Origin of the sequence: Pararhizobium sp. A13 (assembly GCF_040126305.1) — a bacterium.
GTDB lineage: Bacteria > Pseudomonadota > Alphaproteobacteria > Rhizobiales > Rhizobiaceae > Pararhizobium.
On sequence record NZ_CP149510.1, the window covers coordinates 3,967,722 to 4,023,427 of the forward strand.

The 55,706-nt window shown below is 61.4% G+C and carries 56 protein-coding genes and 1 pseudogene (1 of these 57 only partly in view); 29 read left to right on the plus strand and 28 right to left on the minus strand.

Annotated features, from left to right (window positions below):
- On the plus strand, nt 1-985 hold the 3' portion of the coding sequence (locus WI754_RS19400) for an aldo/keto reductase (RefSeq protein WP_349435068.1). Its footprint begins 11 nt before the window's first position; 985 of the gene's 996 nt are visible here — the last part of the coding sequence; its start codon lies off the left edge, out of view; its stop codon occupies nt 983-985.
- 131 nt (nt 986-1,116) lie between these two features.
- On the opposite strand, the gene WI754_RS19405 is transcribed toward WI754_RS19400, so the two are convergent.
- The 3 genes from WI754_RS19405 to WI754_RS19415 form a co-directional block, all read right to left on the minus strand.
- Nucleotides 1,117-1,431: a hypothetical protein gene (locus WI754_RS19405; RefSeq protein ID WP_349435069.1), complete on the minus strand. Its 315-nt coding sequence runs from the start codon at nt 1,429-1,431 to the stop codon at nt 1,117-1,119.
- 141 nt (nt 1,432-1,572) lie between these two features.
- Entirely contained in the window at nt 1,573-1,908 is a 336-nt protein-coding gene (locus tag WI754_RS19410) for a hypothetical protein (RefSeq protein WP_349435070.1), read from the minus strand.
- A gap of 165 nt (nt 1,909-2,073) precedes the next feature.
- Entirely contained in the window at nt 2,074-3,006 is a 933-nt protein-coding gene (locus tag WI754_RS19415) for a neutral zinc metallopeptidase (RefSeq protein WP_349435071.1), read from the minus strand.
- A 183-nt stretch (nt 3,007-3,189) separates the two neighbouring features.
- Here WI754_RS19415 and WI754_RS19420 point away from each other — a divergent pair.
- Nucleotides 3,190-4,213, plus strand: a pseudogene (locus WI754_RS19420) (zinc-dependent alcohol dehydrogenase family protein).
- A gap of 160 nt (nt 4,214-4,373) precedes the next feature.
- Here the strand turns inward: WI754_RS19420 and WI754_RS19425 are convergent.
- Nucleotides 4,374-5,078 carry a glutathione S-transferase family protein gene (locus WI754_RS19425; protein WP_349435072.1) on the minus strand — a complete coding sequence of 235 codons (705 nt, stop codon included), beginning with the start codon at nt 5,076-5,078 and terminating at the stop codon, nt 4,374-4,376.
- A gap of 108 nt (nt 5,079-5,186) precedes the next feature.
- Between WI754_RS19425 and WI754_RS19430 the strand changes: the two genes are divergently transcribed.
- Nucleotides 5,187-5,549: a helix-turn-helix domain-containing protein gene (locus tag WI754_RS19430; RefSeq protein ID WP_349435073.1), complete on the plus strand. Its 363-nt coding sequence runs from the start codon at nt 5,187-5,189 to the stop codon at nt 5,547-5,549.
- A 59-nt stretch (nt 5,550-5,608) separates the two neighbouring features.
- Here the strand turns inward: WI754_RS19430 and WI754_RS19435 are convergent, their stop codons facing one another.
- Entirely contained in the window at nt 5,609-6,655 is a 1,047-nt protein-coding gene (locus WI754_RS19435) for a DUF2955 domain-containing protein (protein WP_349435074.1), read from the minus strand.
- Nucleotides 6,645-7,748, minus strand: a complete 1,104-nt coding sequence (locus tag WI754_RS19440; RefSeq protein ID WP_349435075.1) for an HlyD family secretion protein — start codon at nt 7,746-7,748, stop codon at nt 6,645-6,647. The genes WI754_RS19435 and WI754_RS19440 overlap by 11 nt, the downstream gene beginning before the upstream one ends.
- A gap of 539 nt (nt 7,749-8,287) precedes the next feature.
- On the opposite strand from WI754_RS19440, the gene WI754_RS19445 reads away from it, so the two are divergent.
- The gene (locus WI754_RS19445; RefSeq protein ID WP_349435076.1) at nt 8,288-9,697 is read left to right on the plus strand and encodes an adenylate/guanylate cyclase domain-containing protein; all 1,410 of its coding nucleotides are present in this window, start codon (nt 8,288-8,290) and stop codon (nt 9,695-9,697) included.
- 79 nt (nt 9,698-9,776) lie between these two features.
- Here WI754_RS19445 and WI754_RS19450 read toward each other — a convergent pair whose 3' ends face one another.
- Complete coding sequence (locus WI754_RS19450; protein ID WP_349437878.1) at nt 9,777-10,766, minus strand: threo-3-hydroxy-L-aspartate ammonia-lyase; 990 nt, start codon at nt 10,764-10,766, stop codon at nt 9,777-9,779.
- Between the two features lie 327 nt (nt 10,767-11,093).
- On the opposite strand from WI754_RS19450, the gene carB reads away from it, so the two are divergent.
- The gene (gene carB, locus WI754_RS19455; protein ID WP_349435077.1) at nt 11,094-14,588 is read left to right on the plus strand and encodes a carbamoyl-phosphate synthase large subunit; all 3,495 of its coding nucleotides are present in this window, start codon (nt 11,094-11,096) and stop codon (nt 14,586-14,588) included.
- A 44-nt stretch (nt 14,589-14,632) separates the two neighbouring features.
- Here carB and WI754_RS19460 read toward each other — a convergent pair whose 3' ends face one another.
- Complete coding sequence (locus tag WI754_RS19460) at nt 14,633-16,051, minus strand: MFS transporter (RefSeq protein ID WP_349437879.1); 1,419 nt, start codon at nt 16,049-16,051, stop codon at nt 14,633-14,635.
- Nucleotides 16,052-16,235: 184 nt separating this feature from the next.
- A complete protein-coding gene (locus WI754_RS19465) occupies nt 16,236-16,532 on the minus strand; it encodes a hypothetical protein (protein ID WP_349435078.1) in 297 nt (98 codons plus the stop codon).
- Nucleotides 16,533-16,782: 250 nt separating this feature from the next.
- On the opposite strand from WI754_RS19465, the gene greA reads away from it, so the two are divergent.
- Nucleotides 16,783-17,259, plus strand: a complete 477-nt coding sequence (greA, locus tag WI754_RS19470; RefSeq protein ID WP_113004174.1) for a transcription elongation factor GreA — start codon at nt 16,783-16,785, stop codon at nt 17,257-17,259.
- Between the two features lie 188 nt (nt 17,260-17,447).
- Complete coding sequence (locus WI754_RS19475; RefSeq protein WP_349435079.1) at nt 17,448-18,518, plus strand: glycosyltransferase family 4 protein; 1,071 nt, start codon at nt 17,448-17,450, stop codon at nt 18,516-18,518.
- 197 nt (nt 18,519-18,715) lie between these two features.
- Here WI754_RS19475 and WI754_RS19480 read toward each other — a convergent pair whose 3' ends face one another.
- Genes WI754_RS19480 through WI754_RS19505 form a run of 6 tightly spaced genes read right to left on the minus strand, consistent with a single transcriptional unit; the run spans nt 18,716 to nt 23,488 of the window.
- Nucleotides 18,716-19,738 (minus strand): glycosyltransferase, encoded by a 1,023-nt coding sequence (locus WI754_RS19480; RefSeq protein ID WP_349435080.1) that lies wholly within the window; start codon nt 19,736-19,738, stop codon nt 18,716-18,718.
- Nucleotides 19,739-19,745: 7 nt separating this feature from the next.
- Nucleotides 19,746-20,570: a glycosyltransferase family 2 protein gene (locus tag WI754_RS19485; protein ID WP_349435081.1), complete on the minus strand. Its 825-nt coding sequence runs from the start codon at nt 20,568-20,570 to the stop codon at nt 19,746-19,748.
- A 13-nt stretch (nt 20,571-20,583) separates the two neighbouring features.
- On the minus strand, nt 20,584-21,285 hold the full coding sequence (locus tag WI754_RS19490) for an FkbM family methyltransferase (RefSeq protein ID WP_349435082.1): 702 nt from the start codon (nt 21,283-21,285) through the stop codon (nt 20,584-20,586).
- Nucleotides 21,286-21,333: 48 nt separating this feature from the next.
- Nucleotides 21,334-21,804 (minus strand): Lrp/AsnC family transcriptional regulator, encoded by a 471-nt coding sequence (locus WI754_RS19495; protein WP_081921208.1) that lies wholly within the window; start codon nt 21,802-21,804, stop codon nt 21,334-21,336.
- A gap of 50 nt (nt 21,805-21,854) precedes the next feature.
- The gene (locus tag WI754_RS19500; protein WP_349435083.1) at nt 21,855-22,388 is read right to left on the minus strand and encodes an acyltransferase; all 534 of its coding nucleotides are present in this window, start codon (nt 22,386-22,388) and stop codon (nt 21,855-21,857) included.
- Nucleotides 22,389-22,393: 5 nt separating this feature from the next.
- Nucleotides 22,394-23,488: a glycosyltransferase family 2 protein gene (locus tag WI754_RS19505; RefSeq protein WP_349435084.1), complete on the minus strand. Its 1,095-nt coding sequence runs from the start codon at nt 23,486-23,488 to the stop codon at nt 22,394-22,396.
- A gap of 225 nt (nt 23,489-23,713) precedes the next feature.
- On the opposite strand from WI754_RS19505, the gene trxB reads away from it, so the two are divergent.
- The 6 genes from trxB to WI754_RS19535 all read left to right on the plus strand — a co-directional run bounded on the left by trxB (nt 23,714) and on the right by WI754_RS19535 (nt 29,657).
- Entirely contained in the window at nt 23,714-24,688 is a 975-nt protein-coding gene (gene trxB / locus WI754_RS19510; RefSeq protein ID WP_349435085.1) for a thioredoxin-disulfide reductase, read from the plus strand.
- A gap of 113 nt (nt 24,689-24,801) precedes the next feature.
- Nucleotides 24,802-25,698, plus strand: a complete 897-nt coding sequence (locus tag WI754_RS19515) for a LysR family transcriptional regulator VtlR (protein WP_349435086.1) — start codon at nt 24,802-24,804, stop codon at nt 25,696-25,698.
- Between the two features lie 630 nt (nt 25,699-26,328).
- The gene (locus WI754_RS19520) at nt 26,329-26,622 is read left to right on the plus strand and encodes a metalloregulator ArsR/SmtB family transcription factor (protein ID WP_349435087.1); all 294 of its coding nucleotides are present in this window, start codon (nt 26,329-26,331) and stop codon (nt 26,620-26,622) included.
- Nucleotides 26,623-26,691: 69 nt separating this feature from the next.
- Complete coding sequence (locus WI754_RS19525; RefSeq protein WP_349435088.1) at nt 26,692-27,816, plus strand: alkene reductase; 1,125 nt, start codon at nt 26,692-26,694, stop codon at nt 27,814-27,816.
- Between the two features lie 322 nt (nt 27,817-28,138).
- Nucleotides 28,139-28,642, plus strand: a complete 504-nt coding sequence (locus WI754_RS19530; protein ID WP_349435089.1) for an N-acetyltransferase family protein — start codon at nt 28,139-28,141, stop codon at nt 28,640-28,642.
- Nucleotides 28,643-28,715: 73 nt separating this feature from the next.
- Complete coding sequence (locus tag WI754_RS19535) at nt 28,716-29,657, plus strand: lytic transglycosylase domain-containing protein (protein ID WP_349435090.1); 942 nt, start codon at nt 28,716-28,718, stop codon at nt 29,655-29,657.
- Nucleotides 29,658-29,661: 4 nt separating this feature from the next.
- On the opposite strand, the gene WI754_RS19540 is transcribed toward WI754_RS19535, so the two are convergent.
- Nucleotides 29,662-30,696 carry an NAD(P)H-binding protein gene (locus WI754_RS19540; RefSeq protein ID WP_349435091.1) on the minus strand — a complete coding sequence of 345 codons (1,035 nt, stop codon included), beginning with the start codon at nt 30,694-30,696 and terminating at the stop codon, nt 29,662-29,664.
- Nucleotides 30,697-30,785: 89 nt separating this feature from the next.
- Here WI754_RS19540 and WI754_RS19545 point away from each other — a divergent pair, with 89 nt between their 5' ends.
- Nucleotides 30,786-31,679 (plus strand): LysR family transcriptional regulator, encoded by an 894-nt coding sequence (locus WI754_RS19545; protein ID WP_349435092.1) that lies wholly within the window; start codon nt 30,786-30,788, stop codon nt 31,677-31,679.
- Between the two features lie 10 nt (nt 31,680-31,689).
- Here the strand turns inward: WI754_RS19545 and WI754_RS19550 are convergent, their stop codons facing one another.
- Nucleotides 31,690-32,097 (minus strand): GFA family protein, encoded by a 408-nt coding sequence (locus tag WI754_RS19550; protein WP_349435093.1) that lies wholly within the window; start codon nt 32,095-32,097, stop codon nt 31,690-31,692.
- Nucleotides 32,098-32,793: 696 nt separating this feature from the next.
- Nucleotides 32,794-33,996: a pyridoxal phosphate-dependent aminotransferase gene (locus WI754_RS19555; RefSeq protein WP_349435094.1), complete on the minus strand. Its 1,203-nt coding sequence runs from the start codon at nt 33,994-33,996 to the stop codon at nt 32,794-32,796.
- A 466-nt stretch (nt 33,997-34,462) separates the two neighbouring features.
- On the opposite strand from WI754_RS19555, the gene WI754_RS19560 reads away from it, so the two are divergent.
- From WI754_RS19560 to WI754_RS19585, 6 genes are all read left to right on the plus strand, one after another.
- Entirely contained in the window at nt 34,463-36,814 is a 2,352-nt protein-coding gene (locus WI754_RS19560; protein WP_349435095.1) for a marine proteobacterial sortase target protein, read from the plus strand.
- A 4-nt stretch (nt 36,815-36,818) separates the two neighbouring features.
- Nucleotides 36,819-37,490 carry a class GN sortase gene (locus WI754_RS19565; RefSeq protein WP_349437880.1) on the plus strand — a complete coding sequence of 224 codons (672 nt, stop codon included), beginning with the start codon at nt 36,819-36,821 and terminating at the stop codon, nt 37,488-37,490.
- A gap of 59 nt (nt 37,491-37,549) precedes the next feature.
- Entirely contained in the window at nt 37,550-38,704 is a 1,155-nt protein-coding gene (locus WI754_RS19570) for a PQQ-dependent sugar dehydrogenase (RefSeq protein ID WP_349435096.1), read from the plus strand.
- A gap of 151 nt (nt 38,705-38,855) precedes the next feature.
- Entirely contained in the window at nt 38,856-39,752 is an 897-nt protein-coding gene (locus tag WI754_RS19575; RefSeq protein ID WP_349435097.1) for a DMT family transporter, read from the plus strand.
- A gap of 513 nt (nt 39,753-40,265) precedes the next feature.
- Nucleotides 40,266-40,481, plus strand: coding sequence for a cold-shock protein (locus WI754_RS19580; RefSeq protein ID WP_037098666.1), 216 nt, complete (start codon nt 40,266-40,268; stop codon nt 40,479-40,481).
- A gap of 146 nt (nt 40,482-40,627) precedes the next feature.
- Nucleotides 40,628-41,038: a BA14K family protein gene (locus WI754_RS19585; protein ID WP_349435098.1), complete on the plus strand. Its 411-nt coding sequence runs from the start codon at nt 40,628-40,630 to the stop codon at nt 41,036-41,038.
- A 93-nt stretch (nt 41,039-41,131) separates the two neighbouring features.
- Here the strand turns inward: WI754_RS19585 and WI754_RS19590 are convergent, their stop codons facing one another.
- Nucleotides 41,132-41,773: an MBL fold metallo-hydrolase gene (locus WI754_RS19590; RefSeq protein WP_349435099.1), complete on the minus strand. Its 642-nt coding sequence runs from the start codon at nt 41,771-41,773 to the stop codon at nt 41,132-41,134.
- A 104-nt stretch (nt 41,774-41,877) separates the two neighbouring features.
- Nucleotides 41,878-42,042 carry a hypothetical protein gene (locus WI754_RS19595; protein ID WP_349435100.1) on the minus strand — a complete coding sequence of 55 codons (165 nt, stop codon included), beginning with the start codon at nt 42,040-42,042 and terminating at the stop codon, nt 41,878-41,880.
- 455 nt (nt 42,043-42,497) lie between these two features.
- On the opposite strand from WI754_RS19595, the gene WI754_RS19600 reads away from it, so the two are divergent.
- The gene (locus tag WI754_RS19600; protein WP_349435101.1) at nt 42,498-42,761 is read left to right on the plus strand and encodes a hypothetical protein; all 264 of its coding nucleotides are present in this window, start codon (nt 42,498-42,500) and stop codon (nt 42,759-42,761) included.
- A 114-nt stretch (nt 42,762-42,875) separates the two neighbouring features.
- On the opposite strand, the gene WI754_RS19605 is transcribed toward WI754_RS19600, so the two are convergent.
- The gene (locus tag WI754_RS19605) at nt 42,876-43,766 is read right to left on the minus strand and encodes a branched-chain amino acid aminotransferase (protein WP_349435102.1); all 891 of its coding nucleotides are present in this window, start codon (nt 43,764-43,766) and stop codon (nt 42,876-42,878) included.
- A gap of 301 nt (nt 43,767-44,067) precedes the next feature.
- On the opposite strand from WI754_RS19605, the gene WI754_RS19610 reads away from it, so the two are divergent.
- Genes WI754_RS19610 through WI754_RS19620 form a run of 3 tightly spaced genes read left to right on the plus strand, consistent with a single transcriptional unit; the run spans nt 44,068 to nt 46,675 of the window.
- On the plus strand, nt 44,068-44,523 hold the full coding sequence (locus tag WI754_RS19610; RefSeq protein ID WP_349437881.1) for a MarR family transcriptional regulator: 456 nt from the start codon (nt 44,068-44,070) through the stop codon (nt 44,521-44,523).
- Nucleotides 44,524-44,570: 47 nt separating this feature from the next.
- Nucleotides 44,571-45,272, plus strand: coding sequence for a response regulator transcription factor (locus tag WI754_RS19615; RefSeq protein WP_037127193.1), 702 nt, complete (start codon nt 44,571-44,573; stop codon nt 45,270-45,272).
- 23 nt (nt 45,273-45,295) lie between these two features.
- Nucleotides 45,296-46,675 carry an ATP-binding protein gene (locus WI754_RS19620; protein WP_349435103.1) on the plus strand — a complete coding sequence of 460 codons (1,380 nt, stop codon included), beginning with the start codon at nt 45,296-45,298 and terminating at the stop codon, nt 46,673-46,675.
- A 17-nt stretch (nt 46,676-46,692) separates the two neighbouring features.
- On the opposite strand, the gene WI754_RS19625 is transcribed toward WI754_RS19620, so the two are convergent.
- The 7 genes from WI754_RS19625 to WI754_RS19655 form a co-directional block, all read right to left on the minus strand.
- The gene (locus tag WI754_RS19625) at nt 46,693-46,977 is read right to left on the minus strand and encodes a DNA-binding protein (RefSeq protein ID WP_349435104.1); all 285 of its coding nucleotides are present in this window, start codon (nt 46,975-46,977) and stop codon (nt 46,693-46,695) included.
- Entirely contained in the window at nt 46,958-47,263 is a 306-nt protein-coding gene (locus WI754_RS19630) for a toxin (RefSeq protein WP_349435105.1), read from the minus strand. Before WI754_RS19630 ends, WI754_RS19625 begins: the two co-directional genes overlap by 20 nt.
- A 69-nt stretch (nt 47,264-47,332) precedes the next feature.
- On the minus strand, nt 47,333-47,890 hold the full coding sequence (locus WI754_RS19635; RefSeq protein ID WP_349435106.1) for a protein tyrosine phosphatase: 558 nt from the start codon (nt 47,888-47,890) through the stop codon (nt 47,333-47,335).
- Between the two features lie 11 nt (nt 47,891-47,901).
- Nucleotides 47,902-48,243, minus strand: a complete 342-nt coding sequence (locus WI754_RS19640) for a tRNA-binding protein (protein ID WP_349435107.1) — start codon at nt 48,241-48,243, stop codon at nt 47,902-47,904.
- A 14-nt stretch (nt 48,244-48,257) separates the two neighbouring features.
- Nucleotides 48,258-49,076, minus strand: coding sequence for a pyrroline-5-carboxylate reductase (gene proC, locus WI754_RS19645; RefSeq protein WP_349437882.1), 819 nt, complete (start codon nt 49,074-49,076; stop codon nt 48,258-48,260).
- 2 nt (nt 49,077-49,078) lie between these two features.
- On the minus strand, nt 49,079-49,579 hold the full coding sequence (locus WI754_RS19650; RefSeq protein ID WP_349435108.1) for a YbjN domain-containing protein: 501 nt from the start codon (nt 49,577-49,579) through the stop codon (nt 49,079-49,081).
- 434 nt (nt 49,580-50,013) lie between these two features.
- Nucleotides 50,014-50,274: an accessory factor UbiK family protein gene (locus WI754_RS19655; protein WP_349435109.1), complete on the minus strand. Its 261-nt coding sequence runs from the start codon at nt 50,272-50,274 to the stop codon at nt 50,014-50,016.
- Nucleotides 50,275-50,462: 188 nt separating this feature from the next.
- On the opposite strand from WI754_RS19655, the gene lgt reads away from it, so the two are divergent.
- The 5 genes from lgt (at nt 50,463) to WI754_RS19680 (ending at nt 55,485) form a co-directional block, all read left to right on the plus strand.
- Nucleotides 50,463-51,308, plus strand: a complete 846-nt coding sequence (gene lgt / locus WI754_RS19660) for a prolipoprotein diacylglyceryl transferase (RefSeq protein ID WP_349435110.1) — start codon at nt 50,463-50,465, stop codon at nt 51,306-51,308.
- A gap of 9 nt (nt 51,309-51,317) precedes the next feature.
- Nucleotides 51,318-52,412, plus strand: coding sequence for a class I SAM-dependent methyltransferase (locus tag WI754_RS19665; protein WP_349435111.1), 1,095 nt, complete (start codon nt 51,318-51,320; stop codon nt 52,410-52,412).
- Between the two features lie 156 nt (nt 52,413-52,568).
- Complete coding sequence (gene pgeF / locus WI754_RS19670; RefSeq protein ID WP_349435112.1) at nt 52,569-53,363, plus strand: peptidoglycan editing factor PgeF; 795 nt, start codon at nt 52,569-52,571, stop codon at nt 53,361-53,363.
- A gap of 1 nt (nt 53,364) precedes the next feature.
- Nucleotides 53,365-54,516, plus strand: coding sequence for a Xaa-Pro peptidase family protein (locus WI754_RS19675; protein ID WP_349435113.1), 1,152 nt, complete (start codon nt 53,365-53,367; stop codon nt 54,514-54,516).
- Nucleotides 54,517-54,603: 87 nt separating this feature from the next.
- On the plus strand, nt 54,604-55,485 hold the full coding sequence (locus tag WI754_RS19680) for a hypothetical protein (protein ID WP_349435114.1): 882 nt from the start codon (nt 54,604-54,606) through the stop codon (nt 55,483-55,485).
- Nucleotides 55,486-55,706: the final 221 nt, after the last annotated feature.

Sequence of the window (55,706 nt, forward strand, 5' to 3'; positions counted from 1 at the left end):
TCAACTCGGCAAGACCGGCCCGTCCGTCTCAACCCTCGGGCTCGGCTGCATGGGCATGTCCGGCATGTATGGCCCGTCCGACCGGGGAACAGGCATCGCGACCATCCATGCGGCGCTCGATGCCGGCATCAACCTCCTCGACACCGGCGATTTCTACGGCATGGGTCATAACGAGATGCTGATCGGCGAAGCGCTGAAAGGTGTTTCCCGCGACAAGGTGATCATCAGCGTCAAGACCGGCGCCCTGCGCGACGTCGCCGGCGGCTTCAACGGCATGGACAACCGGCCGGCGGCACTGAAGAATTTTGTCGCCTACACGCTCCAGCGGCTCGGCGTCGACTATATCGACATCTACCGCCCTGCCCGGCTCGACCCGCACGTGCCGATCGAGGAAACGGTCGGTGCCATCGCCGAGATGATTGAGGCCGGTTATGTCCGCCACATCGGCCTGTCCGAGGTTGGCGTCGAGACCATCCGCCGCGCGGCGGCCGTCCATCCGATTACCGATCTGCAGATCGAATATTCGCTGATCTCGCGCGGCATCGAGGACAAGATCCTGCCCGCCTGCCGCGACTTGGGCATCGGCATCACCGCCTACGGCGTGCTGTCGCGCGGCCTGATCAGCGGTCACTGGCAGAAGGGCGATGGACAGAGCAAGGGCGACTTCCGCGCCCATAGCCCGCGCTTCCAAGGCGAGAATGTCGGAAGGAACCTCGCGCTCGTTGAGGCGCTGCGCAAGATCGCCGATGCGAAGGGCGTGTCGGTCGCGCAGATCGCCATTGCCTGGGTGGCGGCACAGGGCAGCGACATCGTTCCGCTGATCGGGGCGCGCAAGGTCGAGCGGCTGGAGGAAGCGCTGGGATCGCAGGCCGTGCATCTGTCAGCCGCCGATCTTGCAGCGATCGAAACCGCGATACCGAAGGATGCGGCAGCAGGCGGGCGTTATCCTGAGGCCATGCTCGCGCATATGGACAGCGAGAAGTAGGCAGCCTTGCTCCCGACGCCCCGCGCGCCATTCGGGCGCAGGGTTGGCGGCGTAAATCTGCCATTCCGCCCTGTGAATGACGGGCGCTGTGGTGTCAGGGAGAAGCCTGCTGCCGCTTCGACGCGGACGCGTCACCTCACATAGACGACCTTGCCGCCGTTAAGGGCGGTCTGGACGCCAACCACGTTTCGAGAGGAAATGCCCCGCCTTTGCAGAAGGGCGCGGATATTCGGATTCGACCTGATCTCCTCCTGCGCTTTCGCGACCGTCTGCGGCGAGGGATTTCGGTAGATCAGCGATACCTGCTGAAACTCGTCCTGACCGTAATAGTCGCGGATCATGACGATCGTGATACCGGGGGCCCGCTGCGCATGGGCGGGCATGACGGCGCTTGCGATGGTTATTGCGAGTGCGGCGGAAAGCGTGACGAGCAGGGCGTTTTTCACTCTCTTTCTCCTTGTGTCCTCATCGATGAGCGAACGGCTCAATGCCAGATACGCGCGAAACCTCCTGATAGTTTCGCAAGGACGTATCCGTCACTTCCGCCGGTGCGATTGCCATCGGCCGGCAGGAAAGGAGTTTGACGATCAGCGCGCATAAATGATCTTGCCGCCGCTCGCAGCGGTCTGGACGGCAACGACGTTCTGCGGCTGGATATTCCGGCGTTCCAGAGCCTCTCTGAGAACAGGATTGGACGCGATTTCATTCTGCGCGCGGGCGACGGTTTCGGGAGAGGGATAGCGATAGATGAAGGGAATACGATCCTGGTCATCGTGATAGCTTGGCCGCATGACGATCACGAGCAATCCGGGCTCCAGGGGGCGGCCAAAAAGAATGGTGCCGAGCGTTTCCGCCGTGGCGGGAGGCGCTACCGGCAGGGCCAGTGCGCCCGCGGCAAGTACAAGGGCGACGAATTTCCTCATGTCTATTCTCCTTCATCGGCAATCCGCATGGCGCGCCGTTCAATAGAAGGAGATATAGGTCGCGCCTGTTCCTTTTGCGATCAGGAGCAATGCACGAACACAACTTTTTGAGCGCAGGAATTCCTGCCGCCTGGGGACCTGCTGCAGACCCGCTGTCGCCGCCGCTCAGATATCGCTGTTGAACGTGTCGCAGGCGGAAAGCTTGCCGCTGTCGAAGCCGCGCTTGAACCATTTGGAGCGCTGGGCCGACGTGCCGTGGTTGAAGCTTTCCGGAACGACGTAGCCCTGGGTCCGCTTCTGCAGCGTGTCGTCGCCGATCTGGGTGGCGGCGTTCAGCGCCTCTTCGAGGTCGCCCTGTTCGAGAATCCCCTTCTGCTCGGTGTATTTGCCCCAGATGCCGGCGAAGCAGTCCGCCTGCAGCTCGACGCGGATCGACATCTGGTTGGAATCGACCTCGCTCATGCGCTGCCGCTGGGCATTGACCTTCGGCAGGATGCCGAGCAGGTTCTGCACGTGATGACCGACCTCGTGGGCGATCACATAGGCCTCGGCGAAATCGCCCGACGCATCGAAGCGCTGCGCCAGTTCGTCGAAGAAGGCCATGTCGAGATAGACCTTCTGGTCACCTGGGCAATAGAACGGGCCGCTGGCGGACGAGGCCATGCCGCAGGCCGAATTGATGCCGTCGCGGAAGAGCACCAGTTTCGGCTCCCTATAGGTTTCGCCAGCCGCCTGGAAGATGCCGTTCCAGGTGTCTTCGGTCTCGGCCAGCACCGTCGCGACGAAGGCCTTCGCCTCTTCCTCCTGCGCGGAGCCCTGCGGTGTCTGGGACTCGGTCTGCTCGACACCGGGCGAACCGACCTGCCCGCCTTCCATCACCTGCAGCAAGTCGATGCCCATCATCCTCAGGACGAAATAGATGACGACAAGGAAGATGATGGTGCCGATGCTCATGCCGCCGCCGCGGCCGCCACCGCCGGTCGGAATGCGGAAACCGCCGCCGCGGCCGAAGGGGTTGCCGCCCAGGCCGCCACGGGAGGGGCTTGATCCGCGAACGTCCTCGACATTGCCCGATTGGCGGCGGCCTCTCCATTCCATGGTGCGATCTCCCGGTCTGCTTAGCGGCCGTCAAGCCTTTGTTAGAAACCATATAACGCGCGAGACGCAATTTTGTGCAAGATCAAAACAATAAAGTTGCAGCTGTCACAGAAAATCGATCCGGCGTTGGCGGGAGGCGACGGGACATGCAGTATGGCAGACATTGTCTTGGGAGGAGATGACATGAAAGCCATGCGCCTGGAATCGATCGGCAATCTGTTCATACGCGAGATCGAGAAACCCGTTCCCGGCCCGGACGATCTGCTGGTACGAATCGAGGCCTGCGGCATCTGTGGCACCGATCGTCACCTGCTGCACGGCGAATTCCCCTCGACCCCACCGGTGACGCTCGGCCACGAATTCTGCGGCATCATCGAGGCGATGGGCGCGGATGTGACGGGCTTCAGGCTCGGCGCCCGCATTACCGGCGACCCGAATATTTCCTGCGGCCGCTGTCCGCAATGCCAGGCAGGCAGGGTCAATCTCTGCCGCAACCTGAAAGCCATCGGCATCAGCCGCGACGGCGGTTTCGCCGACTATGTCATAGTGCCACAGAGACAGGCCTTCGAAATTCCGCTCGATAGGCCCGCCACGCACGCCGCCTTCTGCGAGCCGCTCGCCTGCTGCCTGCACGGCGTCGACATGGCGCAGATCAAGGCGGGTTCCTCCGTCGTGGTGCTGGGCGGTGGCGTGATCGGGCTTTTGACGGTTCAGCTTGCGCGGCTCGCCGGCGCGACGACGGTCATTCTCTCCACACGGCAGGAATCGAAACGGAAGCTGGCCGAGGAACTCGGCGCCACGGCCAGCGTCGATCCCTCCGCCGGCGATATCATCGAGCAGATCACGGGCCTCGGCGGCCTTGTGCCGGGCGGCGTGGACGTGGTGATCGAATGCGCCGGCGTTGCCGAGACCGTCGAGCAGTCGACGCGCCTCGCCCGCGCCGGCGGCACCGTCGCCATTCTCGGCGTTATGGCGCAGGGTGACAAGGTGAAGATCGAGCCGTTCGACATCCTCTTCCGGGAACTGCGGGTGCTCGGTTCCTTCATCAACCCCTTCACCCACCGCCGCGCCGCCGAGCTCGTGGCTTCCGGGGTGATCAACGTCGAGAATCTCGCGAAAAATCACGCTGGAGGAGGCGCCGGACGTGATCCGTAACCCGCCGACCGCAGGAGAGGTGAAGGTGCTGGTGGTGGCCAGCCGCGTATAAACCCGCCCGGAGGGCACCCTTTCGGCTTGTGACCTGCCGCGCAGAACGTCCGTGCAGGGTTGCCCGGACGTTTGCGACGGCCCGAATTGTCGGCCGCCTGGAGGCGCGCCATCGCGTCTCCAGGCGGCCGGCGTACCGGTGCCGTTGTCTTGCGTTTGCCTCAGACAGCGAAACGCTCGATCACCTCGGCCAGGGAAACCTGCCCCAGGCAGGCACCCGACGCCGCGGGTCTTTCACCCTCCTCGATTGCCAGGGCATATTGCACCGCCGGTTCGGCTTCGATCCGGCTGCGCAGGGCGGCAAGCCTGGGATAGGCACTGCCGCCGAGCGCCTGGTGGAACTCCGCCCAGCGGGCCACACCAATCAGCGTGGTGTCCGCCAGCGTAAGGCGATCGCCGACAAGAAACGTCGTATCGCCGATCATCGCTTCGAGGTGGTCGTGACGCTGCTTGACGGCCCGGCGGCCGAAATCACGCAGGACCGTCAGCGTCTCCGGTTCGGCGCTTTCCATTTCGAAGGCTGCCCAGAGCGGCGTGAAGGCGGACGTGAAGCCGGTGTTCACGAAGGCCATCAACTGGTGCATCCGGTCTGCTTGCGGCGAGCGCGGATCGAAGCTGATACGGCGTGTCATGTCCCGCGCCTCCAGCCAGGCGGCGATGGCCATCGTTTCGGTCAGCACCCTGCCTTCACCGGTGATCAGCACCGGCGTTTCCTGACGGGCGTTGAGTCGGGCGTAGGCGTCGTTTTTCATCTCGGCAAGCATATCGACGCGGCAGAGGCGGTAGGGTTGGCCCACATGCTCAAAAGCAGCGACGAGCCCCATCGAGCTTCCCGCAGGGAAGCCGTAAAGGAGGATAGGTTCCATTTTCGTGTCTCGTTTCCTTGTTTAGGGTCACGCTGCGCAGCGATGGTTGACCCTAACCTCTGCCGGCCCCATGTAAATTACGCACTATTTTGTAACCAGGACCGCCTCATGAAAGACGTCGTCTCCAACTGCCCGATCGAAGAGGTCATGCGTGTGCTCAGCGGCCGCTGGCCGACGCTGCTGCTCTATTATCTGAAGGACGGCACGAAGCGCTTCAGCGATCTGAGGCGCGACAACCCGACGCTGTCGCACCGCATGCTGGCGCTGGAGTTGCGCAAGCTGGAGGTCGCGGGGATTGTCCGGCGCACCGCCTATGCCGGCTACCCGCTGCGTGTCGACTATGATCTGACGGCGTCCGGTCTCAGGCTTGTGCCGCTGATCGACGCGCTGGGCGACTGGTGGGCGGACAGGGAGGACGACCGGATCGATCTGGCCCGGGCACCGGTGCAGAAGCTCGGCACGGCCGCCTAGCCGGCCGGCGCTGACGTCGTTGACTACGCCGAAAATCTCCTCGAACGGGCCCGCCCTGTTCACAAGGCGCGGCTCGGCTTGGCCTCATGTCGGGTCCAGAGCAAACCTGCCGTAACGAATGCGTAGAGGATTGCGGCTGCGACGTAGAGAATGCGTGTCGCAAAGGATTCCGCCGCACTTCCCGGCAGCGGCGACACGCCGAGGCCGAACAGGATGAGGAACGTCGTCAGCGCGCCGGCGTATATCTTCGCGTCGCGCGACCGCGCGGCTGCGCGTCCGCCGAAGACGAGTGCGACGACAAGCACGATGACAAACATGAACAACAGGTTGGGGCGGACAGTCAAGACAGCATAGGCGACGGAGGCCACGATCCCACCGAACAGGTTGACGATGACGAGGCCAAGTGCTGCGCGGCCGCTTGAGACGATATCCAGCTGGCCCAGCAGCGATGCCACGGTGATCGGGATGACCATGGCGGCACCCAACTCATTGTTGGTGAGGCAGATCGCAACGGTCGAGAGCAGGATCGCCGCGTTGGCAAGCGCGCGCAGATAGGGATGTGCCTGCGCACTCCCCTGTTGCGGTTGAGGTGTTTCAACCGCTGTTTCCGGCACGATCGCATGCGCAAGCCATGTCAGGCCCGCGCCGGTCAGGACGCCGGTGACGAGGATGGACAGGATGGAATTCGCAAGTTCGATGTTGAGGACGCGAAGCAGTGGTACGATGATTGCCACCACCAGCACGAGGAAGCTGGCCGGCCCACCCTTGCCCAGCGCCTGCGCCAGGAAGGAGCAGAAATAGATCAGTCCAAGCAGCATGAGAAAGGTGAACGGCCGATCCTGGAACAAGCCTGTCAGGACCATGAAGAACGCACCGGCCACGAGGATCAGTACGGCCATTCCCACCGTCTTGCCAAGCGGCATGGGCCTGGAACTCGACAGCAAGAACTGGGCGCCAAACAGCGGCCCGAGAAACGGGATGATCGCCCCGAGCGCCACCGAAGCCGTGAAGCCGAACGAGACCGCAAGCGCAACCCGCATGCCCTTGCGCCACTGTTCGGCAACTGCCTCGGCATCCGCGTTACTGGGGCGTTCGTCAGCCGGCATAGGTCAGGACCGAAAGAACACGAATCCAGAAGTAGCCCCAGGCATTCGTCACGGGATTATCGCCGGTATAGATGACGACAGTCGCCTGCGATCCGTAGCGCACGCCCTTGGGATGAGGATCATCGAGGATCAGACGGACGGGGAAAAGCTGCGGCTCCCTGATCCAACCGCTGTCCTCCCGGATCGTCGGAAGGCCGGTGTTCGGGTCAGTGTTGCTCTGCGATACGCCGAGGCCGACGCTTTCGACCTTGGCTGAGAACAATTTCCCCGGCAAGGCGTCGAAAAGAACTTCCGCGGTGTTGTTGACTGCCACATTCTCGAGGCTGTTTTCCTTGAACGCCGCTGCGATCCAGACCGTCCCGATATCGATGAACGTCATCGCCGCCTGTCCGACGCTGACGACCTTGCCGATCGATAGCTGAAGGTTGGTGACGACACCCGTCGAGGGCGCGCGGACGGTGGTCCGCAAGAGATCGAGGTGAGCCCGCTCCAGCGCGGCCAGAGCCTCCCTGAGCTGCGGATTGTCATTGCCCGCCGGACCCAGCTCTTCCTGCGCTCTAACGAGTTCCGCCTCGGCCGCCTTGACCGATGCTTCGGCCTGATCGAACTCGGATTTCGCTTCGTCGTACTGCGCTTTTGCATAGACGCCGCGTTTCCACAGCGTATCAGCGCGCGCCGCGATATCGCTCAGATTGTCGCGGTTGGCCTTCGCCTCGACAAGCTGTGCCTGAACTGCATCGACGGTCGCCGTTGAAGCGCCGATGGTCTGGCCAACACGGGCAAGGGCCGCTTCCGCCTCGGCAACCGCGATCTGATAGCGGCTCGGATCGATCCGGAACAGGACCTGATCCGGCTCGACGCGGGAATTGTCCGTCACGTTGACCTCGACAACCCGTCCGGCCACTTCGGACGCGATGCCGACGACATAGGCCTGAACGAGGGCTTGGGAAGACGACGGCGTCCGTCGTTCCATGAAAATAGAAAGGACGAACAGGAAGGCCGCCACCAGGACGATGATCAGCGCCACCTTGCGCAGGGGATTGCCGGTTGGTTCAGCCGCTACGGGCTCGGTTGATTGCTCGTCGGACGCCACGTCGTTTTCCTTTGAACGGTGAAGAAGAGCTTGGCCCTGCGCAACGCCTGCCTCGGAATGACCGAGGATTGTCACGCGCCGGGAGCAGCCGTATCGCCAGAGTAGACCACGCGGGCGCCGTGGATGAACAGGGCGTGGATATTCTCCCAGAAATTACCTGACATTTCCCAACTCCCCCAAAATGGCACCAAGCCCGCCACTCAATCTGCTCGGCCAACGATGATATTATAAGGTAAAACATGAATTTAATATACGCGCCGTCCGCGAAGGCACGTTGAATTTTGGCCGCGTCCGTTTCCGCTGGTTGTACTTCTGTGCCGCCCTCGCGGTGAAAACAGAACCGACGTTCAAAACCTGCGCTGGGAGGCCGGCCTTCGTCGGAGCGCGCTCCACTTGCTGAACGGCGGTAGAGGACCGAGGTCGGGCGCGTTCGATCTACTCAACATCGGAACGCCGCTTCGCAAACACAGTCCGCAAAAAGGCACGGCAAGCCCAAAGCAAACGCTGTCCGCACATCGGATTTGGTGTAGACTGCCCGGATGAGTGAAGCTCAGTCTTTATTCGCAACGCTGCGCCAATCGGCAAAGCCGGACATTGTCGATGCCATCGAGCGACTCGTCCATGACGCGCCGGACCGCAAGCTCGGCCGTGTGAATGCCCTGGCGTTCGCCGCCAGCGAGGGGCTCGACGAGGAGCAGTCGATCAACGGGTTCCTGCATGCGTCGCGGCTCGGCCTGTTCGAGATGTCGTGGAACGTGCTTTGTCCCGGATGTGGTGGCGTGCTCGATGCCAATACCTCGCTCAAGACCGTGCAGAACGACGAATATACCTGTGCACTCTGCGCCGCCGGTTACGAGCCGACGCTCGACGAGATGGTCGAAGTGACCTTCACGGTCAATCCGCGCGTGCGCCACATCGAAGCCCATAATCCCCACGAACTGCCGCCGCTCGAGTATTTCCGCCAGATCTACTGGGGCTCGGGCATCGACATGCCCGAGGAAGATTACGAGACAAAGGTCGACGAGTTCATTCTCGAGGCGCTCGAACTGCCACCGGGCGAAAAGGCCGTCATCTCGCTGCAGTTGCCGGAGGGCTTCGTCATGGTCTTCGAACCGGTGACGCATGCGGCGCAGTTCATCGACGTGAAGGGCGAGCCGACGAAGGAACGAACCACCCTTTCGCTCGTCTTCGACCGCGGATTCCAGCACCGCGAAACGCTGGAGCTGCGGCCCGGCCCCGTGCGCATCATGGTGGAAAATCACACCGAGGTCCGCACCCTGCCGTCCGTGTGCCTGGCAAACGATGCGCTGCACGGCCTGCTCGGCCGCCGCCGCCCGTTTCTGACGGCGAAACGCCTGCTCACCAATCAGACGTTCCGCGACATCTACCGCACCGACACGATCGACGTGGACCAGCGGCTGAAGATCACCAGCCTCACCTTCCTCTTCACCGATCTGCGTGGCTCGACCGAACTCTACGAGCGCGTCGGCGATCTTGCGGCTTTCGATCTGGTGAAGACGCATTTCACCATCTTGCACGAGATTGTGAGCGCCGAGGCCGGTGCCGTCGTCAAGACGATCGGCGACGCCGTGATGGCCACCTTTCCGACGCCCGACCGGGCGGTTGCGGCAGCCATGCGGATGCGCGACGCGATGCGCCAGCTCAACGAGGAACGCGGCAGCGAGGACCTGCTTTTGAAAATCGGCATCCACGAAGGGCCATGCATTGCGGTAAGCCTGAACGAGCGACAGGACTATTTCGGCCAGACGGTGAACATAGCTTCTCGCGTCCAGCATCTCGCAACGTCCCGCGAGATCTTCGCCACCGGCTCCGTTCTGGACGATCCTCGCGCCTTCCACCTCCTGACGGAGTCCGGCGTGACGCCGATATCGCACAATGTGGCATTGCGCGGCATTACCGACCAGATCAACATTTTTACGATCCCGTGAGCGATCGAGGTCCGGCCACAGCATTTCGATAGCTGGCCGGCTCTCGCATGCCGTAGGCCGGTCTCGTAAACGCTGGAGCTCAGTCGCTGCCCAGGAGCATGTTGAACGTTTTCAGATCGACATTACCACCGCTCAACAGGACGCCTACGCGCTTGCCGGCACAGGCAATGGCCCCATGCATGACCGCCGCCGCGGCCAGACAGCCGGTCGGCTCTACAATGATCTTCATGCGCTCGGCGAAGAACCGCATGGTGTCGACCAGCTGCGCATCGGTAACCGTCACGATCTCATCGACCGTGCCTTTCAGGATGGCAAAGTTATGGACGCCGATGTGGGTGACGATCGCGCCGTCCGCGATGGATTTCGGCACCGGAATATGGACGATCTCACCTTTGCGCAATGATTGCTGACCGTCGTTACCTGCCTCCGGTTCGACGCCGACAATAGCGCAACCGGGTGACAACGCGGCGGCGCTCAGCGCGCTGCCGGCAAGCAAGCCGCCGCCTCCGAGGGGCACGACAAGCATATCGATCTCTCCAACCTCCTCGATCAGTTCGAGCGCGGCCGTGCCCTGTCCGGCAATCACATCCGGATGGTCATAAGGTGGAATGAGCGTCGCGCCGCGCTCGGCAGCAAGGCGGCGGCTTATTTCTTCGCGATCGTCCGTGTATCGGTCATAAAAAATGACCTCGGCACCGTAACCTTTGGTAGCCGCCACTTTAATCTCCGGCGCATCCTGCGGCATAACGATTGCGGCCGAAACACCCTGGAGCTTTGCGGCATAGGCGAGTGCCTGCGCGTGATTGCCGGACGAGTACGCAACGACGCCGTTTTGCCGTGCAGATGCGTCCAAGGCAGCGATCGCGTTATAAGCGCCACGGAATTTGAATGCGCCGCCCCGCTGCATATTTTCTGCTTTGAAGAAGAGGGTCGCCTGCGTCACCCCATCCGCGGTTCGCGATGTCAGGACGGGCGTGCGGTGCGCTGCACCGGAAATACGTATCTGCGCGGTCCGGACGTCGTCGAATGTCGGGATGCGTAACGAAATGGATGCCGATGAGTTGGTCATGTCAGTCTCCGCCAGATCATCGATACTATCGAGTTGAGAAGGCTGGAGTGCAAGGAGAACAGAAGCGGCAAAAGCGTCGCTTACCCGGACCGTGACAATATCCACCGCCCTTTTCCAGCATGGATCAAGCCCGATAAAGAGAACCGGCGAGCAGCCGCAACCGCACTCGCCATTTTTCCTGTCCATTCTCGCATTTTCGGGGTTCCGCTCCCTCACACATTTCCCTATAAGCCGCTTCTAGCCTGAAAAGACCAAGCATGCGCGCCCCGGCCGGTGATCTCCCACCCTGGCCGGTTTTTCGCGCAAGCTGAAAAGCGGATAGAGACCATGCCAAAGCGCCAAGACATCAAATCGATCCTCATCATCGGCGCGGGTCCGATCGTCATCGGCCAGGCTTGCGAATTCGACTATTCCGGCACGCAGGCCTGCAAGGCGCTGAAGGAAGAGGGCTACCGGGTCATCCTGGTCAACTCCAACCCGGCGACGATCATGACCGATCCGAACCTGGCCGATGCGACCTATGTCGAGCCGATCACGCCTGAGGTCGTCGCCAAGATCATCGCCAAGGAACGACCGGACGCGCTGCTTCCGACCATGGGCGGTCAGACGGCGCTGAACACCGCGCTGTCGCTGAAGCGGATGGGCGTTCTCGACCGCTACAATGTCGAGATGATCGGCGCCAAGCCCGCCGCGATCGACATGGCGGAAGACCGGGCGCTGTTTCGCGAGGCGATGAAGCGCATCGGCCTCGAAACGCCGAAGTCGATGCTCGCCAATGCCACCGAAATCAAGGATCACGATCGCAAGGTTCATGAGGCGGAACGCGCCAAGGTAAAGGCGCAGCTGACCGGCGCCGAACTCGACAAGGCGCTGGACGAACTCGAAAACCACTGGAACCTCGGCGAGACCGACCGCAAACAGCGCTATATGAGCCATGCGATGGCGGTGGCCGCGCAGGCGCTCGACGAGATCGGCCTGCCGACGATCATCCGACCCTCCTTCACCATGGGCGGCACCGGCGGCGGCATCGCCTACAACCGCTCGGAATTCTTCGAGATCGTCAATTCCGGCCTCGACGCCTCCCCCACGACCGAAGTTCTGATCGAGGAATCGGTGCTCGGCTGGAAGGAATACGAGATGGAAGTGGTCCGCGACACGGCGGACAACTGCATCATCATCTGCTCGATCGAGAACATCGACCCGATGGGCGTGCATACCGGCGATTCGATCACCGTCGCCCCAGCGCTCACGCTCACCGACAAAGAATACCAGATCATGCGCAACGCCTCGATCGCGGTGCTGCGCGAGATCGGTGTCGAAACCGGCGGCTCGAACGTGCAGTTCGCCGTCAATCCCGAGAATGGCCGCCTCGTCGTCATCGAGATGAACCCGCGCGTGTCGCGCTCCTCCGCACTCGCATCGAAGGCGACCGGCTTCCCGATCGCCAAGGTCGCAGCCAAGCTCGCCGTCGGCTATACGCTGGACGAACTCGACAACGACATCACCGGCGGCGCGACGCCGGCCTCGTTCGAGCCTTCGATCGACTATGTCGTCACCAAGATCCCGCGCTTCGCCTTCGAGAAATTCCCGGGCGCCGGCACGACGCTGACGACAGCGATGAAGTCGGTCGGCGAGGTCATGGCAATCGGCCGCACCTTTGCCGAATCGCTGCAGAAGGCGCTGCGAGGCCTGGAAACCGGGCTCACCGGCCTCGACGAAATCGAGATCCCCGGCCTCGAAAAAGACAATGGCGACAATCACAACGCCATCCGGGCTGCGATCGGCACGCCGACGCCGGACCGCTTGCGCATGGTCGCCCAGGCCCTGCGCATGGGCATGAGCGAGGCCGATGTGCATGACGGCTCGAAGATCGATCCGTGGTTCATCGCCCAGTTCAAGGCGATCATCGACATGGAAGCGCGCGTGCGCGAGCACGGCCTGCCGGAAGACGCAGAAAACCTGCGCATGCTGAAGGCCATGGGTTTCTCCGACGCGCGGCTGGCGACGCTTTCGGCCAAGCGGCCGAAGGAAGTCGCCGAAATGCGCAACAGGCTGAACGTGCGCCCGGTCTACAAGCGCATCGACACCTGCGCCGCCGAATTCGCCTCGCCGACGGCCTATATGTATTCGACCTACGAGACGCCCTTCAACGGTGCGGCCCGTTCCGAAGCACAGATTTCCGACCGCAAGAAGGTGGTCATCCTCGGCGGCGGTCCGAACCGCATCGGCCAGGGCATCGAGTTCGACTATTGCTGCTGTCATGCCGCCTTCGCGCTGAAGGACGCCGGCTATGAGGCGATCATGGTCAACTGCAACCCGGAAACAGTCTCGACCGATTACGACACCTCCGACCGGCTCTATTTCGAGCCGCTGACGGCCGAAGACGTGATCGAGATCATGCGTGCCGAGCAGGAAAACGGCACCCTGGTCGGCGTCATCGTTCAGTTCGGCGGCCAGACGCCGCTGAAGCTCGCAGAAGCACTGGAAAAGAACGGCATCCCCATCCTCGGCACCGCACCCGACATGATCGATCTTGCCGAAGACCGCGACCGGTTCCAGAAGCTCCTGCAGAAGCTCGACCTCAACCAGCCGAACAACGGCATCGCCTATTCGGTCGAACAGGCCCGCCTCGTCGCTTCGGAGATCGGCTTCCCGCTGGTCGTGCGCCCTTCGTATGTCCTCGGTGGCCGGGCCATGCAAATCATCCATTCGGAATCGATGCTGCAGACCTACCTGCTCGACACCGTGCCGGAACTGGTGCCGGAAGACATCAAGCAGCGCTACCCTAACGACAAGACAGGCCAGATCAACACGCTGCTCGGCAAGAACCCGCTTCTGTTCGACAGCTATCTGAACAATGCGGTCGAGGTGGACGTCGATGCGCTCTCAGACGGCGAGACGGTCTTCGTTTCCGGCATCATGGAGCATATCGAAGAGGCCGGCATCCACTCCGGCGACAGTGCCTGCTCGCTGCCGGTCTACACGCTGTCCGACGAGATTGTCGACGAACTGGAACGCCAGACCAAGGCGATGGCCAAGGCCCTCAAGGTCGGCGGCCTGATGAACGTGCAGTACGCCATCAAGGACGGCACGATCTACGTTCTCGAAGTTAACCCGCGCGCCTCGCGCACCGTGCCGTTCGTGGCGAAGACGATCGGCGCGCCGATCGCCAAGATCGCCGCCCGCATCATGGCCGGCGAAAAGCTCGATGACGCGATCGCCGCCTATGGCAAGAAGCCGGACCCGCGCAACCTGAAGCATATCGCCGTCAAGGAAGCCGTGTTCCCCTTCGCCCGCTTCCCCGGCGTCGACATCCTGCTCGGGCCGGAAATGCGCTCGACCGGCGAGGTCATCGGTCTCGACACGGATTTTGCCCTCGCCTTCGCCAAGGCACAGCTCGGCGCCGGCGTCGACCTGCCGCGTGAAGGCACGGTGTTCGTCTCGGTACGCGACGAGGACAAGGAGCGCGTCCTGCCCGCCATCCGTCACCTCACCGACATCGGCTTCAAGGTGCTGGCAACCGGCGGCACCGCCCGCTTCCTCGGCGAAAACGGCATCACAGCCACCAAGATCAACAAGGTCCAGGAAGGCCGTCCGCACATCGAGGACGCCATCCGCAACCGCCAGGTCCACCTCGTCATCAACACGACGGACAGCAACAAGGCGATCTCGGATTCGAAATCGCTGCGCCGCGCAACGCTGATGCAGAAGGTGCCCTATTACACGACCATGGCCGGCGCCGAAGCCGCAGCCCGTGCGATCAAGGCGCTGAAGGCCGGAAGCCTCGAGGTGCGGACACTGCAGAGCTATTTCCAGGATTGATGGTTTGTGCGGCGCCTGCGGGCGCCGCTTCTCTATCCCCCGTCTCAGAACTGGGCTTGCCTGCGCGCAAGGGTTCCCGTCCTCATTCCGAAGAAGACCGACACCGCCGCGATCCCACATCCGGTGACGAAGACGACGAGCATCGCCTGGCGGATCGTTTCGGCCGATGCTGCTTCGCCAAAACCCATGACATTGGCGATGAGACCGAAAAAGGCGGCGCCGATGGCATAGCCGGCCGATTGAAGGGTCGGTAGCATGGCCGAGGTCCGGTCGCGTTCGGTATCGGTGGACACATCCATCATCAACTGGCTGAGCGTGCCCCATGAGGTGCCGAACCCGGCACCGATCAGCACCTGTCCCGGCAGGACCAGCCAGAGCCTGCCCGAGTCGATCGCGGCCATGACCGCCGCCAGACCTGCGAGAAGCAGAACCGGCCCCGCCAGCATGATCCGGTTGCGCAGCGCAAGGGATGGCAGGCTGGCAACGACGATCGCGGTGAGGCTCCAGGAGATCGCCATCACGGCGCTCAAGGCGCCGGCCGCGGTCGGTCCGAGCTGCCATAGGTGCTGCAGGCTATAGACGAGGAAGACCGACCCGGCCGCCTGGGCAAGCGGCATCAGCAGGATGACCCACAGGCCCGTGCCCAATGCTTTGCGCACGGTGAAGGCAGCCTTCGGCAGCACCGGGTTCGCCGAGCGGCGGTCGAGATAGACGACGGCCATGAGAACGATCGCGGCGCCGGCCAGCAGCAAAGCCATCGGCGCCGTGCTGCCAACCGCGCCGGAAAGCGAGATCATCAGGATGCCGAAGCCAGCCGCGGCCAATCGTGCGAACGGGATGGACGGCGCCTTCTGCAGACCTGAGACACCGTGTGGAACGATGCACAACACCAAAAGAATGAAGATGGCAGCCACCGGAATGCTGACGAAAAAAGCGGCGCGCCAGGAGAAATGCTCCGTCAGGCCACCGGCAACCAGCGGTCCGGAGAATGCGGCCAGTGCCCAGACGATCGCTTCGGCGCCGAACACTTTCGGCACGAGACGCGGCGGAAAGAGCTCAGGGATGAGCGCATAGCAGAGCGCGGCGACAATGCCCTCGCCCGCCCCTTGCAGGAGGCGCCCGGCAAGAACCTGCGTCATGTCGGTGGCCAAAGTTGCGGACACGGTGCCGGCGATGAAGATGGTTGCAGACACAAGAAGCGTGGTTCGCGCTCCGAACCGCTGCTTCAGATTGGCGGCCGCCATGCCGCCAATGATGGCGAAGACGAGATAGAGGGTGAAAGCCCAGGACAGGAGAGCGGCGCCGCCGAGATCCTCGACAGCCGTCGGCAGCGCCGTCGAGATGAAGAATTCATTGAAGGCGAAGAGGGCCACGCCGAGGCAAAGCGTGATCGTCGATATCAAATAGCGCGGCCGCAGAAGTTCAGCCCATCCGGCTGAGAATTCAACAGGCGGAGCAGCCATCTGCTCTTCGATGTAAGGGATGTCATCGGTCGTCATGCTTCCGTCTCCAGCAAAGAAGCATGACTGTTACAACCTCAAGTGCAGTTGAGGTAAAGCTCTATTTGCGAGCGGCGGCAATTTTTTGCCGCTTGCGGGCGGACCGATCAATATCCGCCGATGATCGGCAGGATCTCGTGTCCTCGTTTCACGGCGCGATGTCCCTGCGCCGCTGCTCCTGGCTTTCGGTAGCCTGCGCGCGCGACAACCCCGCTTTGATGATCGATTGTGTCTCGTCGTCGGCGATCTGCTGGATCGCGAAGCCGTCATCGGGCTCGATGCCCGGATCCTCCTCGTGATCGGATACGGTTTCGCTATCCTCTGCGAGGCTCTCGAGGAACGCCCTACCCTCTGCGGTCGCGGCGATGAACGCCGTCAGCGCAATGAAGAGTTTTCGGTGCGCGTTGAGCCTGCCTTCAAGATGTTCCGGTGATGGGTGTGGCATGGTCCGATCCTTGTCTTGCAGAACCAACGATCATACCTCGATATTGTTCCCCCTTGGCCGGCTTCGCAGCAAGATATGCCTTTCCGGGCGTGCACCCTCCTCCGAATAATCTGGCTTTTTCACTCCGCTTTCTGCTATAAGCGTCGTTCAAATGTTTCTGACGGTTCCGGAGTTAACGCTCCGGTGACCGTTTTCTTTTGCGCCGAACCCGCCTTTTGAGGGCTCAGTGCGGACTATGAAGGACAGTGAAATGGTCGATAAAGTGCCGATGACTCAGAGCGGGTTCGTCAAGCTGCAGGAAGAGCTGCGCTGGCGTCAGCAGGAAGAGCGCCCGCGGATCATCGAAGCTATTTCCGAAGCGCGCGCCCATGGCGACCTTTCGGAAAATGCGGAGTATCATGCTGCCAAGGAAGCCCAGAGCCACAATGAAGGCCGCATCGGCGAACTCGAGGATTACGTCGCGCGCGCCGAAGTCATCGACCTGTCGAAGATGTCCGGCTCGAAGATCAAGTTCGGCGCGACCGTGAAGCTGGTCGACGAGGATACCGAAGAAAACAAGACCTACCAGATCGTCGGCGACCAGGAAGCCGACGTGAAGCAGGGCCGCATCTCCATTTCCTCGCCCATTGCCCGCGCGCTGATCGGCAAGGAAGTCGGCGATTCGATCGAAGTCGTCGCTCCCGGCGGCTCGAAAGCCTACGAAATCCTCGCGATCAACTGGGGCTGATCCCCGGCATATTGCACTGAAAGCCCGGACGGCCCGTAAAGCTGCCTTCCGGGCTTTTTCTGTTACTGCATTTTCCTTAAATCGGAATCGATTTAAGGAAAATTATGCAGCAGATCAAAGCGTTACAGCGTCCTTTGCGCGTCTGAAAGACGCGCGGCGCTGTAGCAGACGAACAAGGGCACGCAAGCGTGGAAGACATCAGCGCCGTCGAGATCATCGCACCGAATTTCAAGCGCCGCCTTTCCGGCGTCACCTCGACGATCATCCAGCTTGTTCCGATACAGCGCGCGCTCGGCCAGAAGGTGGCAACGCTCGGCCCCGGCTTGCCGGCTGATTTGCCGCATATCGGCTATTCCGCGTTGCTTCGGCTGTGGGGTCGGCCGAAAAACCGGGCGCTGCGGGTCTGGCATGCGCGCCGCAATGTCGAAATGCTGCCAGCGATCGTGCTGCGCGATATCCTGCGAATGAAGCTCAAGATCGTCTTCACCTCCGCCTCGCAGCGCAAACATTCGGGCTGGAGCAAGTTCCTGATCCGCCGGATGGACGCGGTGATCGCCACCAGCAACCGCACCGCCGCCTATCTCGAGGTCCCGAGCACAACGATCATGCACGGCATCGACACGCAGCGTTTTTTTCCCGGCAAGGACAAGGCCGCGGTGAAGGCCGTGCTCGGCCTGCCCGCTGACAAGAAGATCGCCGGCTGTTTCGGCCGGGTGCGCCATCAGAAGGGTACGGATCTCTTCGTCGACAGCATGATCGGCCTGCTGCCGCAACGGCCGGACTGGATCGCCATCGTTGCCGGTCGCGCCACGCCAACGCATGTTTCGTTCGAAAATGAGCTGAAGGAAAAGGTCAAGCGGGCCGGTCTCGCTGACCGCATCCTCTTCGTCGGCGAGCATACCAATATTCCGGATTGGTACCGGGCGCTCGACCTGTTCATCGCCCCGCAGCGCTGGGAAGGTTTCGGGCTGACGCCGCTTGAAGCGATGGCGACAAAGGTTCCCGTCGTGGCGGCCGATGTCGGCGCCTTCCCGGAATTGCTGGTGACCGGTGCGGAGGAAACCGGCATCCTCATTCCGGCAAACGCGCTGACGGAAATGTTGGAGGCCGCCGCCGTGTTCATGGACAATCCCGAACGGGCGCGGCTGGCCGGCGAACGCGGGCTCGCCCGCGCCACCGCGACGTTCAGCATTCAGGGCGAAGCGTCGAGTATCGGCGCCATCTACGAGGCGCTTCTGACCGATACGGTTTGCGGTTGATCGCCTCAAAACCTTCCTGCGCTGCCGGCCCGTCATCCGCCCTATTGGGAACCTTCCCCCCGTCAGACCGGGAGAAGGAACAAGCGGCAAACTCCGGGCAAATCCCCTCTCACCGCTTGTGGGGAGAGGGAGAGGGCTAGGGTGATGGGCATTGGCCATACCATAACGGGGCCATTCAACCGGAAACCGTAATAAATCTAAGGCTTGCGCTTGAACAGTTCGAGATAGGCGTTGGCGACCGCCTCCTCGGAAAACTGCCCCATCAGGGTCTCGTGGCCGCCCAAGGCGACGCGATCGGCGAGATGTCTGTCGTTGATCAATCGTTCGATCGCCCGGCTGAAACCCTCGGTATCGCCGATATCGACGAGAAGGCCGTTTTCACCGTCACGCATGAACCAGGTCGGTCCCTCCGAACGGCTGGAAACGACCGGCTTCTGCTGTGCCCAGGCTTCGAGAATGACGTTGCCGAGCGGCTCATGGCTCGACGGCATGACGAAGATATCGGCGGCCGCCACGTAAGGGCGCGTATCCTTCTGCCAGCCGAGGAACCGCACGCGGTCGGTGACGCCGAGATCGGCGGCGAGTTTGCGGACATTCTCCATCTCCTCGCCATCGCCGGCAAGCCAGAGATAGACGCCCGGCAGCTTCGCCACCGCTTCCGTCAGCAGCGCAAAACCCTTGCGCGGCACAAAGCGGCCCATCGACATGACGACCGGCGCGTTTTCCGGCGTATCGACGCTTTTGCGGTCGATCGGCTTGACCCGCTCGGTATTGGTGAAGTTGGATATCACCTCCACACCGCGCTTCCAGCCGATCCTGCGCACATGTTCGCCGATCCCCGGTGTGTTGCAGACGAGCACGTCGGTGTTCTTGAAATAGCTGAGATTGGTCGGGTAGTCGCCGAGCCGCGAGATCTTGATGCAGCCCTTGTAATTCGGCATCAGGCGGCTTGCCCGGGTTGCCCAGGAAAACAGCGCATCCGGCCTTTCGCGGCGCGCCAGGTGCTTGACTTTCAAAGGCAGCAGGATGCGGTCCGGCGACAGGTTGCGAAAATTACTTTCGATCAGCCGGGCATGCGGCTCGATGTCCTTGCGCCACAGGCGGTTCGGACGGATGACGGCGGTCTGCTCGACGCCGCGCCGGGCAAGCGCATTGACGAGGTGGACGAAGAAGCGCTCGGCGCCGCCGTCCTTGCCGAAGTGATAGTGCATAACCTTCATGCCGTCCTCATTTGCCGCGCCGTGCGCGCTCCATGTCGTCGAAATTCGGCCGGCGCTTGAGCGCATGCCGCTGGTAGATCTTTGCCGCCGTCAGAAAGGCGTACATGCCTCCGGTCGCCGCCTCGATGAAGCCGGGAAAACCGCAGCGCCAAAGGCCGTTGCGGAAATAGAGCCGCAGGAAATAGAGCGGCGGGCTGAGGATCATCTTGTAGGCGCGCGGCGGCTTGCCGGCCGTAAACTGCTGGTCGGCCTTCAGCGTCGAATATTTGTTTTCCTTGAGGATCTGTTCGTCGATAACAAGCGGCCGGTAGTGCAAGAGGCTTCCGGTCGCCGCCGCCTCGACCTTGCCGTCCGGCACGATGCCTTCGTGGACCTTTTGGGAAAGATCGTAGGCGCCCCTTCCCTTGCGGATCAGCCGCAGGTTCTTGCGCTCGCGCACCTTGTCCGGCGTATAGCCGTAGCCGATCAGATAGGGTCGACGGGCAACACGCCAACCGACTGTATCCTCCGGCGCCTCAAGAAGCGACGGGAGCAAAGCCTGCAAGGGTTGGTCCAGCCGCTCGTCGGCGTCGATGTTCAGGCACCACGGCTCTCCGCACTGGTCGAGTGCGAACTGCTTCTGTCCGGCATAGCCGCGCCAGGCTTCGAACAGGAAACGGATCGGCCAGCCCTTGTCGATATAGGACTGCACCAGCACCGCCGTGCCATCCGTGGAGCCGGAATCGACGATGACGATTTCCGCGCAGGCTCCCAGGCTTTCGATGCAATTGCCGAGATAGGCTTCCTCGTTCAGGCAGATGATGAATGCGGAAATCGGAAGCTTCGATGGCATGGAGGAGTGCCCTTCAGGCCGCGCGGCCGAAATGGGAGGTCTTGCGGTTATTGCTCAGCATGACGTAGCCGCGGCTCTTCAAGTTGGAAACCAGCGCCGCGATCGCATCCTCGCCGACGATGTGCGGGTGCAGTTCGACGATGATGTCGGCGACGTTTTTCAGGTCGACAGCCAGCAGCTGGATTTCGGCGCCCTCGACGTCCATGATCAATGCAGCAGGATCGTGCTTTGCAAGAACGTCGGAGAGAGCCTCGCTTTCGACCACGATCTGCTTGTCGTCGCGCTTGCGATCGTAGAGGCTGGAGGAGATGATATTGTCACTCTTGAAGAAGGCGATCGGTGCGCCGTCGATGGTGACTGCGCGCATGGTAAGGTTCGGCGTCATGCCGTTCAGGCCGAAATTCCGCCGGATTGTCTGCTCGAGATCGGGATTGGCCTCATAGCAGAAGACATTGGCTTCGCCGCAGATGCGGGCGGCAACCAGGCTGACGAAGCCGATGCCGGTGCCGATTTCAAGCGTGCGCATGCCGGGTTTCAGAATCTTGCCGATCAGGTCGCGCTCGGTGTCTTCGTAGACTTCGCGAAAGATCAGTTCCCGGACGTTTTCAGGAATATGACCGACGGTCGTGTCGATCGCAACTCCGCCCAGCCGGACGGTGCGCACGTTGAACATATACCGGAAGCTCTTGCGCAGCGATCGCAGCAGTCTTTTCAAAACACCTGATCCTATCGTGATAACCGGAGACACCCACACGGAAGCGACCTAGATCTCTATGAGAGCAACATCCTTGACCTGCCGGATGGTCAGCATCGTGCGCACGGTATCCACATTCTCCGTGGCCGTTAGCTCCTCAATAACGAAATCCTGAAACGCTGCAAGGTTTTCGGCCACGCACTGCAGGAGAAAATCGGATTCGCCCGAGACCATCCAGGCCTCGCGCACCAGCGGCCAATTGGCCGTCTGCTTGGCAAAGGCCTTGAGATTGGCATCCGACTGGTGCTTGAGGCCGACCATGCAGAAGGCAACCAAGTCATAGCCGAGTGCCGGAGCATTCAGCAGCGCGCGATAGCCGCGGATGATGCCGGCCTCCTCCAGCTTGCGCACACGCCGCAGACACGGCGGCGCCGATATGCCGACCCGCTCAGCCAGCTCGACATTGGTCATCCGGCCGTCGTTCTGAAGCTCGCGCAGAATCTTCATATCGATTGCATCAAGTTCGACGCGCATCACCATGGTTGAGCTTCCCGTTTCTGTTCGATCGGCCGCTTGCGGGCCGCTTCCTGTTATTGCCCGCGGTACTTCAAAAGCCGCGCCGGGCTGCCAACGTAAATTCCATAGGGTTCGGTCTTGCCTTTGACCACGGCGTTTGCACCGATGACGCAGCCTTTGGCGATATGCGAGCCGCCCAAGATCTTCGCGCCGGCACCGATCCAGACATCGTCCTCGATCACGATGGGCTTGGCGACGACACCCTGCATCGTAATGGCTTGGGAGACGTCGTCATAACGGTGATCGAAGGAAACGATGACGACATGGGCGGCGATGCGGACATCATTGCCGATCCTTATGCCGCCGAGACCATAAAGGATACTATAGGGATTGATCGACACGTTCGAACCGATTTCGACCGTGCCCTTCTGCGCGTCGATGAAGCCGCCTCTATGGATCTTGAACCGGTCGCCGATCACCACCCGCCCGCGGTAGGCATCGATGATGGCGCCCTGCTTGATCCGGGCCTTGCGGCCGACACGCAGATATCCGGGCAGCACAAGCCCGCGAAGGAGACAGTAATAATGCGAAAGCGATCCGATGCGCACGGCCGCTAAACCTCCGCACGAGGGTCGGCAGACCAGACCGAGTGCATGAAGCCGCGCTCGATCAACTGTTCCGGCGATGAATATTTCAGCGTATTTTCATAGACGAAATCGAGTTCGCCGCTGGCGGCCACCGTGTCGAGGACGCGCTGATACTCGCGCGCGCCGCCGAAATACTGCTTGTCTTCCACGGCCTGACGGGTTTTCTCGTGATAATCGGCAAAGAACTTGAAATGCAGCAGCACACCGGAGATCGGCGAGAAATTGCGGTCGAAGGGCAGCGGCTGATGGATGCTGACGCCGAAGCTGCAATCGTCGTCCCAGTACATCAGCGGATATTTCATCATCTCGGCTTCGGCCGCAAACTTGCGCCGCCGCGGACCGCCGGCAAGGCTGAGGAAACGCTTGGTCTTCTCGATGACGTAGCCGCTGCCGTCAACGCAATCGGCAACGTCCCAGGGCATGGCATCCGTCGAACCGTCGAAGGCAAAGGCGCTCACCTTTCCGCCGGGATACATGTCGATCATCGGCGCTGCGAACCGGCGTACGCCGAGGCTTTCTAGCCGGGCGATCAACTCCGGCAGCGGCCGTTCGAAACAGCGATCGTAGACGAGGTACTCATCGGCGTCGATGTTGAGATACCAGCGGTTCTTGCCGTAGCGGGCAAACAGGGCTTCGCGCCACAGCTTGCCGCGCCTTGCCTCGCGATAGCGCACACCCGAGGTCCAGACGTCGACGTCGGGCTCGGCGCAGAGCAACTCGCGCGTACCATCCGTCGATTGATCGTCGACGCAGATGAAGCGGGTCACGCCCAGCCGGCGATAGTGCGCAAGCAGCGAGCGCATGAACTTGAGATCGTTATGTGCCAGGAAAAGCAGCGGAACATCCGCGCTCCGCAACGGCCGGAAGGTGGCCGGCGACAAAAGCGACAGCGGCACCGCTTCGGTTTTGCTCTTTCGCCGGGATGCGACACGACGGCTGTCGAGCCAGGTCCCGAACCGGTGAAAGAGCGTGCGGCCGTAGTCGAAATCGCCGGGATTGCGAAACGGATATGGGGATTGCCGCTTGTTCACTGCCAGTTCTGTCCGATCGGCCGTTGTCATAAGTCTTTCCGGTAACACGTATTAGGATTAAAAAACGAGAGCGTCTGTGCATGCCATGCACAAAAACCTCGCCAAACCGGGGCAACCGGGCAACACATCTGTGTGTATCAACGGCACTGCCCTTGAAACAGGGCCGCGGGAATCCCTAGACTAAGAGGCAATTTCTCACCATATGACGAAGTCGGGGCGAAACTATACCGTCCCTGCGATCGAAGGACCCGGCTCATGACTGCCCGACACACCAAAGTTCTCATCATCGGCTCAGGCCCGGCTGGTTACACCGCCGCCATCTATTCGGCGCGCGCAATGCTCAATCCGGTTCTGATCGCCGGCATGGAACAGGGTGGCCAGTTGATGATCACCACCGATGTCGAGAACTATCCGGGTTATGCCGATCCAGTCCAGGGGCCGTGGATGATGGAGCAGATGCTGAAGCAGGCCCAACATGTCGGCGCCGAGATCGTCAATGATCTCGTCACCAGCGTCGATGTCTCGGTGCGGCCGTTCAAGCTCGCGACCGACAGCGGCACCGACTGGACGGCCGACGTCCTGATCATCGCCACCGGCGCCAAGGCCAAATGGCTCGGCATCGAGAGCGAGGCCACCTTCCAGGGTTTCGGCGTTTCGGCCTGCGCCACCTGCGACGGCTTCTTCTATCGCAACAAGGACGTGATCGTCGTCGGCGGGGGCAACTCGGCCGTCGAGGAGGCGCTCTATCTTGCAAACCTTGCCAAGACCGTGACGATCATTCACCGGCGCGACAGCTTCCGCTCGGAAAAAATCCTGCAGGAACGGCTTTTCGCCAAGGAAAACATCAAGGTGATCTGGGATCACGAGGTTGTCGAATATCTCGGCAGCCCGGCCAAGCCACCGATGCCGGCTTCGGTCAACGGCGTCAAGCTGCGCAACACCCGTACCGGCGAGACGAGCGAAATGCCCATCGACGGCGTCTTCGTCGCGATCGGCCATGCGCCGGCGGTCGAGCTCTTCAAGGACAAGCTGCGCCTGAAGCCGAACGGCTATCTTTGGACGGCCGCCGATTCGACCGCCACTGACGTGCCCGGCGTCTACGCGGCCGGCGACGTGACGGACGACATCTATCGCCAGGCGGTCACGGCCGCCGGAATGGGCTGCATGGCGGCGCTCGAAGCGGAAAAATATCTGGCGGGCCATATGCCCGTCGCAATTGCGGCCGAATAGAAGCCGCAAACAATTGGAGCGGGAATCCTCGCTCCTGAGTGGGAACAGACAATCAGCTCTCTGGCGGGAAACAACGAGGCCGTTTTCCGCCACGAGCCTTTATGGGGGGCTCCATGCCGCTAGACTGGGACAAACTGCGCATTTTCCATGCGGCGGCGGAAGCGGGATCTTTCACCCATGCGGCCGACAAGCTGCATCTCTCCCAATCGGCCATCAGCCGCCAGGTGAGCTCGCTCGAGCAGGATGTCGGCATCAAGCTGTTCCATCGCCATGCCCGCGGCCTGATCCTCACCGAACAGGGCGAAATCCTCTATCGCACCGCCCACGAAGTGCTGATGAAGCTCGAAAGCGTCAAGGTCCAGCTGACCGAGACCACCGACAAGCCGAGCGGCAAGCTGCGCATCACCACCACCGTCGGTCTCGGCCAAGGCTGGCTCACCGACAAGGTGCAGGAATTCCTGTCGCTCTATCCGGAAATGCAGGTGCAGCTGATCCTCGACAACGAGGAGCTGGACGTCAACATGCGCCATGCCGACTGCGCCATCCGGCTGCGCCAGCCACAGCAATCGGACCTCATCCAGCGCAAGCTCTTCACCGTGCATATGCATGTCTATGCCGCGCCGTCCTACATCAACAAATACGGCGAGCCGCAGTCGATCGACGATCTCGACAATCACCGCATCATCACCTTCGGCGAGCCTGCGCCGAACTACCTGCTCGACGTCAACTGGCTGGAGATCGCCGGGCGCGACTCGGACAATCCCCGCCCCTCGCATCTGCAGATCAACAGCCAGACCTCGATCAAGCGCGCCTGCCTGCTCGGCATCGGCATCGCCATGATGCCCGACTATATCGTCGGCCGCGATCCCGGCCTCATTCAACTGCCGATCGGCGCCGACATTCCGTCCTTCGACACCTATTTCTGCTATCCGGACGAGATGAAGAACGCGGCAAAGCTGAAAGTCTTCCGCGATTTCATTGTCGCAAAGGCGCGCAACTGGAATTTCTAGAGCCGCCTTCGCAGTTGCACAAAAAATGTTCTCTACATTCCTTCTAGACAAACTACTGTTTTAACTCGTTTTTTGCCAGCGCCTTAATAACCTCAACGGCATAAGCGATTTAAATCGCTTGAAAAATTAGCAGGGCTGCGTCCGGCACATGGCTGTCATGCATATTAAATGATTGAAGTTCGCCCAAAAAACCATCATATCGACTGCAGCTGATGCAGTTTGGTGGCTTTTTTCCTCCCAGTGCCACCGCAGCAGCTGTTCCCCTCTGGAGGTTTAATTACCTTCATAACTATAAAGGGCCCAAGTTTTCTTGTGGCCCTCTTTTTTTGCCTTGATTTCAGGCACATCCCTAAAGTTGCAATTTTTCCTCGGCGCTGCGGGTTGAAATCCGGAAACCACTTTCCCATATCCAATCCAGCTGATGCAGATGGTGGTCTTTTTTCCTCCCAGTGCCACCGCAGCAGCTGTTCCCCTCTGGAGGTTTTTGACCTTCACACCTAAAGGGCCCGGTTTCTCCAGTGGCCCTCTTTTTTTGCCCAGAATTTCCCCTTCACAGAGTCGTGACTTGAATATCGGAAAATTCCGATCTACATATCGGAATATCGAGATTTAGCGATACAGAGCCGATCGATGGACAGGGACGAAATCCTGAAAGCACTGGCACATCCCAAACGGATCGACATGCTGGGCTGGATGAAGGAACCGGAAGCGCATTTTTCCGACCAGCATCATCCGCTGGACATGGGCATCTGCGCCAGCCAGTTCGAGCGCTGCGGTCTTTCGCAGTCGACCGTCTCCGGCCATCTGGCGATCCTGCAGCGCGCAGGTCTCGTGACCACCAAACGCGTTGGCCAGTGGATTTTCTACAAACGGAACGAGGAGACCATCCAGGCGTTCCTGAAAGACATTGGCAACACGCTCTGACGGCGATCCGCCCGCCAGCCCTTATCCTCCCAGGATGACTAACCCCGCAACAAACGAAAAGGACTTCCCATGACTTCCCTCTTCGACCCGATCAAGATCGGCAACATCGAGCTTGCTAACCGCATCGTGATGGCGCCGCTGACGCGCAACCGCTCCCCGGGCGCCGTTCCGAACACGCTGAACGTCACCTACTACGAACAGCGCGCCACCGCCGGCCTCTTGATCACCGAAGCGACTGCGATCACCCATCAGGGCCAGGGTTATGCCGACGTCCCCGGCCTCTACAGCAAGGAAGCACTGGACGGGTGGAGGCAAGTAACTACCGCGGTGCACAAGGCTGGCGGCAAGATCGTCGTGCAGATGTGGCATGTCGGCCGGATCTCCCACACCTCGCTGCAGCCGAACGGCGGCAAGCCGGTGTCGGCCTCGGCCATCCAGGCAAAATCGAAGACCTATCTGATCAACGAAGACGGCACGGGCACGTTCGCCGAGACCTCCGAGCCCCGCGCGCTCGAGCTCGCCGAAATTCCGGGCATCCTCGAAGACTACCGCAAGGCGGCCCGTGCGGCCATCGAAGCCGGTTTCGACGGCGTCGAGATCCATGCGGCCAATGGCTACCTCATAGACCAGTTCCTGCGTTCCGGCTCGAACGTGCGCACCGACCAGTATGGCGGACCGATCGAGAACCGTGCCCGCTTCCTGTTCGAAGTTGTCGACGTCATTGCCAAGGAAATCGGCGAAGGCCGCACCGGCATCCGCATTTCGCCGGTGACGCCCGCCAATGACTCGTCCGATCCGGACGCGCAGACGCTCTTCACCTACGTCGTTGAAGGTCTCGCGAAATACAAACTCGCCTATATCCACATCATCGAAGGTGCGACCGGCGGCCCGCGCGATTTCCAGCAGGGTGACAAGCCGTTCGACTACAAGGCGTTGTGCCAGGCCTATGAAAAGGCGGGCGGCGAAGCCGCATGGATGACCAACAACGGCTACGACCGCGAACTCGCCATTGAGGCCGTCGAGCAGGGCAAGACCGACCTCGTCGCCTTCGGCAAGCCGTTCATCGCCAATCCGGACCTGGTGCAGCGCCTGAAGGACAAAGCGCCGCTCAACACGCCGGACCAGGCTACCTTCTACGGCGGCGGCGCCAAGGGCTATACGGACTATCCGCTGCTTGAACAAAAGGTCGCGTGAGCCTTCACCCTCCCCTTGAGGGGGAGGGTCTGCACGCAGTGCCGGGGTGGGGTGACCCACGGTGCTCACCTCACGATCACCCCCACCCGCCGCCTCGCTGCGACCTCCCCCCTCAAGGGGGAGGTGGGAACGCCCTCGCCGAGCGTTCCACGGCATGATTCATCGAGGATGGCTGTGATGCGGGCCGATCCCGCATGTCGCCGAAATTGCGGCGGCGGAACTCGCCAATTGCGCCTGGGCAGTCGGCAATTCGGCATGATTTACCGGCTGTACAACGCTGTCATCCCGGCCTAGAGCTTCGGCAAACTGCTGGAGAAACCTGATGCACCTGCGCGACGCCGAAGACGCCGATCTGCCCGCAATCCGAGACATCTACAACGATGCCGTGCTGAACACGACGGCGATCTGGAACGACACGCAGGTGGACCTGGAAAACCGCGCCACTTGGCTGGCCGCGCGCCGGCGGCTTGGGTATCCGGTACTGGTGGCGGTCGCCGACGATGGCACGATCGCGGGCTATGCCTCCTTCGGCGACTGGCGGGCCTTCGACGGCTATCGTCACACGGTCGAGCATTCGGTCTATGTCGAGAAGAACCAGCGCGGCGGCGGCATTGGCAAAATGCTGATGCTGGCCCTGATCGACCGCGCAGCCGCCTGCGGCAAACATGTGATGGTCGCCGGCATCGAGGCGAACAACGAAGCCTCGATCCGGCTGCACGAGAAACTCGGCTTCGAGATCACCGGCCAGATGAAGGAGGTCGGCACCAAGTTCGGCCGGTGGCTGGACCTGACCTTCATGCAACTGACGTTGCCGGACCACAGATAGACCATCTCCCGATTCTGCCGCATCGGTGCTATCAAGGGCCGTCGAGATGTTTGGCGGACGGGTCCCTGAGCGGATGAGGCACAAAAGACGGCGGCATGATCGGGCGAGGCTTGCGGCACCATTAACCGCAATCTTCAGCATCGTCACGATCTCAAGCCCGCCCGTCGCCTTTGCCCAATCGGAATGGCGCTCGCCACCCTGCGTTTACTCCGCGACAACAGCAGATACAACGCTCTGCGTTCGCGCCCACAGCTATAACCGCGACATCTGCACCGCGCTTGGGCATTTCGCCAAGACGAATGCCTTGCCGCCCGATTTCTTCGCGCGGCTGATCTGGAAGGAAAGCCTGTTCCTGCCGGATGCCGTCAGCCCGAAGGGGGCCGAGGGCATCGCGCAATTCATCCCCTCGACGGCGAAGCTGCGCGGTCTTTCCAACAGCTTCGATGCCCTGGAAGCCCTGGGGAAATCGGCCGAATATCTCGATGACCTGCGCGACCGCTTCGGCAATCTCGGCCTTGCCGCCGCCGCCTACAATGCCGGTGAAAGCGGGCTGGAGACATTTCTGCGCACCGGCAACCTGCCTCATGAGACGCGTGCCTATGTGCTCGCCATCACCGCCCATCCGGTGGAGGAATGGAAGGACAATCCGCCGGCGACGCTCGATCTCAGGCTCGACAAGGACAAGCCGTTCTACGACGCCTGCACCGCCCTTGCCGACAAGCGCCGCCTCAAGGAAGTGGTGTTCGAGGAAGAAGGCACCTGGGCGCCCTGGGGCGCGCAACTTTCGGCACATTTCCAGAAATCCGTGGCCCAGCGGCTGTTCCTCGCCACGATCAAGCGCATGCCATCGCCGCTCAATGCGGAAAAGCCGCTGATCCTACGGGAGCGCAACCGGGCCTTCGGCAACCGGCTGCGCTATGCGGCCCGCATCGGTCGCGAGACAAGACGCGAGGCCGATGCGGTCTGCTCCGAAATCCGCAAGGGCGGCGGCGCCTGCATCGTGTTCAAGAACTGAGGCCTTACCCGGCCGCTTCAACAGACCCTGGCTTGCGCGGCGCCGGCAAAACCCGCTGCTGGACCAGCTGCTCCGGCGGCAGGGAGCCGAGCGCCGCAAGAGTCGCGCGGACCGCCTCGTCGATGGGGGTCCATGGCTCGGCGCCGATCACAGCGACCAGCCGGTCGTTCGGCATGCGCAACGGCTCCTGCCAGACATAGCGCATCTCCCGCAGTTCCTTCAACAAGGGCACGAAGGGCGCGAGGAACGGCATCGCCCACCACGGAAAGGCCCTGACCTTGAGGCGCGGATTGCCGGTGGCGCGGCGGATGGCAGCGACCATCTTCGTGCCATCGTCGTCCCAGAAACCCTGCATGTGATAGACCGCAAAGGCGGGCAGCGTTTCGCGGCGATCGACCAGCCGCGCCATCGTTTCGGCGACATCCGGCAGATAGGCCCATTGATGGCCGATGCCCTTCCTGCCGGGGTAGGTGACGGAGGTGATCGGCTTGCCGGCGGTGATGAGCCCCTGCGAGAACCAGCTGTTAGCCGCAACCGGGCCGAAGAAATCCCCGGCCCTGACCACGATCACGCGGACGCCGTCCTCTGACGCAGCCTGCAGGCGCCGCTCCATCAAGGCGCGGATCTTGCCCTTGGCCGTCACCGGGTTCTGCGGTGACTTTTCGTGCAGCAGCGGGAACGCGTCGGGGCCGAAATTGTAGATGGTGCCCGGCAGAAGCACCGTCGCGCCGGTGACCCTCGCGGCCGCAATCGTACTGTCGATCATCGGCAGCACCAGCGTACCCCAGTTGCGGTAACCGGGCGGGTTGACGGCATGGACGATGAGGCTTGCGCCCTCTGCAGCAGCGAGCACATCGGCGGCATCCATCGCATCGCCCTGCACCCATTCGAAGTCCGGGCTCCTTACCGCGGCCTTGGCTGCATCGCGATTGAGGGCGCGTATCGTCCAGCCGCGGGCCTTGAGGGTTCGGGCAACCGCACCGCCGATGCCGCCGGTGGCGCCGAGGATGAGGGCAATCGGTCTTGCTTTGCTGGTCATGTTTCGTCTCCTTGTCGATGAGACGATCCTGATCGCAAACGTGGCTAAACGGAATTGCCGAAATTTCTTTATCTGATATACAAAAAAGAATGAGCGAAATTGAACCCAGCTGGGACTTCTACCGCACCTTCCTGACCGTTCTGAAGGAAGGCTCGCTGTCGGCCGCCGCACGCGAACTGGGGCTGACGCAGCCGACCATCGGCCGGCATATCGACGCTCTCGAAGGCATCATCGGCTTCCAGCTGTTCATCCGCTCTCCGCAGGGACTGATCCCGACCGAGGCAGCACTCGACCTCAAGCCGCATGCCGAGCAACTCGCGGCCAACGCAGCGGCGCTGCTGCGGGCGGCGACCGGACAGGGAAAGACGGTGCGCGGCACCGTGCGCATCAGCGCCAGCGAGGTGATCGGCATCGAAGTGCTGCCGCCGATGCTTGCCCTACTCCACGATCGACACCCGGATCTTGTCATCGAGCTTTCCGTGTCGGATGCTGTGGAGGATCTCCTGCGCCAGGAGGCCGATATCGCCGTGCGCATGGTGGCGCCGGCACAGGACGCGCTGATCACCCGCCGGATCGGCGGTATTCCGCTCGGGCTCCACGCACACCGTCGCTACCTCGACCAGCACGGGACACCGGAGACGCTGGAGGATCTGCGAACGCATCGCGTCATCGGTTTCGATCGCGAAAGCGCCTTCGTGCGCGCCGTGCGCAAGCGCGTGCCGCTGCTCGATATCATGCGGCCGACGCTGAAATCGGACAGCAACCTCGCGCAGATGGCGATGATCCGCGCCGGCTGCGGCATCGGGGTATGCCAGGTGGAGCTTGCCAGGCGCGATCCGAACCTCGTGCGGCTGTTCCGCGCGGAGTTCGAACTGCCGCTGGAGACGTTCGTTGTCATGCACGAGACCATGAAGACGACGCCCCGCTGCCGCGTCACCTTCGATGCGCTGGTCGCGGGGCTGTTGGCGTATGTGGGAAAGTAGGCGGCTGCTCCTAAAGGTGTCGGATCTCGGCTGGTGTTGCGCCCCAATCGTTGTTGAGGCCGTCAAAGTAGGTAAGCGGCGCGCCCATCAGTTCGTCGATATCAAGACCGTCGAGGCAAGCGATGTTGATATTGTAATATTTGGCGCCGGTCATGTTGGGAACATCGACCCACTCGATCGGGCGCACACCGCATTGCCGGCAAAAGAGATGGTGCGCAACGCCGGTGTTGAACTGATAATCGACCAGGTCCGCCGCGCCGGTCAGCAGGCGGAACGCTTCCGGCCTGACCTTGACGGTCCAGAGGCGGATCTTCCAGCAAACCGAGCAGTTGCATTTCCCGGTGCCGAGACTGAGATCGAAATCCGCCTCGAAGCGGACCGCGCCGCAATGACAGCTTCCACGATAGGTTTTGAGCATTGCCGTTCCCCTCGCCGCATCTGTCGCGCGGCGCCCAGGACGAGGCTATCCGAAGAGAGCGGCGATGACCATCGCCTGGCCTGCGCGAGCGGGGAACAGGGCAGACCGGACGCCCCGGAAATCACCCCTGCGTAACGGCAGTTGAATTCGACGGATCGCCGACATCCCGCCGCTGTGCCAGCGCCTTCTCGGAAAACAACTTGTCGGTGGACAAGTCTTCAGCACCGCAGACGCGGTGCTGCTGGATTACCGGCACAAGGCCGGTAATGAGGGAAGAAAGGGATGCACCTTGAAAAACCGCGTGGCTCAGACATCATCCGCGAAAATGGAAGCTCAATCTGATTGAGGAAATGAATCCGGAGTGGGCGGATATTTCGCACTATCTGCACGGGTTGTGAATTGCCAAGGGGACGCGCCATTTTCCCGGCGTCAGCTGATATCGTCGATGAATCTACTGGAGAAGCCCTATCCTCCCCTCATTACCGGGCTTGTCCCGGTAATCCAGCCACGCGACGTCTGTCGCGTGAAAGGAGTCCTTGGCGCCGTAGACGCAGCGGGCTGGATTGCCGCCACAAGGGCGGCAATGAGGGAGGGGTTTGGCATTCCGGACACCACGGACCTTCGGGCATTCAACCGCTCTACCCAACAAAAAACCCGCCGTTTCCGACGGGCTCCTTGTCAAGGTCCAACCTTGCCTTACTTGCAGGCTGCACAAAAACGCTGGATGCGCTTGCAGGCTTCTTCCAGCTGTTCTTCCGAGGTCGCGTAGGAGATGCGGAAGTTGGGGCCGAGGCCGAAGGCGGAACCGTGGACGACGGCGACGCCTTCGGATTCGAGAAGCTCGGAGACGAAGTCTTCGTCGGTTTCGATGACCTTGCCCGAAGGTGCGGTCTTGCCGATCAGGCCCTTGCAGGACGGGTAGACGTAGAACGCACCCTCAGGAGAGGGGCACTCGATGCCCTTGGCCTGGTTGAGCATGGAGACGACGAGGTCGCGGCGGCCTTCGAAGATCTTCTTGTTTTCCGGAATGAAGTCCTGTGTGCCGTTGAGCGCCTCGACGGCAGCCCACTGGGCGATCGAGCAGGCGCCAGAGGTCTGCTGCCCCTGGATCATGTCCATCGCCTTGATGAGCGCCAGCGGACCGGCCGCGTAGCCGATGCGCCAGCCGGTCATGGCATAGGCCTTGGAAACGCCGTTCATGGTCAGCGTGCGGTCATAGAGGGCGGGCTCGACCTCGACCGGCGTCGCAAACTTGAAGTCGCCATAGGTCAGGTGCTCGTACATGTCGTCCGTCAGGATCCAGACATGCGGATGCTTCAACAGCACATCCGTCAGGCCCTTGAGCTCAGCATGGGTATAGGCGGCGCCCGAGGGGTTGGACGGCGAATTGAAGACGAACCACTTGGTCTTCGGCGTGATTGCCTTTTCCAGATCGGCCGGCGTCAGCTTGAAATTGTTTTCCTGGGTTGCGGCGACGAAGACCGGGGTGCCGCCGCAAAGCGCCACCATTTCCGGATAGGACACCCAGTAAGGTGCCGGAATAACGACTTCATCGCCTGGATTCATCGTCGCCATGAAGGCGTTGAAAAGAATCTGCTTTCCGCCGGTGCCGACGATCGTCTGGGCGGCGGTGTAGTCGAGATTGTTCTCGCGCTTGAACTTCTTGGCAATCGCCTCGCGCAGTTCCGGGATGCCCGAAACCGGCGTGTACTTCGTCTCGCCCCGGTTGATCGCGTCAACGGCCGCCTGCTTGATATTGTCCGGCGTGTCGAAATCCGGCTCGCCGGCGCCGAGCCCGATCACATCGCGGCCCTTGGCTTTCAGTTCCCGGGCTTTCTGGGAAACGGCGATGGTGGCGGATGGCTTCACACGGGAAAGGGCGTCGGCAAGAAAGGCCATGATGTGGTTTATCCTGATCAGGTTGAAACAGCATGCGCGCCAGCGGGAGCGGGCAATGCCCGGCTCCATAGCGGTTAGGTGTATGTCGAAAGACAGCCCCGGTTTCAAGCTCAAAGAGCCCGGAAATCCGGCAAAATGCGTGACCATGACAATGTTTCATCAGTCACATCACCGATTGGGATGAATCAGTTTCTCGGCCACGCGGCGCAGGGGCTTGAATCGACTCCGATTTTTCACACCGGCTAAGGAAAAACCAGAAGAAGCGGCCACGCCTTCGACCGTGAAGGGGAATAACGCGTCAGGGTCGCGATTTATTCTTCAAAAACAGGAACTTTGTGGGATTTTCGCAACGCCTTGATTTGGTCACAACAAATGCCGCGGGCTGCCGCAATTCAGTCCTCGTGCAGTCGATTTCGGGGCCTTTTCTGAGGGCATACCGAATCCATTCGCACCGAGGGGCCCCGCAATGTTTGTCGATACGGAAATCGCCGCCACGACACCGCGCCGCCAACACGCGCGATACATCGAATATCTGCTGGTCGCAGCACTTGTGGCCGTGACGATCGTCCTGTTTTTCGTCATGGGCTTTTTCTCGCATGCTTCGGCCGAGACCGGACAAGGCAAGTCGCAGCATTTCGCCGGCTATGTGCACCCCAACGACATGGGTACCGGCGCCCTGCTCTTCCCCTCCAAGGAGCCCGGTTCTTTTGTCGAGGCGCCGCGGCTGGCGACCGACGTCCAGATCGACGTCAACGGCCCGATCCTGCGCACCCGCGTCACGCAGCGGTTCCAGAACCCGAGCAAGGGCTGGGTCGAGGGCACCTACGTCTTCCCGTTGCCGGAAAACTCCGCCGTCGACACGCTGAAGATGCAGATCGGCGACCGTTTCATCGAGGGTGAGATCAAGGCACGCGAAGAAGCCCGCAAGGTCTACGAGGAGGCCAAGGCAGCCGGCAAGAAGACCGCCCTTCTCGAACAGCAGCGCCCGAACATCTTCACCAACCAGGTCGCCAATATCGGTCCCGGCGAGACCATTGTCGTACAGATCGAATATCAGAGCAGCGTGCATCAATCGGGCGGCGCGTTCTCGCTGCGCTTCCCGATGGTGGTCGCCCCACGCCACAATCCCGATCCGATCGTTGAGACGGTCGATCTCGATCCCAATTCCGGTTACGCCGTCAGCGATCCGGTGCCGGACCGCGACAAGATCACCGCACCGGTACTCGATCCGACGGAAAGCGCCAAGATCAATCCGGTGACGCTGACGGTCAATCTCAATGCCGGTTTCCCGATCGGCACCGTCACCTCGCCGTTCCATGAGACCGACGTCCAGACGGTCGATGACATGGCCCGCAGGATAAGCCTGAAAAACGGTAGCGTACCGGCCGACAAGGATTTCGAGCTGAGTTGGCATGCAGCCGCCGGCAAGGCGCCGCATGCCGGTCTCTTCCGCGAGACGGTTGACGGCAAGACCTATCTGCTCGGCTTCGTGACGCCACCCGCCGGTGATGCCACCCCGGACACGCATCCGAAGCGCGAAGTCGTCTTCGTTATCGACAATTCCGGCTCGATGGCCGGCAAATCGATCGAACAGGCGCGCGAAAGCCTGGCGCTTGCCATCTCCAAGCTGCGGCCGGAAGACCGGTTCAACGTCATCCGCTTCGACGACACGATGAGCGTGCATTTTCCCTCTCTGGTGCAGGCGACACCGGACAAGCGCGAGGATGCGATCGCCTTCGTCCGTGGTCTCACGGCGGATGGCGGCACGGAGATGCTGCCGGCACTGGAGGCAGCCCTTCGCACCCAGGGGCCGATCGAGCCCGGTGCGCTGCGCCAGGTCGTGTTTCTGACGGATGGGGCAATCGGCAACGAGGCGCAATTGTTCGAGGAGATATCCAAGAACCGCGGCGACGCCCGCGTCTTTACAGTCGGGATCGGCTCGGCTCCCAACAGCCATTTCATGACGAAGGCCGCCGAACTCGGCCGCGGCACCTTCACGCTGATCGGCTCGGAGGACCAGGTGGCTGCCCGCATGAGCGAACTGTTCGACAAGCTGGAAAACCCGGCGATGACCGACATCGCCGTCGCCTTCGACGGCACGAAGGCGCAGGACATCACGCCGAATCCGATGCCGGACCTCTATCGCGGCGAGCCGGTGGTACTGACCGCACAGCTTGACGGCACCTCAACTGCGGGCAAGCTGCAGATCACCGGCAGGGCCGGCGACCAGCCCTGGCGCGTCGAGATGGATGTTGCCAAGGCGTCTCAAGGCGAAGGCATCGCCAAGCTCTGGGCACGCCGCAAGATCGATGATCTGGAAGCCAACGCCTATGCAGCGAACGACGCGGCAACGCTTGACAAGCAGATCGAGACGGTGGCGCTTGCCCATCACCTCGTTTCGCGGGTCACCAGCCTTGTTGCCGTCGACGTGACGCCATCGCGTCCGGCCGGCGAGCCTGTCGCCGGCACCGACGTGCCACTCAACCTGCCCGAGGGTTGGGATTTCGAGAAGGTGTTCGGCGAGAAGACGCCCCAAGCATTGCCGGAAGGTCAGCGCAAGGCCGCTCTCCAGCAGAGCGAAGAACAGGCGATGCTGGTCTCCGACCGGATGGCCGCGGCACCGACGGCACGGGCCGCCAGCCTGATTGCCGAAGCGGGCGATCAGGTGAACCTGCCGCAAACCGCGACGCTTGCCGACCGGTATATCCTCATCGGCCTGATGCTGCTCGCCATCGCGGTGATGGCGGCCTCCACCTTCGGCCTGTGGCGCTGGCAGATGCGCGGCCTGATCCTGGAGGCGCGCAGCCGTGTCCAATAAACAGATGCTCGACGGACGCGGCGGCCTTCTGGCGCGCCTCAGCATGCTGGAAACGCTGGTGCTCGCGGGTATTTCCCTCGTCGCGATCGCCGGTCTGATGCTGGTCGGCAAAGGCTTCTACATGAAGGCGAAGGCCGAGGTTTCTCAGGTGCTGCTGAAGCGAAGCTTCGAGGCGCAACTGCATGGCGGGACTAATGTCAAACCCTGGCCCTGGGCCGACTTTTCCACCGAGGCGGAGATCACCGCGCCGCGCATCGGCAAGACGGCCGTCGTGCTGTCGGGCGCCAGTGGCGAGGCGCTGGCCTTCGGTCCGGCGCGACTTGCCAACACGCCGGCACCGGGCGAACTCGGCACTTCCGTCATTGCCGCCCATCGCGACACGCATTTCCGCTGGCTGAAGGACGTGAAGCCCGGCGACCTTCTGGTGATCACTCGCAAGGACGGTGCCAACCTGACATTCCGCGCCGGATCGAGCCGCATTGTCCGTTGGGACGAGAGCGGCATCAACGCGGATGCGCCCGGCCGCAACCTGGCGCTTGCCACATGCTGGCCTTTCGATGCGACCGAGCAAGGGCCGTTGCGCTATATCGTCAATGCGGAGCTTGTTCCGGATACCGGCCAAGCGAAGTTCTCCGCACTCGGCAGTGCCAGCCAACTGCCGGTAAAATCCTTTTGATCGGGCTTGATCCGTTCGCGCCTGGCCCCAGCTTTTCAGAATAGCGAATGGAGGGCGAGATGAAGAAGACGCTTGAAAACCTGCATAAGGCCGCCGGTCTGGCGATGTTCCTCTTCTCAGCCCCCGCCCTCGCCGCTGGCGACGTTGCGCAATTTTCGACCGAGAAGGCGTCCGTTCAGGTCGAAACGCTTGCCTCCGGGCTCGACAATCCCTGGTCCGTCGAAGTGATGCCGGACGGCGCCTTCATCATCACCGAGCTTGGCGGCGGCCTTCGCATCATTCGCGACGGCAAGGCATCTTCGCCGATCCGTGGCGTTCCGAAGAGCGCGCGCCAAGGGCAAGGCGGGCTTCTCGATGTCGCGCTCGATCCCGGCTTTGTAACCAACCGCACGCTTTTCCTGTCGATGGCGGTCGCGGATGGTAGCCGCTATGGAACGGCAATCGTGCGCGGCATGCTTTCAAAGGATGGAAAGAGCCTGACCGACGTCAAGGAACTCTTCCGGATGAACAAGTTCACCGGCAAGGGCCAGCATTTCGGATCGCGTATCGCGATTGCCTCCGACGGCAGCCTGTTCTTCGGCATCGGTGATCGCGGCGAGCGGGATCGGGCACAGGCCATGCGCGACCATGCGGGTTCCATTCTGCACATCAACCCGGACGGCAGCATCCCCGCAGACAATCCTTACAAGGACGGCAAGGCCGGGCTGCCGGAAGTCTGGTCGAAGGGACACCGCAATCCGCAGGGCATTGTCATCGACCCCCAAAATGGCCAGTTGCTGACCGTCGAGCATGGCGCGCGCGGCGGCGACGAAGTCAACGCACCGCAGCCAGGCAAAAACTACGGCTGGCCGGTGATTACCTATGGCAAGGACTATTCCGGCGCCGAGATTGGCGTCGGTCAGGCGGCGGAAGGCTACGAGCAGCCGCTCTACTATTGGGATCCCTCCATCGCGCCCGGCGCGATCGACGTCTATCATGGCGCGATGTTCCCGCAATGGGAGGGCGACCTGCTGGTATCGGCGCTGAAATACCAGCTGCTGGCGCGGTTGGAGCGCGATGAAAGCGGCAAGATCGTCTCGGAGGAACGCCTGTTCGAAGGCGAATTCGGCCGTATCCGCGACGTCAAGGTGGCGCCCGACGGCGCGGTGCTTTTGGTGACGGACGGAGACGATGGGGCGCTGCTGCGTGTTTCCGCGGCGGACAAGAAAAGCTGACGAGATCACCTTATTTTTCGCCTCAAGCGCCGCACTTGCCCAAATTTAATGCAGCTGCTACCAGACTGGCGAACAAATCCTATTCTCTGGCGCGCATGATCCGGCCGATCGTTCCGATGCGAGGCTGTGCCGCGCTTTCAGGAACCGCATCGTGACCCGCATCCAGGCCAATCTCTTCCTGCTGTTTTCCGGCGCCATCTGGGGTGCGGGCTTCGTTGCGCAATCGACGGCGATGGATGCGATCGGCCCGCTCTGGTTCATCGGCCTGCGCTTTGCCATTGCCACCGCGGTCGCAGCACCACTGGCGCTCTGGGAAGCCCGCAAGGCGCGCCGGCCGATGCCGAAATCGGGCATCCGCAATTTCATCTGGGTCGGGTTTGCGCTCTTTGCCGGCGCCGCCACGCAGCAGATCGGGCTTTTGACGACCAGCGTCACCAATTCGGGTTTCCTGACCGGGCTCTACGTGGTTTTCGTACCGATGCTGACCGTCATCTTCCTGCGCAGGAAACCCCACTGGATTACCTGGCCGGCAGCCTTCATGGCGACGTTCGGAATTTTCCTTCTGAGCGGCGGCGAGCTTGCGCGCCTGACCAGCGGCGATGTCCTGACGATCGTCTGCGCGATGTTCTGGGCCGTCCAACTCATGCTGGTCGGCATCTTTGCCGGCAGCACCGGCCGGCCGATGGCCCTCTCGGTGACCCAGTTCGCCGTTTGCGCCGTGCTCGGCTGCGCGGCAGGCGCCCTATTCGAGCCGCTCGATCTTGCAGCTGTGACGAACGCGCTGCCGGAAATCCTCTATGCCGGCTTCTTTTCCAGTGGCATCGGCTTCATCTGCCAGGTGGTCGGCCAGCGCTACACGCCCGCGCCGCAGGCGGCGATCTTCCTGTCGAGCGAAGCCCTGTTCGCTGCCCTGTTCGGTGTCCTGCTGCTCGGAGAAACGATAACCCTGGTCGGCTATGTCGGCTGCGCGATCATTTTCGCGGCGATGCTGATCGTGGAAATCATACCCGAACTGACGAGACCGAAGGCCGTTGCCGCCGAAGCCTGATTTTTGCGCGTTTTTTTCGAGTAACGACGCGGCGCGCCAAGTTTTATCTAATGGTCAATATTTAGCGAAGCCTTCTGAGCAATGCCGGGCTTCTTGGCGTTCTGCGACATATCATGACGCAAACAGCCTAAAAAACATGCAACACGACGCAAATCACAACATTTTCAATCGCTTGCAATATATCAGTAGAAAAATCATATTTTTCAGCAGTTGATTGCTTTTTGAACAAACGAAATTGGCACACTTGTTTCAAAAAACTTTTGCTTGCCAATTTAAAATAAACACAGCAAGCTTATCGGGTTCGGGCAATTTGCGAACACGGGAAGACTTTAAATAATGCGCGCCGGGCACGCAAAATGGACCGGGCAGTCGGACAAAGACAGAGTTTTTCGATGGCTGGCTGCAATTACAGGGACCCTTTCCTCACAGTCGAGAACTGCCTGCCGCACGCCCCTGGGGCAAACATTGTAATGCTGCCCGCCGCATCCGGGCAGAGGAAAAAGGACCTGACGCATGGCCGAGACTGGCATTGTTAAATTCTTCAACACCGACAAGGGCTTTGGTTTCATCAAACCCGATAACGGTGGCGCCGACATCTTCGTGCATATCTCCGCAGTGCAGGCCTCGGGCCTGAATGGACTGTCGGAAAATCAGAAGGTCAGCTTCGACACGGAACCGGATCGCCGCGGCAAAGGGCCGAAGGCGGTCAACCTGCAGGTCTCGGGCTAAGCCGCCGAGCCACGACAGACAGATTTCAAGTGGAAGCCCGGCCTCGCTGCCGGGTTTTTTCATTCAGGCTGCGTTCAGTTTCGCCACAATAACCTGTTGTCATTACCAAGGACTGAAATGGTCCGGCTCAAAACAGGATCGAAACTATGAACACATGTATCAAAGCTGCCGTTCTTGCCCTTGCTACTGCGGCAACCGTCATCCCGACAGTAACGTCCGCACAGGCTGAAGATTGGCGCCGCCGGCACCACCACAGCGATGGTGATGCGGTTGCGCTCGGCGCTCTCGGCCTTGCCACCGGCGTAGTCATCGGCGGCGCCATTGCCAGCCAGCCGCGCTACCAGGAACGGGTTTATGTCGATCCGGAGCCCGAATATTACGAACCGCGTCCGGTCTATCGCCGCGCCCGCCCCGTAGTGGTCGAAACCTATGGCGAACTGGAGCCCTGGACCCCCGGCTGGTATCGCTATTGCTCGCAGCGCTATCGCTCGTTTGATTCCCAGTCCGGCACCTTTGTCGGTTATGACGGCCGGGAGTATTTCTGCAGGGCCGGCTGAGACCGCACTATCACTTCAGAAAAGGCACGCGCCGCGGCACGTGCCTTTTTTGTTGCCCTGTTTTCGGTGGCTGGCGCAGTTCGCCCGCGCCGGTTACAGGCCGCGAAGATAGGGATTGGTGCGGCGCTCCTCGCCGATCTGCCCTCCCGGCCCGTGGCCGCAGATGAAACCGACGCTATCGCCGAGCGGCAGGATCTTGTCGCGAATCGAATCAAGAAGCTGCTGGTGATTGCCGCCGGGAAGATCCGTGCGGCCGATCGAGCCGTGAAACAGGACGTCGCCGACATGGGCGAAACCCTGTTTGCGGTTGAAATAGACGACATGGCCGGGCGCATGGCCGGGACAGTGCAGCACCTCGAAGACATGATCGCCGAAGGAGACCGTATCGCCCTCTTCCAGCCACCGGTCCGGCAGCACGTTCTCAACCTTCATTGCCAGTCCGTATTTTTCTGCCTGGGCTTCGAGCCTTTCGAGCAGCGGCTGGTCGTCCTTGTGCGGGCCGATGATATCGAGCCCCAAGGCTTGTTTGAGTTCCTTGGCACCGCCGGCATGATCGATATGGCCGTGGGTCAGCCAGATCGCCTTCAGGGTGATGCCGTTTTCCTTGATCGTCTGCAGAATGACATCGACGTCCCCGCCCGGATCGACGATCACGCCCTCCTTGGTTTCGCCGTCGAACAGAACGGTGCAATTCTGCTGGAAATGAGTAACCGGAATGATGCCCGCCTGTAGCATGCCGCCTCGCTGTCAAACTCTGTTGCGAAGCATATAGGACGGACGCGGCGCAATGAAAACGGTCAATCGCGCGGCGTGGCGACGACCGGACAAGATAACTAGCTTTAGCGTGCTTCGGCAACTTCGACGGAGGCCGGCAGTGGCGGCTGGAAGTTGACCGTGGTCATCAGCAGAACAAAGACCGCAAGCTTCGCGGCGATAACCGTGATGACGACCGGGCGCAATTGACGCACGGTCGAATACGAATCCTGAGCAATATCCTCTTGCATCTGAATATCCTCCTGTTGGCGTCTAAACCCCGCCATTGCTCGAATGGTTCCGGCAAAAGCGGAACAAATCCAGTATTTTGCATTATCCGGATATTCGCAGTTCCAGAGGGAACACCGGCAGAGAGAGCGGTCACGCCACGCATGGAATGGCGGGACGTCCAACCACCCAACGGTCAAAAGATTGCTGGGGGAAGCATGAGAAGGCCAGAATTTTGAGGGCAGTCGACAAAATGAAGAGCCGTTTTCGTCTGCTCTCCTCGCGATATTGTCGGGCATGACAGACTGTGAAACCGCCCGGACTTTTCTCCACCTGAAGGCGATTTTCTAGATAAATTCATTTCACAGTTGCGAAATTGACTCGTGCGGATTTTCACCCCAGCCTGCGCTTGCCGGATCGGCGACGTGCCACGTGAGTCCGGGGGCCGGACGCCGGAGGCTGAAACGGGGAGAGAACAATGGAAGCACTATTGCCTATCATCACGCAGTTGATCGCCGGCGCAGCGGGCGGCAACGCGGCTGGAGCGGTACTCAAACAACAGGCGCTCAGCGTCATTGCGCGCACCATCGTCGGCGCGATCGGCGGCCTTGGCGGCGGGTTTCTCGTTCAGATGCTCGGCGGCGAAGCCGCTGCGGCCGGCCTGCTGACACAGGCGATCGGCGGCCTTGTCGGCGGCGGCGTCCTGACGGGCCTTGCCGGCATGGTGATGGGCCGGAAATAATTCTCGCGCTGTCTCTGCGCGTCTTGAACCCGTACGGATGATCAATTCCGCAACAAACGAAAGGCGGCACACGAAGCCGCCTTTCTCAGTTTATAGCAAACCCGGCCGCAACAATCATTCGGCGGCAGCAGCCACCGGATAGACTTCCTTCGTGTAGTCGTTCATCAGCGTCTCGGAAATCGTGGCCGGCTTGAACGTATAGGGGCCGATCTCCGAGACCGGCGTCACTTCGGCGGCCGATCCGGTCAGGAAACACTCGGTGAAGTCTGCGAGCTCTTCCGGCATGATTGCCCGCTCGACCACTTCATAGCCGCGGCGCCGGGCAAGCTCGATGACCGTCTGGCGGGTGATGCCGTTGAGGAAGCAGTCCGGCGTCGGAGTATGGATGACGCCGTCCCTGACGAAGAAGATGTTGGCGCCCGTCGCCTCGGCGACCTGGCCGCGATAGTCGAGCATCATCGCATCCGCATAGCCCTTGGCTTCCGCGGCATGCTTGGAGATGGTGCAGATCATGTAGAGGCCCGCGGCCTTGGAGGCGCAGGGCGCGGTCCTGGGGTCCGGACGGCGATATTCGGCGATATCGAGGCGGATGCCCTTGAGCTTTTCGGTCGGGTTGAAATAGCTACCCCACTGCCAGATGGCGATGGCGACATTGATGCGGTTGTTCTGGGCGGAAATGCCCATCATTTCCGAGCCGCGCCAGGCGATCGGCCGGACATAGGCGTCGGCGAAGCCCTGGCGTTTCAGAAGTTCGATGGTAGCCGCATCCAGTTCCTCGACCGAATAGGGAACGGAGAAGCCGAGGATTTCGGCCGACTTGTGCAGGCGCTGATTGTGCTCGGTCAGCTTGAAAACACGGCCGCCATAGGCGCGCTCGCCCTCGAAGACGGCGCTGGCGTAGTGCAGGCCGTGCGTGAGCACATGGATCTTCGCGTCCTTCCAATCGACGAATTCACCGTTGAACCAGATCTGACCGTCCAACTGATCAAAGGGAACTGCTGCCATCGTCTCATCCTCCGGCGCGTAAACGCCATTCTTTGCGTTGATTGTCTTTCCTGTTTCAGTTTTACCGTCAAACTGGAGCGAGGAAAATCAGTTTTGGTGATTTTGGATTGGCGATCAGAGCGGCACGGCCTATCTTCAATGACAGGCCAGCGTCGAATATTCGCCCTTCTGAGGTCAGACGCTTACCAATGGCGGAAAAATATGTCAACATAGCTGACATAATTTGTCGAAAGTTTCGCAAAATGCGGTGCAGTTGAAAGGAAATGACGGCGTGGCAGGACAGCCGAACCAGAAGGCCGATATGAACCCCTCTCCGGCCGGGACAGACATAACGGACGCGGTGGACTTTGAAATCATCGAGTTGTTCTTCTTCGCCTATCGGGATTTCACTTCGGATCCGGACGTGATTCTCGAAAAACGCGGCTTCGGCCGGGCGCATCACCGCGTGCTGCATTTCGTCGACCGCGAACCCGGCATGACCGTTGCCGATCTGCTCGAAACGTTGAGGATCACCAAGCAAAGCCTTGCCCGTGTTTTGAAACAACTCATCGATTCAGGGTATATTCACCAAGTTGCCGGACCGGAGGACCGCAGGCAGCGCAAGCTCTATACAACAAAGGAAGGCAAGACGCTGGCAAGGGCCTTGGCCGAGCCACAGTCGCGGCGCATAGCCGAAGCCCTGGCCAAAACCGGTCCCGGCGCCCGCGACATGATCAAGCGCTTCCTTGCCGGAATGAAGACCGCCGACGAAAACTGAAATCCCGGCTTGCCGAGCCGGCAGCGACAAGACAGGGCATACGAGAGATGACAAAGACGACGAGGATCGACGACGATGCCGCCCATCTTCTGGTGGTCGATGACGACCGCCGCATCCGCGATCTTCTGAACCGCTACCTGATGGAAAAGGGCTTTCGCGTGACCACGGCAGCGGACGCCGGCGAGGCGCGCCGAAAGCTCGAAGGCATAGACTACGACCTGTTGATCATCGACGTGATGATGCCCGGTGAAACCGGAATCTCGCTGACCCAGAGCCTGCGCAAGATCAAGACCGTACCGGTGATCATGCTGACGGCGCTGGCGGAATCGAACGCCCGCATCGAGGGCTTGGAAGCCGGCGCCGACGACTATCTGCCCAAGCCCTTCGATCCACGCGAACTGGTGCTGCGCATCAACAACATCCTGCGGCGCAACGCGCCCGCCAAGGCCCCGAAGATCGAACAGGTGATTTTCGGCCCCTTTACTTTCTCCGTCGTGCGCAAGGAATTGCGCCGGGGCGCGGACCATATTCGCCTCACCGACCGGGAGCAGGAAATCATGATGCTGTTCTCCCAGCGTGCCGGCGAAACCATTCCGCGCCATGAACTGGTGAGCGACGACGCCGAAGTTGGCGAACGGACCATCGACGTGCAGATCAACCGCCTGCGCCGCAAGATCGAGGACGACCCGTCAAACCCCGTCTGGCTGCAGACGGTGCGCGGCATTGGCTATCGGCTAAGCGTGGACTAGCGAAATGATCCGGCTGGGTTTTCATGACGAGCTTTGACATCCTGCGGCGCTATCGGACGCAAACGGGCGTAACCACCTGGAATCGCGTCGTGCGCTGGCTGCGGCGGCAATTGCCGATGGGACTCTACGCTCGCTCGCTGCTGATCGTCATCATTCCCATGGTCCTCTTGCAGTCGGTCGTCGCCTTCGTGTTCATGGAGCGGCACTGGCAGCTCGTCACCCAGCGTTTGTCGGCAGCCGTCACCGGTGATATCGCCGCGGTCATCGACCTGATCGATGCGATGCCGGAAAGCGACTATGCCACGATCGTGCGAATTGCCCGGGAAAAGCTGGATCTCAACATCTCCATCGAGCCGGACGGCGAATTGCCCGCGCCGCGCCCGAAACCTTTCTTCGAGATTCTCGACCAGATTCTCAGCGAGGAGATCTCCCGCCAGATCCACCGCCCCTTCTGGATCGATACGGTCGGCGATTCCGATCTCGTCGAAGTCCGCATCAAGCTCGACGGCGAGCGCATCCTTCGCGTCTATGCCCGCCGCAGCCAGGCCTACGCCTCGAATACGCATATCTTCATCGTCTGGATGGTCGGCGCCTCGCTGGTGCTTTTGACCATTGCCATCCTCTTTCTGCGCGGCCAGATCCGGCCGATCCTCGCGCTTGCCAAGGCGGCGGAGAGTTTCGGCAAGGGCCAGAAGATCGACGATTTTTCGCCGCGCGGCGCCGACGAAATCCGCCGCGCCGGCCTTGCCTTCATCCAGATGCGCGAGCGCATCGAACGCCAGATCGAGCAGCGAACCGCCATGCTGACCGGCGTCAGCCACGACCTGCGCACGATCCTCACTCGCTTCAAGCTGCAGCTGGCGCTGGCCGGCGACAGCGCCGATCTCGACAATCTCAACCAAGACGTCGAGGACATGCAGAGCATGCTCGAAGGCTACCTGTCTTTCGCTCGCGGCGAGGCGGAAGAAGATGTCGGCGAACTGAAGCTGCACGATCTGATGAATCGGCTGACGCTGGAAGCCGAACTTCAGGGCAAGACCGTGACGACCACCGTCGAGGGCGACGACAACGTGCGCGTACGGCCCAATGCCTTCACCCGGCTGGTCGCCAACCTCGCCTCGAATGCCTATCGCTATGCCAATACCATCCATATTGACGCCAAGCACAGCACGAAATGGATCACGGTCACGGTCGACGATGATGGCCCCGGTATTCCGGAATCGTCCCGCGACGACGTCTTCAAGCCGTTCTTCCGGCTCGACGAGGCGCGCAATCTCGACAGTTCGGGAACCGGCCTTGGCCTCGCCATCGCCCTCGACATCGCCCGCAGCCACGGCGGCAATGTTATTTTGTCGGACAGTCCGTTGGGTGGCTTGAGGGCGGTGGTGCGAGTGCCGGCTTGATTACCGGCGCCGAAGAGTTATTCGGACACGTATTTGTGGATGATGGAATTGATCAGCGTTTGATAGGGTATGCCCTCTTGCAGGGCGCGCGACTTTAGCCGCGCGAGATCGCCTTTTGAAACCCGCAGCGAAATCTTTTCACGATCATCGCTGAATGCCGCCCGCGCCATCGTCTCCAGTTCTTTGCGACGGTCGGCCGTCAATCGACCAACGGGAAGTGCCTTTTCATTCTCCAGGGCTTCGATCAGCCCCGCTTCCTCGTCGTCGATATAACCACCGATTTCAGGCTTCTTCGACATCATCATCATCTCCTGACACATCAATCTGCCTGAGCCTCCGGCTTGGAAATGCCGTTTTCAAGAACAGATTCCCATTCGCGTCCTGAACATATGGAACGGCATAGACATACCCCGAGAACAGAACGACGAGCATTCGCTGGTTGGGATACTTCTCGACATTCGGATGCTCGATATCGTCCAGCAAGCCCCCAGCATCGATCGCAGCAACAATGTCCTCAAAACAGATATGCCTGTCCGAATGCTCCTTCAGGGCACGGTTTTTCTCGATGCTCCAAAGGAATTTCGACATAGGGCTATTGTTTGGACAGAGTATGGCCTGTCGAACGGTTCCTGCGAGCATCCGTGCCCGCGGATTCGATCACCTCGAATACCCGCCGGTCATTCCGCGCCGCGCGTTGAAGCGGTGCCAGGCATCGATGCGCTTTGGATGACGATCCCGCATCGCGTCGAGCGGCGCCAGGAGCTGCCCTTCCCGCTGCCAGTGCGCATCGAAAATCTCGATGATGCGGCGGTTGGGCCAGGGCTTGTTGACGATCGACAGCAAGGCCTCGAAAGCCTCAGCTTCCCGCCCTGCGCCGAAACGGTGGGCGATGATGCCGTAGGCGAAGGCGGTGGAACGGCTGACGCCCGCATGGCAATGCACGAGGATCCGGCTGTCCTGCTGCTCGATGGCCGGAAGTACGAGGTCGAAAAACGCCGTTGTCGTTTCGGGAAAATGGCCGGTGGCCTGCGCGTTTTCCTGGTCGCGCAGCCGCACGACATGGTGCGTCGCGCCGGAAATGCGCGGAACATGTTCTTCCGCCAGTTCCGGATCGAGAAGCGAGACGACGTGCGTGGCCGACCAATCACCGGCAACGGCGGCTGCGTCGCGCAGGCAGGTGACGCGGATGAATTCGCGGATCGCGTTCATGTCCATCGATGAAATTCCTACAGCATCTTCTTGCCGTTCGGCACCGGCTTGTCCACAGCGGTGAGAACAATGTCGCCGTTTTCGTCCTCGAAACCAAGCGTCAAGACTTCCGAGCGGAACGGCCCGATCTGGCGTGGCGGGAAGTTGACAACGCCGAGCACCTGGCGGCCGACCAGGCTTTCCAGCGTATAGTGAACGGTGATCTGTGCCGAGGATTTCTTGAGCCCGATCTCGGGACCGAAATCGATGACGATCTTGAAGGCGGGCTTACGCGCCTCGGGAAAGGGAGAAACCTCGACGATGGTGCCGGCGCGAATATCGACGCGCTCGAAATCGGCATAGGCGATGGTCTCGGTCATGAAACGATCCCGAATTAACCGGCCAACTCTTCCGCCCGCTTGCGGGCTGCGGCAATCGCCTTATCGAACAGCGGCTGCATGCCGTCGTCGGCCATGAGAATGGAAAGGGCCGCTGCCGTCGTTCCGCCCGGGGACGTCACGTTCTGGCGCAGTTTCGAGGCGTCATCGGGGGACTGGTGTAGGAGTTCACCAGCCCCGGCGACGGTTTCCCGCGCAAGCCGCATGGCAAGGTCCGCCTGAAGACCGGCCTTGCGGCCGGCTTCCGCCATGCACTCGACGAGATAAAAGACATAGGCCGGGCCGCTACCCGATACGGCCGTGACCGCATCGATGTCGGCTTCTGTTTCGACCCACTCAACGGGGCCACTGACCTTCAGGAGATTGTCGACGAGATCGCGCTGTACAGACGATACCGCGCCGTTGGCAAAGGCGCCGGTGACACCGCGACCGATCATCGCCGGCGTGTTCGGCATGGCGCGCACCATGGCGGCGTCGCCCAGATGCGAATGCATGAGACCGAGCGTCGTTCCGGCGGCGACCGAAACGACGACCGTCTCCAGCCCGACAAGACCTTTGAGCGGCGGCAGCACCGTTGCCATCATCTGCGGCTTGACCGCGAGGAAAAGAACGCCGGCCTTCAGGTCGGCAGGCGCTGCAGATTCGTAGCCCACCCCGTTGTCGGCGATCAGCTTTGCCATAGCCGGTGATGGGCCTGGATCGATGACGAGGATATTGGCGCCCGGAATGCCGCTTTTCAGCCAACCGGCGAGCATCGCGCCGCCCATGTTACCTGCGCCGATAAGGACGATCGGTCCGGCAGCATTCACGGTCATCGTCATGCCTCTCCGACAGTTTCGAACATCACCGCTTCGACCGCACTTTGAGCATCGATGCCGGACCAGACGACGAACTGAAAGGCCTGGAAATAAGCTTCGCAGGCTTCGAGCGCGCTGGACAACAGCACTTCGACCTGCTGGTTGGTCGGCTCGGCGCCGCCGGCGAGCAGAAGCGACTGGCGGAAGATTACCACATCTTCCTGGCGCCAGAGATCGAAATGTCCCATCAGCACCTGCCCGTTGATATGGGAGAGCAGCCGGATCACTTCGTTGACACGGCCTTCGGGAACCTTGATGTCGAAGGCGCAAGCGAGATGCAGTGCCTCGAATTCCTCCATCCAAGAGAAGGAGACATGATAGTCGGTCCACTTGCCCTCGACCGTCATGGCGATCTCGTCTTCGCCTGAGCGCTCGAAACACCAATCATTGTTGGCTGCGACGAACTCGATCATGTCGACCGGGTTCGATTGGCGCTCCAGTTCCAGTTCCATCAGGCTCATGCATCACCCCAAAAGTCCCGGTGCAGACATGCGTCGTCGTGTTCACACACGAAGGCTGCAAACTCAAACACCAGAAACGAACACTTATGATTGCCGGAAACACGACTATCCTGACTGACGTACCCTGTCTGGAGCTTGCGTGATCCGTTTCGAATCATCATTTAAAATCAGTGTATAATGCCGGAGTCTGCGTGCCAGCCCCCTGCGCGAAAAATAGCGCCGGGGGGTGTGGATAGGCTCTCTCAAATTGATTCAGCGCCGGTTCATAAGCGACTCTGCCGTAAGCATTTTTTGACAGTGTCCACAGGGTGAAAAATTTATGAAATATGCTGTTGAGACCACACTCAACGACAGGCGCGTTGCGCCAGTCGAGGACGCACGCGCAGAAAGCGAGCGACAAGCGGCGGCGCAATCAGCCCGCCGCCCTCGAATCTTTATTTTCCGGCCTCGGACAGGCGCGCTTCGAGCGCTGCGATCCGGGCCAGAAGCGCGTCGTTTTCCTCGCGGGCTTTCAGGGCCATCTCCCTGACCGCCTCGAACTCCTCGCGCTTGACGATATCCATCGAATTCAGCAGGCGTTCGCCCTGGGCGCGGAAGACGGTTTCCATCTCACGCCGCACGCCCTGAGCGGCGCCGGCAGCGTCCGTCATCAGCTTGGCGAAGTCATCCAGAATGCGGTTTGTGCCTGTGCTCATCGTCTTTGTCTCCGATCCTCGCGTCCGTTGCCTGCCATTGCAGGCTTGAGAGAGGAGGTAGGAGGACAGGCGGGCCGATGCAAGGAAAAATACCGGGATGATCGCCTTTCCTTCACCGGACGCGCCTTGACCGCCTCTCCCCGGGAGCCCATGTTCCGCCAAACAACGGACCGGACTGAAGCAAGACCTTGGAAACAATACCGACACTCTTCTCGATCATGCCCTTCCCGGATATCGATCCGGTGCTGATTTCCATCGGCCCCTTGCAGATTCACTGGTACGGCCTTGCCTATGTGGCGGGCATCCTGATCGGCTGGCAATATGCCCGCAGGCTGGCGCGCAATGCGTCCCTGTGGCGCAATGAGACGCCGGCTATCACCGAAGCCCATCTCGATGATTTCCTACTCTGGGTTGCTGCCGGCATCGTCGGTGGCGGGCGTATCGGCTACATCCTGTTCTACGATCTCGGCAGCGTGCTGCAAAACCCGATCCGGGCGCTGGAAATCTGGAACGGCGGCATGTCCTTCCATGGTGGCCTGATCGGCACGATGATCGCGATGATCCTGTTTGCGCGCCGCAACAAGATTGCCGTCTGGAGCCTTTTCGACGTTGTCTCGGCCGTCGTGCCGATCGGCCTCTTCTTCGGGCGGATCGCCAATTTCATCAATGGCGAACTCTGGGGCCGGCTGTCGTCCATGCCCTGGGCGGTGATCTTTCCGACCGGCGGCCCCTTTGCCCGCCATCCGAGCCAGCTCTACGAGGCCGCACTCGAGGGCCTTGTCCTTCTCACGGTTCTTGCCGTGATGATATACCGCCGCGACGCGCTCAAAACGCCGGGCCTGGTCTGCGGTGTCTTCGTCGCCGGGTATGGCCTCGCCCGCATCTTCGTCGAATTCTTCCGCGAGCCGGATGCGCAGATCGGCTACCTCCTCGGCGGCTGGCTCACCATGGGCATGCTCCTGTCGCTGCCGATGGTCTTCATCGGCCTCTGGGCGATTGCGCGCGCGCGCCGCGCAAGTGCTGCAACCGTGTGAGAGGGCCGCATGACGACGCTTCTTGCAGAAAAGATCAAGGCCATCATTCTCGCCAACGGCCCGATCAGCGTGACCGACTATTTCTCGCTCTGTCTGGCTGACCCGGAATACGGCTACTACAAGACACGCGAACCCTTCGGCCGGTCCGGAGACTTCATCACCGCGCCGGAGATCAGCCAGCTGTTCGGCGAAATGATGGGTATCTTCCTCGTCCAAGCCTGGCAGCGGCACGGCGAGCCGACGCCGGTCAATATCGCCGAGATCGGCCCGGGCCGCGGCACGATGATGGCGGACATCCTGCGCGTCATCGCAAAACTGTCGCCGGAGCTTTATGAGGCCGCCAATGTCCATCTGGTGGAAACCAGCGAACGGCTGCAGAAGGTCCAGAGCCAGACGTTGGTTGCGCACAAGTTCAAGATTTCCTGGCACGACAGTTTCGACACGCTGCCGGACGGTTTTCTGCTTCTGGCGGCCAACGAGCTTTTCGATGCCATTCCCATCCGCCAGTTCGTCAAGACTGCGCAAGGGTTCAGGGAAAGGCTTGTCGGCCTTAATGCGGACGGTGAACTGACTTTTGCCGCCGGCGTAGCGAGCGTCGACCCGGCGCTTCTGCCGCCAGCCGCCGCAAGCGCCCCGCCCGGCGCCATTTTCGAGATCGCTCCTGCCCGTGACGCCGTGATGACGACACTTTGCGAACGCATCAAGACAACCGGCGGCACTGCGGTCATCATCGATTATGGTCATATCGCAACAGGTCTCGGCGATACGTTGCAGGCTGTGCGCGAGCATCAATTCGATCCGCCGCTCATGCATCCCGGCGAGGCCGATATCACCAGCCATGTCGATTTCGAGCAGCTTGCCCGGCGCGCAGCAACTGAAGGCCTGCAGATCAACGGGCTGACCTATCAGGGCGACTTTCTGCTGGCACTCGGCCTTGCCGAACGCGCAGCAGCGCTCGGCCGCGACAAGGACACGGAGACCCAGGAAAACATTCGCGCGGACGCAGAAAGGCTGGCTGGAGCCGGCGAAGGAAAGATGGGAGAACTGTTCAAGGTCCTCGTCGTCAGCAGCCCGAAAGTGGCTCTCGTACCCTTCCAGAAGTAGCTGCCGGCAGGAACCGGTGGCGACACCTGCTGTCGTTTCGATGGATTGACAGAGGCCGCCCCTGAGGCCAACATCCGGCCAAATCAGCCGGGTCGCCAAATCCAACATGCCCGGGAAACCCATCGTATCGCAGCATTTGAAAGGGCAAAACCACCGATGAAGGATGATGCCCTGCCCTTGCCTGTGCAAAGCCCGCTCCTGTCAGAACGGACGGGAAGGGCCGTGAAACACGGCTATTTCACACGTGCGGGCGGCGTTTCGGAAGGTATTTATCGGGGTCTGAATGTCGGCCTTGGTTCCAACGACGAACGCTCCAAGGTCCACGAAAACCGCGCACGCGTCAGCGCGTGGTTCGGCGCAGAGCCGCAGAAGCTGGCGACGGTGCATCAGGTCCATTCGCCCGACGCCGTCATTGTCGATGGCAGCTATGACGGTACGCGGGCACCGGCCGACGCGCTTGTGACGGCGACGCCAGGTCTGGTGATCGGCGTGCTTTCGGCCGATTGCGGTCCGGTTCTTTTCGCCGACGCCGAAGTGGGGGTGGTCGGCGCCGCGCATGCCGGCTGGAAGGGTGCGCTTGGCGGCGTGCTCGAAAGCACCATCGACGCGATGATCTCGCTCGGTGCCCGCCGCGAAAACATCATCGCCAGTCTGGGCCCCTCGATCAGCCGCCGGAACTACGAGGTCGGTTCGGAGTTCGTCGAGCGGTTTCTCGAACAAGACCCGGGCTATGAGATCTTCTTCGCCCCCTCGCCGCGCAACGGCCACGCCATGTTCGATCTACCCGGGCTGACGATCAGGCGACTGACCGAGGCAGGCGTCACGGCGGAAAATCTCAATATTTGTACCTATGCGGACGAGGAGCGCTTCTTCTCCTACCGCCGAACCACCCATCGCAGCGAGCCGGACTACGGCCGGCAAATCTCTGCAATATCCATTCGGGAGGCATGACATGGCACTGCATTTCACGCAGGACGAATTCGCGAGCCGCCTGGAGCGGCTGACGACAAGGATGAAAGAGGAAAAGCTCGCCGCCATGCTGCTGTTCGCGCAGGAAAGCATGTACTGGCTGACCGGCTACGATACCTTCGGTTACTGCTTCTTCCAGACGCTGGTGGTAAAGGCCGATGGATCGATGGTGCTGCTCACGCGCTCGGCCGACCTGCGCCAGGCTAAGCACACCTCGAACATCGAACGGGTCGAGGTCTGGGTCGACCGCGTCAATGCCGATCCGACGATGGACCTGAAGAACCTTCTCAGCGATCTCGATCTGCTCGGCACGCGTATTGGCATCGAATACGACACGCACGGCATGACCGGGCGCATCGCCCGCCTGCTCGACCGTCAGCTGACGAGCTTCGGTGAACTGGTCGATGCTTCGTTGCTGGTCAGTCGTCTGCGCCTGATCAAGAGCCCGGCGGAAATCCTCCATGTCGAGAAGGCGGCAAGCCTTGCCGACGACGCGCTCGACGCCGCACTTCCGCTGATCCACGCAGGCGGCAGCGAAGCCGCTATTCTGGCGGCCATGCAGGGCGCAGTCTTTGCCGGCGGCGGCGACTACCCGGCCAACGAATTCATCATCGGTTCGGGCGCCGATGCGCTTCTGTGCCGCTACAAGGCCGGGCGCCGGACGCTCGATGCGCAGGACCAGCTAACACTGGAATGGGCAGGCGTCAGCGCCCACTATCACGCGGCGATGATGCGCACGGTGGTGATCGGCGAGCCGACCAACCGTCACCGCGAACTCTACAGCGCCTGCCGCGAGACGATCCAGGCGATCGAGATGGTCCTCAGGCCCGGCAACACTTTCGGCACCGTGTTCGACATCCACTCGAAGATCATGGACGAGCGCGGCCTTGCCCGCCACCGGCTCAATGCATGCGGTTATTCGCTTGGCGCTCGCTTTTCTCCGTCCTGGATGGAGCACCAGATGTTCCACATCGGCAATCCGCAGGAGATCGAGCCCGACATGTCTCTCTTCGTGCACATGATCATCATGGATTCAGACAGCGGCACGGCAATGACCCTCGGTCAGACCTACCTGACGACAGAAGGCGCGCCGAAGGCTCTGTCACGCTACGGACTGGACTTCATAACTGCTTAGGAAAATTGATCTACCGTTCGCGGGATAGGCGGAGAAAGGTGGGGGCCTTGATCACTCCGTCGCCCGAGGAAACCGGACGGTAGAACGATGCGCAAGTCGATCATGTTCATTGCAGGCCTTGGAATTGCTGCGGCCCTCTCGGGCTGCAACAGCATGGACGATCTGACCCCGCAGGTCGATGTCGGTGGTGGTACCTTCCGCTCCCCGCCGGTCAACCAGTCCGATCTCGATTCCATGTCGCAACAGACCGTCGAGGTTGCTCCCCAGGCGACGACGCCGGTGCAGAGCACACAGTTTGCTTCGCCCGTGCAGGAGGGCTTTGTCGAGGGGCCGAGCGGCACCGTTCTAGCCCAGGGCGACGCAGAATATACGGATCCGCCCGGATCGCTGGACGCGCAGGCCGGGCGCCTGCAGCAGGGGCAGGTCCCGGCGCAGCAGCGGGTGGCGCGCCGCGCCGTCATCGCAGAATCGACCGAGACGACGTCTCTCGACGAAGCCGCCCCGGCCGAACAACAGCAATCGGTAGCCCCCCTGCGTGCCGCAGAAGAGACGCCCGAGGTCCAGAAGCCGCAGAAGGCAGCCGCAATCGCCCCGGCAACAGCGGCCGGGACCATCCGCTTCCTGCCGATCATCGGCGCCCCCGTCGAGGCCGTGACGCCTCTGTCGAAACAGCTCGGCAACGAGGCGCGTTCGCATGGCCTGACGATCAAGAGCGCGTCCGATACCAGCAGTCAGCACATCCTGAAGGGCTATTTCTCGGCGCTGAAGGACGGCGAGAAAACGACGGTCGTCTATGTCTGGGACGTGCTCGACGGTTCCGGCAACCGGCTGCACCGCATCCAGGGACAGGACACTGTCGATGCCACCGCCGCCAATCTCTGGTCGGTCGTGCCGGCGCAAACGATGCAGACGATCGCCACCAGGACGATCGCCGAATATCTGAACTGGCGTGCGAAAGACGCCGGTTAGCCTTCCCGGACACCTCCGATTGCTTGCCTGCGGGCGGCGAATCTCGCCCGTGAAACCACGCCGATGGAAAACTTTTTAGGATAAACCGCGCTGCAACGCGGCAATCCTCTTGCATTCAAAGTCAAGGACGTTATGAAGCGCGCATAGGCTAGGGACGATCGAGACCCCGGCTGGCTTACGGAATTTGCGCGGGTAGCGACCCGCGCCAGCACAGGCGGACC

What these genes read in the sequence shown, in the direction of transcription:
- WI754_RS19410 (WP_349435070.1), bottom strand. Translation starts at nt 1,908, where the DNA reads ATGAGGAAATTCGTCGCCCTTGTACTTGCCGCGGGCGCACTGGCCCTG.
- WI754_RS19415 (WP_349435071.1), bottom strand. Translation starts at nt 3,006, where the DNA reads ATGGAATGGAGAGGCCGCCGCCAATCGGGCAATGTCGAGGACGTTCGC.
- WI754_RS19425 (WP_349435072.1), bottom strand. Translation starts at nt 5,078, where the DNA reads ATGGAACCTATCCTCCTTTACGGCTTCCCTGCGGGAAGCTCGATGGGG.
- WI754_RS19430 (WP_349435073.1), top strand. Translation starts at nt 5,187, where the DNA reads ATGAAAGACGTCGTCTCCAACTGCCCGATCGAAGAGGTCATGCGTGTG.
- WI754_RS19435 (WP_349435074.1), bottom strand. Translation starts at nt 6,655, where the DNA reads ATGCCGGCTGACGAACGCCCCAGTAACGCGGATGCCGAGGCAGTTGCC.
- WI754_RS19445 (WP_349435076.1), top strand. Translation starts at nt 8,288, where the DNA reads ATGAGTGAAGCTCAGTCTTTATTCGCAACGCTGCGCCAATCGGCAAAG.
- WI754_RS19450 (WP_349437878.1), bottom strand. Translation starts at nt 10,766, where the DNA reads ATGACCAACTCATCGGCATCCATTTCGTTACGCATCCCGACATTCGAC.
- carB (WP_349435077.1), top strand. Translation starts at nt 11,094, where the DNA reads ATGCCAAAGCGCCAAGACATCAAATCGATCCTCATCATCGGCGCGGGT.
- WI754_RS19460 (WP_349437879.1), bottom strand. Translation starts at nt 16,051, where the DNA reads ATGGCTGCTCCGCCTGTTGAATTCTCAGCCGGATGGGCTGAACTTCTG.
- WI754_RS19465 (WP_349435078.1), bottom strand. Translation starts at nt 16,532, where the DNA reads ATGCCACACCCATCACCGGAACATCTTGAAGGCAGGCTCAACGCGCAC.
- greA (WP_113004174.1), top strand. Translation starts at nt 16,783, where the DNA reads ATGGTCGATAAAGTGCCGATGACTCAGAGCGGGTTCGTCAAGCTGCAG.
- WI754_RS19480 (WP_349435080.1), bottom strand. Translation starts at nt 19,738, where the DNA reads ATGAAGGTTATGCACTATCACTTCGGCAAGGACGGCGGCGCCGAGCGC.
- WI754_RS19485 (WP_349435081.1), bottom strand. Translation starts at nt 20,570, where the DNA reads ATGCCATCGAAGCTTCCGATTTCCGCATTCATCATCTGCCTGAACGAG.
- WI754_RS19495 (WP_081921208.1), bottom strand. Translation starts at nt 21,804, where the DNA reads ATGGTGATGCGCGTCGAACTTGATGCAATCGATATGAAGATTCTGCGC.
- WI754_RS19505 (WP_349435084.1), bottom strand. Translation starts at nt 23,488, where the DNA reads ATGACAACGGCCGATCGGACAGAACTGGCAGTGAACAAGCGGCAATCC.
- trxB (WP_349435085.1), top strand. Translation starts at nt 23,714, where the DNA reads ATGACTGCCCGACACACCAAAGTTCTCATCATCGGCTCAGGCCCGGCT.
- WI754_RS19515 (WP_349435086.1), top strand. Translation starts at nt 24,802, where the DNA reads ATGCCGCTAGACTGGGACAAACTGCGCATTTTCCATGCGGCGGCGGAA.
- WI754_RS19520 (WP_349435087.1), top strand. Translation starts at nt 26,329, where the DNA reads ATGGACAGGGACGAAATCCTGAAAGCACTGGCACATCCCAAACGGATC.
- WI754_RS19525 (WP_349435088.1), top strand. Translation starts at nt 26,692, where the DNA reads ATGACTTCCCTCTTCGACCCGATCAAGATCGGCAACATCGAGCTTGCT.
- WI754_RS19530 (WP_349435089.1), top strand. Translation starts at nt 28,139, where the DNA reads ATGCACCTGCGCGACGCCGAAGACGCCGATCTGCCCGCAATCCGAGAC.
- WI754_RS19535 (WP_349435090.1), top strand. Translation starts at nt 28,716, where the DNA reads ATGAGGCACAAAAGACGGCGGCATGATCGGGCGAGGCTTGCGGCACCA.
- WI754_RS19540 (WP_349435091.1), bottom strand. Translation starts at nt 30,696, where the DNA reads ATGACCAGCAAAGCAAGACCGATTGCCCTCATCCTCGGCGCCACCGGC.
- WI754_RS19545 (WP_349435092.1), top strand. Translation starts at nt 30,786, where the DNA reads ATGAGCGAAATTGAACCCAGCTGGGACTTCTACCGCACCTTCCTGACC.
- WI754_RS19550 (WP_349435093.1), bottom strand. Translation starts at nt 32,097, where the DNA reads ATGCTCAAAACCTATCGTGGAAGCTGTCATTGCGGCGCGGTCCGCTTC.
- WI754_RS19555 (WP_349435094.1), bottom strand. Translation starts at nt 33,996, where the DNA reads ATGGCCTTTCTTGCCGACGCCCTTTCCCGTGTGAAGCCATCCGCCACC.
- WI754_RS19560 (WP_349435095.1), top strand. Translation starts at nt 34,463, where the DNA reads ATGTTTGTCGATACGGAAATCGCCGCCACGACACCGCGCCGCCAACAC.
- WI754_RS19565 (WP_349437880.1), top strand. Translation starts at nt 36,819, where the DNA reads ATGCTCGACGGACGCGGCGGCCTTCTGGCGCGCCTCAGCATGCTGGAA.
- WI754_RS19570 (WP_349435096.1), top strand. Translation starts at nt 37,550, where the DNA reads ATGAAGAAGACGCTTGAAAACCTGCATAAGGCCGCCGGTCTGGCGATG.
- WI754_RS19580 (WP_037098666.1), top strand. Translation starts at nt 40,266, where the DNA reads ATGGCCGAGACTGGCATTGTTAAATTCTTCAACACCGACAAGGGCTTT.
- WI754_RS19585 (WP_349435098.1), top strand. Translation starts at nt 40,628, where the DNA reads ATGAACACATGTATCAAAGCTGCCGTTCTTGCCCTTGCTACTGCGGCA.
- WI754_RS19590 (WP_349435099.1), bottom strand. Translation starts at nt 41,773, where the DNA reads ATGCTACAGGCGGGCATCATTCCGGTTACTCATTTCCAGCAGAATTGC.
- WI754_RS19595 (WP_349435100.1), bottom strand. Translation starts at nt 42,042, where the DNA reads ATGCAAGAGGATATTGCTCAGGATTCGTATTCGACCGTGCGTCAATTG.
- WI754_RS19600 (WP_349435101.1), top strand. Translation starts at nt 42,498, where the DNA reads ATGGAAGCACTATTGCCTATCATCACGCAGTTGATCGCCGGCGCAGCG.
- WI754_RS19605 (WP_349435102.1), bottom strand. Translation starts at nt 43,766, where the DNA reads ATGGCAGCAGTTCCCTTTGATCAGTTGGACGGTCAGATCTGGTTCAAC.
- WI754_RS19610 (WP_349437881.1), top strand. Translation starts at nt 44,068, where the DNA reads ATGAACCCCTCTCCGGCCGGGACAGACATAACGGACGCGGTGGACTTT.
- WI754_RS19615 (WP_037127193.1), top strand. Translation starts at nt 44,571, where the DNA reads ATGACAAAGACGACGAGGATCGACGACGATGCCGCCCATCTTCTGGTG.
- WI754_RS19620 (WP_349435103.1), top strand. Translation starts at nt 45,296, where the DNA reads ATGACGAGCTTTGACATCCTGCGGCGCTATCGGACGCAAACGGGCGTA.
- WI754_RS19625 (WP_349435104.1), bottom strand. Translation starts at nt 46,977, where the DNA reads ATGATGTCGAAGAAGCCTGAAATCGGTGGTTATATCGACGACGAGGAA.
- WI754_RS19630 (WP_349435105.1), bottom strand. Translation starts at nt 47,263, where the DNA reads ATGTCGAAATTCCTTTGGAGCATCGAGAAAAACCGTGCCCTGAAGGAG.
- WI754_RS19635 (WP_349435106.1), bottom strand. Translation starts at nt 47,890, where the DNA reads ATGGACATGAACGCGATCCGCGAATTCATCCGCGTCACCTGCCTGCGC.
- WI754_RS19640 (WP_349435107.1), bottom strand. Translation starts at nt 48,243, where the DNA reads ATGACCGAGACCATCGCCTATGCCGATTTCGAGCGCGTCGATATTCGC.
- proC (WP_349437882.1), bottom strand. Translation starts at nt 49,076, where the DNA reads ATGACCGTGAATGCTGCCGGACCGATCGTCCTTATCGGCGCAGGTAAC.
- WI754_RS19650 (WP_349435108.1), bottom strand. Translation starts at nt 49,579, where the DNA reads ATGAGCCTGATGGAACTGGAACTGGAGCGCCAATCGAACCCGGTCGAC.
- WI754_RS19655 (WP_349435109.1), bottom strand. Translation starts at nt 50,274, where the DNA reads ATGAGCACAGGCACAAACCGCATTCTGGATGACTTCGCCAAGCTGATG.
- WI754_RS19665 (WP_349435111.1), top strand. Translation starts at nt 51,318, where the DNA reads ATGACGACGCTTCTTGCAGAAAAGATCAAGGCCATCATTCTCGCCAAC.
- pgeF (WP_349435112.1), top strand. Translation starts at nt 52,569, where the DNA reads ATGAAGGATGATGCCCTGCCCTTGCCTGTGCAAAGCCCGCTCCTGTCA.
- WI754_RS19675 (WP_349435113.1), top strand. Translation starts at nt 53,365, where the DNA reads ATGGCACTGCATTTCACGCAGGACGAATTCGCGAGCCGCCTGGAGCGG.
- WI754_RS19680 (WP_349435114.1), top strand. Translation starts at nt 54,604, where the DNA reads ATGCGCAAGTCGATCATGTTCATTGCAGGCCTTGGAATTGCTGCGGCC.